Consider the following 57,465-nt stretch of genomic DNA (forward strand, 5'->3'; position numbering starts at 1 on the left):
GAAATCGAGAACACGTCCTCAACCGGCATCAGGAAAGGCTGGTCCTTGGGGCGATCCGGCGAGGGAATGTACTCATCAACCTGCTTCATCAGCTCAAGGATCTTCTCCTTGCCGATGTTATCGTCACGACCTTCCAGCGCCGCCAGCGCGGAACCCGCAACAATCGGAATGTCGTCGCCAGGGAAATCATACTCGCTCAGAAGCTCGCGCACTTCCAGCTCAACCAGTTCCAGAAGCTCCTCGTCGTCAACCTGATCAACCTTGTTCAGGAAAACAACCATCCCCGGAACACCAACCTGGCGCGCCAGAAGAATGTGCTCCCGCGTCTGCGGCATCGGGCCGTCCGCCGCGTTCACAACCAGAATGGCACCGTCCATCTGCGCCGCGCCCGTGATCATGTTCTTCACATAGTCAGCGTGACCGGGGCAGTCCACGTGTGCATAGTGGCGCGCTTCCGTCTCATACTCAACGTGCGCCGTGGAAATCGTGATACCACGCTCACGCTCCTCAGGCGCCTTGTCAATGTTGTCAAACGCCACCGCAGAGCCCGTGCCGGACTCAGACAGTACCTTCGTAATCGCAGCCGTCAGCGTCGTCTTGCCATGGTCAACGTGACCAATCGTGCCAATGTTCACGTGCGGCTTATTACGTTCAAATTTCTCTTTCGACATTGCCCGTTACCCTTAAGCAAAAGATGAACCCGTGGGGGAGGCACAACAGCCCCGCCAGCCGCAGGCGTTTCTCGTCAGTGCCTCGGCGACGGACCGTCCGCCACCGGCATTCACCGCCCGCCGTTCCCACGGGGGAAACGCCGGCCGAGCCGCCCGGAAGCATGGAGCGGGTGACCGGAATCGAACCGGCACCACCAGCTTGGAAGGCTGGGGCTCTACCGTTGAGCTACACCCGCCTCGTCCGCCACCGGACAAAAGCGCCCCGCCCCGGCCCTGACCGGGGGGAGCCGCTTACGCAACAGGCCCGGCCCCGCTGACATGCGGGCGACCAGGCCGGAGAAATGGTGGAGGGGACAGGATTCGAACCTGTGAAGCCTAAGGCGTCAGATTTACAGTCTGATGGGTTTGACCGCTCCCCAACCCCTCCGAGATCATGTTGCCAAGGCACCTTGCCCGATCGGGGCCGGTCTGCCGCGGTGAGGCCGCAATATGCTGATTGTGACGGCGGTGTCAACAGGGGCGACGGAGACAGAGGCAACTTTTCTCTCCGGCATGGAACAGGCGGGCCGCACGGCGCGGCTTGCGGCGGCGCTGTGCATCGCCTACAGCCTTTGCGGGGGAACAAGGCCCCGCATCATGCACACACACTTGGGGGACCGAACCATGGGCCGCAAATTCACCGACCGAAAGCCCGCCCAGGCGAAAAAGGGCCGGAACGGGCCCGCCAACCGGAAGACCGGGGGGGCGCAGGCCGGGGACCAGCCCGGCGCCCCGCAAGGCACGCCCGCGTCCCGGACAGGGCCGGTACCGGTGCCGCGCGCGCCGGATGGGTATTTCCTGTTCGGGCGCCACAGCGTGGAAGCGGCACTGGCCAACCCGCAACGCGAGATCGTGCGGCTCCATGCCACCGACAAGGCCGCCGCCACCCTCAAGACCGAAGCCGCGCACCTGATGGACAGAATCAAGGACAAGATTCATGCGGGCCAGGATGCTGCCACCCTCAAGGCCGCCTTGCCGGAGGGCGCCCCCCATCAGGGGCTGGTCATGGAGGTGCGGCCCCTGCCCTCACCGCCCCTGGAATCGCTGGCGCCGAAAGGGGCGGCGGATCGGCTGCTGGTGCTGGATCAGGTCACGGACCCGCACAATGTGGGCGCCTGCCTGCGCTCGGCGGCGGCATTCGGCGCCCGCGCCCTGATCACGCCGGATCGGGGCGCGGCACGCGAATCCGGCACGCTGGCCCGCGCCAGCGCCGGGGCGATGGACCGGGTGCCGTGGGTGCGGGTCACCAATCTGGCCCGCGCGCTGGCGACTCTGAAAGAGATGGGGTACTGGTGCGTCGGCCTGGACGGAGACGGCCCGACCACCCTGCCCCACACGCCCACGGATCGCCCGCTGGCGCTGGTCATGGGGGCGGAGGGGCGCGGCCTGCGCCCACTGGTGGCGAAAAACTGCGACCTTCTTGTTCATATTCCGATTGAAGCAACAGTGGAAAGCCTGAACGTCTCCAACGCGGCAGCGGTGGCGCTTTATGCCACGCGCCCCGCCAACGGGCCGGAGAATGAATCATGACCCTCACCGCGCACCCCCTGACCGGCGACGCCATCATCCGCCAGCTTGAACTGGTGCCCCACCCGGAAGGGGGGGCATTATCGCCGCACCTTTGAAATGTCGGACGGCCCCGCCGGGCGCGGCCATATGAGCGCCATTCATTATCTGTTGCGCCGGGGCGAAACGGCCCGGTGGCACCGGATCGACGCGGTGGAACTGTGGCTGTTCCATGGCGGCTGCCCGCTGGTGCTGGAAACGGCCCACGGCGACGAAACCACACAGCGCGCGATTCTGGGGCTGGATCTGGCCAGCGGCCATCGCCCGCAAGCCGCCATTGCCGCGGGCGTGTGGCAGCGTGCCTGGCTCCTGCCGGAAGGCCGGGGCGACTGGTCCCTAATGAGTTGCACCGTGGCACCGGGCTTTACCTTCGATCACTGGGAACTGGCCGGGCCGGATAACGCCTGAGCCCACGGGCCGGACAAAAAACGCCCGGCCAGGGCCGGACGCTTCGTCTGTTCGCCGCCTCTGGGCCACCTCAGGCCGCCCGGCGGCGCAGCTCCACGCTGATGGCCAGCAGGCCCGCGGCCACCACCAGCCCCACATAGAATTGCGGATTGAGGAATGTGGCTTCCCCCATGGCGCCCACCATCACATCGCGAATCCGCAGCAGATCAAGCGGGCTTTCCACGTCCACCCGGAGCGCAATCCGATCCACCCAGCCGCCCAGATGCAGGCTGAAGAAGCGACCGATCACCGCACTGTCAAATATGATCCGCTCAAGAATGCCCAGCACCAGCGGCGGGATCACCGCGAAAAACAGGGGCGATCGGTTGGCAAAGGCGGACATGGCAAGAAACCAGGCCATGACGGGCAATGCCCACAACACCATGTACAGCAGCACCGGCAGGCTGAGAAACCAGCTTCCCACCAGCGAGAGCACCGGCCACAGCACGCCGATCGGCCCGCCCTTGACCAGAAAGCCCAAAGTCAGCACCACCCCGGCGGCCACCTGCCCGGCCATGACCACCACAAGCGCGATCAACGGCGCCACCACTGCCGCCGCTACCAGCTTGGCGGCCACTTCTTCCCAGTCGGATACCGGCATGGATTTCCAGAACAGGATGGACCGGTCCCGCCGCTCTTCATACAGCGCCCCCAACAGGGTGAACATGATGACAAAGGGCAGCACCAGCCAGACCGGTGCGGACAGCCCGTAATAGGCCACAAGGGCGGCGGATTCCACCTTCTCCGGGTTGGCTTCCTGTTCAGCGCTCAGGCGCCCGGCCAGGTCCATGTCATCCACCATGATGGCCATATCGCTGAAGAACAGCGATACCACCGTCAGCAGCAGCATCACGGCCATCAGAATGGCGGGCAGGAACACGAAACCGCCCCGGTGCTCCATGACCTCGCGTTTCAGCAAAGCGGCAAAGCGTTTCATTGCGCGTCTCCTTGTGCGGTCACGCGAACCGACGGATCGGATACGGTGGTGACGAAGATATCGGCCAGCGACAGGCCCCGTACCGTGCCCAGCGGCTCCAGCGCATCGGGGTCCGCGTTTTCGAATGTCATCACGGTGCGGCCAAAGCTGCTGCGCTCCTGAACGGGGCCCAGCGCGCGGGCTTCCGCCTCCCGGTCGGGTGTCACGGCCACCTCGGCAAAGCGCTCGGACAGGCTTTCCATGTCCTGATCCAGCACCTTGCGCCCGTCATGAATGAAGATCACGTCGCTCAGGATGTGCTCCACTTCCTCCACCTGATGGGTGGTGATCAGGATGGTGCGGTCCTCATCGAAATATTCTTCCAGCAGGTTTCGGTAGAACTGCTTGCGGAACACGATATCCAGGCCGAGCGTCGGCTCGTCCAGCACCAGAAGGCGGGCATCAATCGCCATCACGACGGCCAGATGCACCTGCACCACCATGCCCTTGGACAAGGCTTTCACCTTGCGATCCAGCGGGATCTTGGTGCGCGCCAGATAGGTGCGGGCCTTGTCGCGGTCAAAGCGGGGATGCACATCCGCCACATAATCCAGCACCTGGCGCACGGTCATCCATTTGGGCAGCGTGGCCACATCGGCGATGAAGCACACATCCGTCATCAGATCATGGCGGCGACGGCCCGGATCACGCCCCAGAACGGACAGTTCCCCCTCGAAATCCTGAAGGCCGAGAATGGATTGCAGCATGGTGGTCTTGCCCGCGCCATTGGCGCCGATCACACCCACAATCCGGCCCAGGGGAATATCAAGGTCCACCCCTTCAAGGGCGGTGGTTTCGCCATAATGCTTACCCAGCCCCCGCGCACGAACCACGATGGGGTCGGGCGTTTCGGCGGCATTCTGCCGGTCAGCTTCGATCATGAGTCATCCTCTCCGCTTCCAGATGGCCCGCCCGATCCGGCCTGGCCGCCTTTCAGGCTGGCCCGTACCAGATCTTCCGCGTTCAGGCCGAGCCGTTCGATGGTGGCCACCACACGCGGCCAGTCTTCTTCCAGAAAACGGCGCCGCTCGGCTTCCAGAAGCCGCTCGCGCGCGCCATCGACAATAAACATGCCAAGCCCCCTGCGCTTTTCCACAAGACCGTCCTGAGCCAGTTCCTGATAGGCCTTGGACGCCGTGATGGGATTGATCTGAAGGTCCACCGCCACACTGCGGACGGACGGAAGGGCCTCGCCTTCCGACAAGGCACCTTCCATGATGGCATTGGCCACCTTTTCCTTCAGTTGCCGGTAGATCGGCTGATCGTCCGTCCACTCCGGCGTCATGGGCTCTCTCCCGCTCGTCTTACACTTATACCAGAACCGGGCCGGGGGCGGCGGTCAGCCGGGCAACACCGGCCGCGGCGGCCTGTGCCCGAGCCAGGCGGTGACTGCGGCGAATGGCACGTTTGTTGGCTTTATAGGATTTCAGGCTGTTCATGGTCTTGCTCCTCGCTTGTCGTGACCCTTGCGGGCCGGGTTTTGCTGTCGTCGTCTCTTTTTTCAGATCGGATGACTGCCGGTTTCCGGTCTTGCCATCCTGGGCCGCCCCCTTTTTCGCGGGGGCTTGCCGGCCCTGTCCTCGCTGTGGTGACCCGTGCCGTGCTGTCGTTTCGGGCGGGCCTTTTTTCCGCCGATGCGGTGGAGCGGATCGCTGTGCGTTACTGCTCTACCGCGTCGGTGTATTAGTTATGTATAACACCAACGCGGAGAGTGCAACCCCTTTCGGGCATATTTTTGTAAAAAATTAATAATATACTGATTTAAAAGGATAAAAAATCATTCATCAGCGCTGTAAAAGCGCCGTGAAGTGTTCGACCACCCCGGAAAAGCGCCCGAAGCTGTATCACCCCCACCAAACACCCCACACACCCCGGTGCTGACCCACAAAAACTGACGCATAAAAAAACCGCCGCTTCCAATGGTGTGGAAGCGGCGGTTCACTGGTCGGGGAGAGAGGATTCGAACCTCCGGCCCCTGCCTCCCGAAGGCAGTGCTCTACCAGGCTGAGCTACCCCCCGTTATCGGGTCGTGGGCGTGTATAAGGGAACTGCCTGCGGGATGCAAGCGTGAGCTTGGCAAAAAATCAGGCAGCGGTGGCGCGGCCCGCGCCCTACCCTTAATAGGCGCGGGACAGGCAGAAATCCACCATGTCCAGCAATACCGTGCGATAGGCATTATCCGGCATGTCCGCCAGCGCGGCGCGGGCGGCATCGGCATAGCTTTCCGCTCGCTTGCGGGTGTCTTCCAGCGCGCCGTGGCGGGCGAACAGAGCCCTTGCATGGTCCAGGTCGCCGTCCTCCACCTGTCCCTTGCCGATGGTGCGCTGCCAAAAGGCGCGTTCCTCCCCGTCGCCGCGAGCATGGGCGAGGATGATGGGCAGGGTCACCTTGCCCTCGTCGAAATCATCGCCGATGGCCTTGCCCAGCGCGCTTTCGTCGGCATCATAATCCAGCATGTCATCGATAATCTGAAAGGCGATCCCCAGATTGCGGCCATAAGCGTGCAATGCCTGCTCGGTCTTTGTGCCCGCTTCGGCGACCACGCCCGCCACTTCGCAGGCGGCGGCGAACAGGGCGGCGGTCTTGGCGGCCACCACTTCGATATAGGTGGGCTCGGTGGTGGTCAGATCCCGCGCGGTGGACAATTGCAGCACTTCCCCCTCGGCGATCACGGTGGACGCCTGTGAGAGAATTTCCAGCACGCGCAGGGAACCATCCGCCACCATCAACTCGAACGCGCGGGAAAACAGATAATCCCCCACCAGCACGCTCGCCTGATTGCCCCAGAGTGCATTGGCCGTATCGCGCCCGCGCCGCTTGGCGGACATGTCCACCACATCGTCATGCAGCAGGGTGGCGGAATGGATGAATTCCACACAGGCGGCAAGCCCCACATGCCGCGACTGCCGATAGCCCAGCATGGCCGCGCACACCAGCGTGAGCAGCGGGCGCAGACGCTTGCCCCCGGCCCCCACCAGATGGCCGCCCACATCGGGAATCAGGCCCACCCGGCTCTGCATCCGATCCGTGATCGCGCGATTGACGGCGGCCAGATCGTCGGCCACCAGGGCCTGCATCCGGTCCACCGGGCGCTGCGTGGCCTGAGATGTGGCCGTTTCCGGTCGGGCAGGGTGAGCACCTTGCACCTTGTTCATGCGGGGTCCTCCGCTATGCTCAATCAAATATCCCTGATGCCAGGGATCGCTGCGGGCGGACAGTAGCTTTCGCGTTTGCGCTTGTCCATGCGCCATATGGCGCCAGATATGATGCTCGCATGAAATGTGTCCATTGCCGCGCCGGAGTAAACCGCCCATGCCAGAAAGCAACCCGCCCGAAACCTCGACCACGGAAAAGCCGGACAGGCGGGCCGGGGCGCGTGACATTACCATGGATGCCTTTCTGGGCGGCGCCCTGCACCTGGAGCAGCCCATAGACGGATACCGCGTATCCATGGATACGGTGATGCTGGCCGCCGCCGTACCGGCCCAGCCGGGGGAAACCGTGCTGGAAGGGGGTATCGGCTCCGGCGGCGCGGCGCTGTGCCTGGCGCGCCGGGTGCCGGATGTGCGGGTTCACGGCATCGATGTGCAGCAGTCCATGATCGACCTGGCCACCCGCAATGCCCAGCGCAACGGGCTCGGCCACGCGCTGACACTGGCGCTGGGCGACGTGGCGGATCGCAGCGGCGCCCAGAGCCAGTATGATCATGTGATGCTCAACCCGCCCTATCTGGCCCATGCCAGCGCGATTCGACCGCCCGATCGGTCCAAGGGCATGGCCCATATGGAAAGCCGCGCCGTGCTGGATGACTGGCTGCGCTTCGCCGTCCATTATGTGCGTCAGAAAGGCAGCATCACCCTGGTCTATCGCGCCGACCGGCTGGATGAAGTGCTGGCCCGGCTGCATGGCCGGGTGGGGGCCATCAGCGTATTGCCGCTCTGGCCCCGTCAGGGGGAAGCCGCCAAACGGGTCATCATTCAGGGGCGCAAGGGCGCGCGGGGCGGGCTGACACTGCTGCCCGGCCTGGCGCTGCATGGGCGGACGGAGCGCTACACCCCGGAGGCAGAAAACATCCTGCGCAAAGGCGCCGCCCTTGACCTGGCCGCCCCGAACGGGAAAAGCTGACCGGCCAGCACCGAAAACACCGCCACCCGACCAGGCAAGCCCCGGCACCTACCAGGCCGCGAACCACGCGAACCATCAAGGGAGACACCACACCATGGGCCTGTTCAGAACCGCCAGCCGCGGCCTTATCGGCCTGAGAACCCGCCTGATCGGCGCGCCCGCGCCCAGGGTCGCCGTGGTGCGGCTGAACGGCGCCATCGCCGCCCAGGACAGCGCCATGCGCAGCCATTTATCGCTCAACGGCCTGGCGGACAGCCTGCATGATGCCTTTGACCTGCCGGGCGTGAAGGCGGTGGCGCTGGAAATCAACTCCCCCGGCGGCTCGCCGGTGCAAAGCGGCCTGATCGTGGATCGCATCCGGGCGCTGGCCGAGGAAAAGGACGTGCCCGTGATCGCCTTTGCCGAGGACGTGGCGGCCAGCGGCGGCTATATGCTGGCGCTGGCGGCGGACGAAATATTCGTGCACGAGGCCTCCATACTGGGCAGCATCGGCGTGGTGGCGGCGGGCTTCGGCTTCCATGAAGCCATCGCCCGGCTGGGCGTGGAGCGGCGCCTTTATACCGCCGGGGACCATAAAGCCCTGCTGGACAGCTTTCGCCCCGAAAACCCCGAAGACGTGTCCCGGCTGAAAGACCTGCAAGCGGACATACACGCCTTCTTCATCCAGATGGTGAAGGACCGCCGTGGCCGCCGCCTGGCCGGGGACGAGGCGACCCTGTTCAACGGCGACATCTTCACCGGCCAGCGCGCCGTGGAACTGGGCCTGGTGGATGGCATCGGCGACCGGCGCAGCGTGTTGCGGGAACGCTTCGGGAAAAAGGTGCGCTTCCACCCCGTCAATGCGCGCTCGCGCGGGTTAAGGGGGCTGTTCGGCGCGCGATCCGGCGCCGCCGGCCCCAATCTGCCGCAACAGGCCCTTGCGACGCTGGAAAGCCGCCTGCTATGGAACCGGTACGGGCTTTGATCCCTCGCCGCCCGTGCCAGCCCTGTTCCGTACCGAGCAAAAAAGGAGTCCGTCGTGGCGCACAGCACAGAGGACACAGCCGACCATCGGCGCGCACTGGATGATTTCCGCGAAAGCATCGACAATATCGATGCCGCGCTGGTCTTTCTGCTGGCGGAACGGTTCAAGGTCACCAAAAAGGTGGGCTATTACAAGCGGGAACACGCCCTGCCACCCGCCGATCCGGCGCGGGAACAGAAACAGATAGAGCGGCTGCGCCAACTGGCGGACAGCGCCAATCTGGACCCGGAATTTTCCGAAAAATTCCTGCAATTCATCATCAAGGAAGTGATCCGCCATCATGAACGCATCCGCCACGGGGAGGATGTGTGATCCCCGCGGGGCGCACCGGGCCGTCGGCGCACCTTGACCCTGCCCCACCCGGCGGCTAGGTTGCGCGCCATTCAAGGCGACCAACCCCGTTGCAAGAAGACCGGACAATGGCAGATCAGGCAGCCCCGCGCGGGCACTCCTTTCAGGACATCATCCTGACCCTTCAGACCTATTGGGCGGATCAGGGATGCGTGATCCTGCAACCCTATGATCTGGAAATGGGCGCGGGCACCTTTCACCCGGCCACGACGCTGCGCGCGCTCGGCCCCGATCCGTGGCGGGCCGCCTATGTGCAGCCCTGCCGCCGCCCCACGGATGGCCGATACGGCGAAAACCCCAACCGGTTGCAGCATTATTACCAGTTCCAGACCGTGTTGAAGCCCAGCCCCGACGATATACAGGCGCTGTATCTGGGCTCGCTGGAGGCCATCGGGATCGACAGCCGCCTGCATGACATCCGCTTCGTGGAAGATGACTGGGAAAGCCCCACGCTGGGCGCCTGGGGGCTGGGCTGGGAAGTCTGGTGCGACGGCATGGAAGTCAGCCAGTTCACCTATTTCCAGCAGGTGGGCGGCCATGACTGCCGCCCCGTCACCGGGGAGCTGACCTACGGGCTGGAACGGCTGGTCATGTTCATTCAGGGTGTGGACAATGTGTATGACCTGGATTTCAACGGCGCCGGCGTTTCCTATGGCGACATCTATCTGGCCAATGAGCAGCAGCAGTCGGCCCACAATTTCGAGATCGCGGACACAGACAAGCTGTTCGACGGTTTCCGCAAGGCGCAGGACGAATGCCACCGCCTGATCGCGGCGAAGCTGCCCCTGCCCGCCTATGAGCAGGCCATCAAGGCCAGCCACATCTTCAACCTGCTGGATGCGCGGGGCGTGATTTCCGTCACCGAACGGCAGGCTTATATCGGGCGGGTGCGCGATCTGGCCAAGGGAAGCTGCACCGCCTATATGCAGAAAAACGGCTGGCTGAACGCCGCCGGGGAGCCGCAGGCATGAACGCGCAGGACAAGGCCGAAACCGGCGAACTGCTGATCGAGCTTTACAGCGAGGAAATCCCCGCCGGAATGCAGCAGAACGCGGCGGCGCACCTGCAATCCGCCATGACGGGTGCACTGGCGGATACGGGCCTGACCATGGCCGATACGCGGGCCTTTTACACACCGCAACGGCTGATTCTGACCATTTCGGGCCTACCGCTCAAAACGCCGGACATAAGCGAGGAAAAGCGCGGCCCCCGCGTGGACGCACCCGAAAAGGCGATCAATGGTTTCCTGCGCGGCAATGGCATCAGCCGCGATCAGTGCGTTGAGCGGGACGAGAAAAAAGGCACCTTCCTTTATGCGGTCATCGAAAAGCAGGGGGAGCCCACGCGGGATGTGATCGCCCGGAAGCTGGCGGAGATCATTCACAACTTCCCCTGGCCCAAGTCCCAGCGCTGGGGCAGCGGCTCCTTGCGCTGGGTGCGCCCGCTCCATCATGCGCTGACCCTGTTCAATGGCGACCCCGTGGCATTGCCGGGACTGGGCGTGGCCAGCGGCGCGGCACGAACGCGCGGTCACCGCTTCATGGCGCCGGATGCCTTCACCGTCACCGGTTTCGCCGATTATGCCCAAAAACTGCGCGCCGCCCATGTGATGCTGGACCCGGCAGAGCGCAAACGGGTGATACGGGACAGGGCGCTTGAACTGGCGGACGAAGCGGGCGTGGACCTGGTGGACGATCCCGGCCTTCTGGATGAGGTGGCCGGCCTGGTGGAATGGCCGGTGCCCCTGCCCGGCCGCTTCGATCCCGCCTTCATGACCGTGCCGGAAGAAGCGTTGATCAAGACCATGAAGGCGGACCAGAAATATTTCGTCACCCGTGACCGCGAGACCGGCAGGCTGGCGCCCGTTTTCATCACCGTGGCCAATATCGAGGCGCCCGACGGCGGCGACACCATCATCCGGGGCAATGAGCGCGTGCTGGCGGCGCGGCTGTCCGATGCGCGCTTCTTCTGGGAACAGGATCTGAAAACCCCGCTGGAAGACCTGAAACCCCGGCTTGCGGACATTGTGTTCCACGAAAAGCTGGGCCAGCTTTCCGACCGGGTGGACCGCATGGTGGCGCTTTCCGGGCATCTGGCCGATCACATTCCCGGCTGCCACAAGCAACAGGCGGAGCGGGCCGCATCGCTCGCCAAGGCGGATCTCGTCACCGGCATGGTGGGGGAATTCGCGGACCTTCAGGGCATTATGGGCCGCTATTACGCGCTGGCCCAGAATGAGGACGCGGCGGTGGCCGACGCCATTCTGGACCATTACGCCCCGCGCGGGCCGAAGGACCGCTGCCCCACCGCGCCCATCAGCGTGGCCGTGGCGCTGGCGGAAAAGCTGGATACACTGGTGGGCTTCTTCGGCATTGGCGAAACCCCCACCGGCAGCAAGGACCCCTTTGCCCTGCGCCGTGCCGCCCTTGGCGTGATCCGCCTGATCACGGAAAACGGGCTTCGGGTATCGCTGACCACCCTGTTCCATACGGCACGCGGTCTGTATGCCGCCGACCGCATCGCCGATGCGGACGACACGCTGACCGGCTTCGTGATCGACCGCTTGAAAGTGCAGCAGCGGGAGCGCGGCGTTCGCCATGACGTGATCGATGCCGCCACGGGCGGACAGGACGATCTGGTGCGCCTGCTGGCGCTGGTGGATGCACTGCAAGGCTTTCTGGACACGGACGACGGCGCCAATCTGCTGGCGGGCTACAAGCGCGCCGCCAATATCCTCAAGGCGGAAGCCCGAAAGGACGGCGCGGCCAGCACAGCCCATGTGGACCCCGTCCTCTTTCAGGAGGACTTCGAAAAAGCGCTCTATGACGCCCTCGGCACCGCCCGCAAAGCCGCGGAAACCGCGCTGGAGCGGGAGGATTTCGCCGCCGCCATGCGGGCGCTGGCAAACTTGCGTAAACCCATTGATTCCTTTTTCGATGGCGTTACCGTGAACGCTGACGATTCCGCAGTGCGGCAAAACCGGCTGGCGCTGCTGACCGCCATACAGGCGGCGACGGACGCAGTGGCGGATTTCAGCCAGCTTGAAGGCTAGGCGGAAAACCGGCCACTTTGATACACGGCCCGCCCGCCACACCGGCGCGGCGGTGGGGGATGCCACAGGGGGATGGTGACGGCACCATGAGCAAATGGGTTTACACATTCGGGGACGGCGCGGCGGAAGGCCGGGCCGACATGAAGAATCTGCTGGGCGGCAAGGGCGCCAATCTGGCGGAAATGGCGTCTCTGGGGCTGCCGGTTCCGCCCGGCTTCACCATCACCACCGCCGTATGCACCCATTATTACGCCCATGACCACCAGTACCCCGACAGCCTGAAGGGCGAAGTGGAAGCCGCCCTCAGGGCCGTGGAATCCAGTGTGGGCGCCCGCTTCGGCGACCCGGACAAGCCACTGCTGGTCTCGGTGCGATCCGGGGCGCGGGTTTCCATGCCGGGCATGATGGATACGGTGCTCAATCTGGGCCTCAATGCCGAAACGGTGGAAGGGCTGGCGCGCCAGAGCGGCGATGCCCGCTTTGCCTGGGACAGCTATCGCCGCTTCATCCAGATGTATTCGGATGTGGTGCTGGGCGTGGACCACCACATCTTCGAGGACGAAATCGAACTCTACAAGGAAGAGCGCGGGCTGGAACTGGACACCGAGCTGAAAGCCGATGACTGGCGCGACCTGGCCGGTCGCTTCCGCGTCAAGACGGAAGAAGCGCTGGGCACCCCCTTCCCGGAAAGCGCCGAGGAACAGTTATGGGGCGCCATTGGCGCCGTGTTCGGTTCCTGGCAGATTGAGCGGGCGAAAACCTATCGCCGCCTGCACAACATCCCTGAGGAATGGGGCACGGCGGTGAATGTGCAGGCCATGGTGTTCGGCAATATGGGCGACAGTTCCGCCACCGGCGTTGCCTTCACCCGCAACCCGTCCACTGGCGAAAAGGCCACTTATGGCGAATATCTGATCAACGCCCAGGGGGAAGACGTGGTGGCGGGCATCCGCACGCCCCAGCACCTGACCCGCGCCGCGCGCGAAGCCGCCGGCACCGACAAGCCGGCCATGGAAGAAAGTATGCCCGCCGTCTTTGCCCAGCTTCAGGACGTGTTCCACAAGCTGGAAACCCATTACCGGGACATGCAGGACATCGAATTCACGGTCCAGAAGGGCAAGCTTTGGATGCTTCAGACCCGCGCGGGCAAGCGCACCGCGGCGGCGGCCCTGAAAATCGCCGTGGAAATGGCCGCCGAGGGCCTGATCACGGAAGAAGAAGCCGTGATGCGGGTGGACCCCGCCGCGCTGGACCAGCTTCTGCACCCCACGCTGGACCCCGCCGCCCCGCGCGATATCCTGACCCGTGGCCTGCCCGCCTCGCCCGGTGCCGCCGCCGGTGAAGTGGTGTTCGACGCGGACGAGGCGGACGCGCTGGCCAAGGAAGGCCGGGACGTGATCCTGTGCCGGGTGGAAACCAGCCCGGAGGACATTCACGGTATGCACGCCGCCCGTGGCATCCTCACCGCGCGCGGCGGCATGACAAGCCACGCCGCCGTGGTGGCGCGCGGCATGGGCCGGGCCTGCGTTTCGGGCGCGGGCCAGATCCGCATCGACGCGGGCGCGGGCGTGATGACCTGCATGGGCCGGGAGGTCCGCAAGGGCGATGTCATCACCATTGACGGCGGCAGCGGCGACGTGATGGTGGGCGAAGTAAAAACCCTGAAGCCGGAACTGGCGGGCGATTTCGCCCGGCTGATGGTCTGGGCGGATCGCCAGCGCGCCCTGAAGGTGCGCACCAATGCGGACACGCCCGCCGATGCCCAGACCGCGCGCGATTTCGGCGCCGAGGGCATCGGGCTTTGCCGCACCGAACACATGTTCTTCGACGGCAACCGCATCATCGCGGTTCGGGAAATGATCCTGGCCCATGACCGGGAGGGGCGCCGCAAGGCCCTGGAAAAGCTGCTGCCCATGCAACGCGGCGATTTTTATGACCTGTTTACCATCATGCGCGGCCTGCCCGTGACCATCCGCCTGCTGGACCCGCCCCTGCACGAATTCCTGCCGCGTCATGACAGCGAGTTCGACGAAGTGGCCGCCGCCATGGGTGTGGATTCCGCAACCCTGCGCCGCCGCGCCAGCGAACTGTATGAATTCAACCCCATGCTGGGCCATCGCGGCTGTCGGCTGGGCATCACCTATCCCGAAATCTATGAAATGCAGGCCCGCGCCATCTTCGAATCCGCCGTGGAGATCGAAAGCGAAACCGGCGAAACAGTGGTGCCGGAAATCATGATCCCTCTGGTGGCCACCGCGCGGGAATTGAGCGACCTGCGCACCGTGGTAGACCGGGTGGCGGAGGCCGTCTTCACGGAAAAGGGCCACCGGATCAACTATCTGGTGGGCACCATGATCGAACTGCCCCGCGCCGCCCTGTGTGCCGCGGACATCGCCGCCCATGCGGACTTTTTCTCCTTTGGTACCAATGACCTGACCCAGACCACACTGGGCATCAGCCGGGACGACGCAGGCAGTTTCCTGGATCACTATATCCGCACCGGAATCTTCCCCCGCCATCCCTTTGTCACGCTGGACCGGGACGGTGTGGGCGAACTGGTGGCCATCGGCGTTGAACGGGGCCGCGCCACCCGTCCGGGCCTGAAAACGGGGATTTGCGGCGAACATGGCGGCGACCCGGATTCCATCGCCTTCTGTCAGGAAACCGGGCTGGATTATGTGTCCTGCTCACCCTACCGGGTGCCGATCGCCCGGCTGGCGGCGGCCCAGGCCGCTCTGGCCGCTAGCGCGGGCAGGGATTGTTGACCGCTCACGCAAGCGTGCTGCGCACGCGCTCCGCGAGGGCGCCGCACTTGCGGCGGGCCACGCTTGTGGCCTCCGCTCATCCCGCAAATGCGGGATGGCGGTAGAGGACAAGTTGGTGCGGGTGGGAGCTGTTTTTTGCCGCTCACGCAAGCGTGCTGCGCACGCGCTCCGCGAGGGCGCCGCACTTGCGGCGGGCCACGCTTGTGGCCGTCGGATAGGGTGGTGTTTAAGGATAGGCGGGATGGCCGCAGGGGCGGCGAAGCCTTACAGTGTGATAACGGCATCCGCCAGATCGTTCAGGGTGAGCCCCACAAGGAACAGGCTGCTGTCCGCGCCGGTCATGATGAGCACGCCGTCACTGCCGCCCTGCACATCTTCGGAGGCGGCGGCCAGCACCGCTTCCCGGTTTGCGAAGGCGGCCTCGGCATTGGCCAGGAAAAGCGTGTCCTGATCCGCATTGAAGTCCGTGACCCTGTCCCGGCCATGATCACCGCCGAAAAAGAACTGGTCCGCCCCCGCGCCGCCAGTGAGCGTATCATCACCGCCGCCGCCGAACAGGGCGTCCACGCCCGCGCCGCCAGCCAGCCGGTCCACGCCGCTGCCGCCGAACAAGGTATCAGCGCCCGCGCCCCCGGCCAGCGTGTCGGCGCCGGCCCCGGCAAAGATGCTGTCATTCCCGGTTCCGCCCTCGAAGCGGTCCCCGTTATCGGCGTCCGCACCGCCGCGCCCGCCGAACAACACGTCCTGGCCCGGCCCGCCGAACAGACTGTCCGACCCGGCGCCGCCGCCCAGCACATCCGCGCCCGCCGCGCCGAACACCTGATCATTGCCCGTGCCGGCAAAGCTGAACGCGGCGCCGGGGGTGTCCAGAAGCGCTTCCCCCGGATCGAAGCGGTCATTGCCGTTGCTGTCCGCCCAATCACCGCCCACCACCGTATCGTCGCCCGCACCGGGGAACAGGGTATCGATGCCGGTGCCGCCAATGAACAGATCGCCCGCATCGTCGCCCGGCCCGGCGAAAAAACTGTCCCGCCCCTGGCCGCCAAAGGCGGTATCGGACCCGGCGCCGCCAGTGAGCGTGTCATTGCCCGCCTGCCCTTCCAGGCGATTGTCGGCGCCGTCACCCACCAGCCGGTCATGGCCCTGCCCGCCGCGCAGATTTTCGATGCCTTCCAGCACGTCCCCCTCAGCGCCCAGCCGCGTGAAGCCTTCGCGCAGATTGACCACCACGGCGCCGGAGTCGCTGAAGTCCGCCAGGTCCGTGCCATCGCCGCCGCTCAGCGTGTCCGCCCCGTCCCCACCGATCAGCGTATCGTCACCGGCAAGACCGGACAGGCGATCATCCCCACCGGCGCCGTTCAGGCTGTTATGGGCCAGATTGCCGGTTAAAGTGTCGTTGCCGCCTGCCGCCACCACATTTTCGATCACCGTGTCCTCGGTCAGGCTCAGGGTCTGGCGCAGTTCCACGCTGCGATCAGAAATGCTGGTGCCCACATCCACCGCGCTGCCGGGGGCCAGATCCAGATTGAGCGCCCCCACATCCGGCCCGAACGTGAAGGTATCATTGCCGCCCGCATCGAACAGCCCTTCGAACACCACCTGATCCGCGGTGAAATGATATACGTCATCGCCCGCCGAGGCGCTGGTATTGGCGCCGAAAATCTGTTGCAGGGCCTCTATGTCGATGGCCTGAAAGCCGGTGGGGCTGATGGGCAGCCCCCCTGAGAACACGCCGTTAAGCCCCAGTTGGAAGGTCATCAGGGTGAATTCCGCGCCCTGAATAATGCCGTCCGGGGCCTGCACGGTGCCGCTCACATCCAGCACCTCCAGCCGGGACAGCAGGTTGCGCCCCGCTTCATCCGATGCCGGATCGTTGTCATGCTCATGGTCCTGATCATGGTCATGCGGCGGCGGGGCGATCGCCGCCCCCTCCGCGTCCGTGGCGGTGGACGGCGCCAGAACCTCCGGCGCGCCGCCCCCCTCGCGGGGGTGCTGCAAGCCAAGGGCGTGCCCCAGTTCGTGCGCCACCAGCGGCAGGGTGTTATCCCCCCAGTCGCGGGTATCGATCCAGATGTCAGACGCCACGCCCAGGTCACCGGACGACGGGAAAAAGGCAAAACCGGCTGAGCCCCGGTCCCCCACGGCGCTGCTCTGCGCCATGCGGATCAGGCCCACATGGCCGGGCGCCTCCTCCACCTCCACAAAGTCCACATTGATGAGCTTTTCCAGGTCCGCCACCGTCTGGCGGAAGGCGTCTTTCTGTTCCTCCGTCACCGGGGAGAAGCCCAGATTATTGGTGAAATCGCCGGGGGGCAGCAGGCTCGGATCGTCCGGGAAGCTGTAGGTCAGCACCAGCGGGCTGCCATCGGCGGGCATTTCAAAGCCCAGCCCGTTGATCAGGCTCTCGGCCCGGCCACTGCCCTGAAGCCCGCCCACGACGGATTGCTGCGGGTTGGACTTCAGAACATGGCCGGTATCGAGCGACGCGGGATCGACCCCTTCAAGCCGCAGGCTGGTATTGTCATCAAAGGTGAAGACGGTATCGTCGCCGTCCTGCCGTGCCAGCGCCAGTATGTCAGCCCTGTCGAACAGGCGCAGGCTGGCCGGGGCGGCGAGCCTGTCCTCAGCGGGGTCGAAATCGGTTATGGTGGCCTGGCCAAAGGCGGACAGGGTGAACACGTCTCCACCATCCCCACCGGTCAGGCGCGACACACCGCTGCCCCCGTTCAGATGATCGGCGCCCGCGCCGCCAAGCAGCACATCATTGCCGCTGCCGCCCTTAAGGGTGTCGTCCCCGACCCCGCCATCCAGCCGATCCGCACCGCCCTGCCCGATCAGCGAATCATTGCCCGAAGCGCCGATAAGCGTATCCGCGCCGCCACCGCCGGTCAGCGTGTCGGACCCGGAAAGCCCATCCGCCGTGCCCCCCTGGCTGGACAGCCACAGGCGATCCGAGAAAGGCGTTGGGACGGGGTCATCGCCAAAACCGATGGTGCCCCGGTTACCGAGAAGAAAATCATCGGCGGTCAGGCTGTCCAGATCCACGCCTTCCAGCCGCACGCTGCCGCCGGTCTGGGTGTTGATGATCACGTCATCGCCGTTTTGCGTACTGTCCTGAAGCACATCCGACAGGCCGGGCCAGGTCAGCCCGTCATCCACCAGCAGCAGGCCATCCCCTTCGCCCGCGTTGAAATCGCGGACCACCGTGTCCCCCTCCCCGTCAATAACGAAAAGATCGGCCCCGGCGCCGCCTTCCAGCGTGTCCGCCCCGGCGGACCCCAAAAGCGAATCATTCCCCGCGCCGCCGCGCAGCAGGTCATCCCCGCCTTCGAAATCCAGCAGGAATTCACCGCGATTACCGCCGCCGATCAGGTCGTCGCCCGCCGCGCCGTTCAGCGTGTCATTGGCGTCCCCGCCGAACAGGATATTGTCCCCCGCATCGCCGATAAGCCGATCCCTGCCGGGGCTGCCGGTCACATCCTCGAAGCCGGTGATGGTGGCGCTGTCATCATCGTCATTGGCCAGCCCCCGGCCCAGATTGACCACGCCGCCGCGCCGGTTTTCAAAGGACAGTTCGTCCCGCTCCCCCGCGCCGCCATCAAGGCGGTCATTGCCATTGGAAAAGAACACGCGGTCATCCCCGGCGCCCGCCTCGATCGTGTCATTGCCGGTGCCGCCGTCCAGCCGATCCCGGCCAGCGTCGCCCACCAGCCGATCATTGCCGGAGCCGCCCATCAGGCTGTCAAACCCCGTGTCGGGGCTGGGTTCCGCCGCCCCGGCGCGATCCCCAGCGAACAGGGTGTCATCGCCCGCGCCGCCGAAAAGGCTATCCGCCTGCCCCCGGCCTTCCAGAAGATCATCACCGCTGGCGCCGTCAATCTCGTTGCGCCCGCCATCCCCGGCCAGGCTGTCACCACTGCTGCCGCCGAAGATATTCTCGATCGAGATCAGCACATCCCGGTCGCCGAAACCGTCATTGCTGGCGACCCCCGCGGCCAGATCGGCGACCACGCCTGCCCGGGCGCCGGAAAAGCTCACCGTGTCCCCGGTCAGGTCGCTGCCGCCGTCCAGGGTATCATCACCACCGCCACCACTGAGCCGGTCATCGCCCGCGCCGCCCCGCAGCACATCATCGCCGAACATGCCCTGCAGCGTGTCGAAGCCGCCGCCCCCGGTCAGACTGTCGGAAAAATCGCTGCCGCGCAGGTCATCATTCTGGCGCGCGCCCTGCAACACCAGCGGTACAGGGCTGAAAAAACCGTTGATCGATTCAAACCCGGTGACGGTGCTGACCGCGCCGCTTTCCCCGGTGATCGTGCCCGCCAGCAGGTCCAGCGTCACGGTGCCGTCGGCCACTTCCAGATCCAACCGGTCATCGCCCGCGCCGCCCGCCAGCGTATCGCCCAGCCCCAGCACGGTGATCACATCATCGCCGCCGCGGCCATCCACCACGGCGCCGTCGCCCGTCGCGTCGAGACTGTCGCGCCCGTCGGAACCGGTCATGGCGCTGGGCAGGGGGGCGTCGTCCGGGTCCGCAATGGCGGTGGCAAAGGCAGGGCGGGTCGGGGACATGGGCATACTCCGGGGTAAGAACGGATGGGCGGGAAACCCGCCGGGACCGTTTCGTCATGGTGTGACAGCCTGCGGCGGTTGTAAAGCGCGCCTGATCCGGTTGTGCATATATGGTGCCGCCGCAAGGATCAGGCAAATACCGCGACGGTCTGGTGGGCCGTGGCCATCAATACGCCGTCCCCGTCCCAGGCGGCCATGGTCTGGCCGGAATAGCCGTGGGCCGCCCAGTCCGCCCGGCTGTTCAGCAGCACCCAGCCAAGGGCACCCCGATCCGGCACATGGCGCAGATTGATCGACCAGGTCAGGCTGGACAGTGGCGCAAAACCGTCAAGGCGGCTGAGAATGGCGGGGGGCAGCACGTCGCCCAGGGTCAGAAAGGCCACGGCGGGCGGCACCTCATCCAGCCGGGGGTCGTTGATCCGGGTCCACACATGAATATCCGTATCCGACCCGCCACCGCCCGGCAGATCGCCAGCCACCAGCCAGGCATCGAAATGGGCCAGAAAAGCGGGGCCGTCGCTGCGGGCAAGCTGCACACCCGACTCCAAAGGCTTCAGATGGCCCGGCAGGGGACGGGCCGGTGGCATGGTCAGGCCGCTGTCCCGCCCGGCGGCGAAAGTGAACAGAAGCCGCGTGGCCAGCGCGCCCTCGCTGAACACGTCCACGCCCGCAAAAGTCACCCGCCGCCCACGGCGCAGAATGGAAACCTGAAGCTCAAGCGCATGTCCCGCCGGGCCGATGAAGGCCACTTCCGCCGCGCGCAGGGGTGGAAGACAGGCCGGATCGGGCGGCGCCCCCGCCGGGCTGAAGGCGGGTATCAGGGTGCGCCGGGCGGCGGCCAGCGCCAGACCGGCCACCAGCCCCCCATACACCGTGCGCCCCTGCATCCAGCCGCCATCCACCGTCACATGGTAGCGGCCCGGCGTTTCGGGGTCCGCCTCCAGCTTTTCGAGCAGGTCGAACAGCGATGTGGTGCCAAAGGGTGGGGCAAGGGGGGATGATGACATGGAAGCTCCGGGCCAGGGACGGGCAAAAACCGAGCACACCCAGGCATGGCCGGGGTGCGGCAGGGTATCAGCTTAACCATGCTCCGGCGCGAATGCCAAGACGGCTGTTAAGTATCAAATGGGGTCAGAGGTGGCGCGGCGGGCGACACCGGTAATTCGCCCAGAACCGCCACCGCGCACCAGATATCATATTCCGCGCTGTCCATGCCGTGGCCGTGCCATTCCAGGATGCGCACCGCCAGCCGGGCCGTTTCCGGCCCCGGTTCGCACCCGGCCCGCGCGATTCGCGCGCACACATCTGATCGGACAGCATCAAGGCCGGCCCCATCCCGCTCCTCATTTTGTAAAGCCGCCTTCTGCCCCTTGGGGGCTTCGGGATGCGGGCCAGTGCCGGTCTTGGTGTTCACGGGGCGACGCTCCTTGATCATGGGCAGGCTGACCGGATCACCACCGGGTTGGGATCACCAGTCCAGCGTGTCCGGGTCCAGGGTTTTGAAGAAACCATCCACGGTCTCGCCGTCACTGCTCAGCGGCATGATCAGGCGGGTATAGTGCCAGCTTTTGCCGTCGATATTCACATAATTGCGGCGGGCCAGGCTGGGCGTTTTGTTGTGCGCCACATCAAGCGCCGATTTCACCACGATGGCGGCATCCACCGGTTCGAAGAAATCATCCGTGGTCTTGCCCTTCATTTCCCCGCCGTGACGTTGGCACACCTCGGTTCCCGCCAGCCTGACGATCAACCGGTCACGCTCCCGGTCCAGCGTGAGAAGCATCACATAGGGCAGTATTCTGGGCGGAATGTCGCGCATGTTGAACGCGGCGGGGATGCGCCCCTGTGCCTGTGTGCGCCGAAACCAAAGGTCGATCAGGCTGTGAAGTGCCGGGGATGCGTTATCCAGCGGCAATTCTTCCTGCGGTATCCCGGAAAGCTGCAAATGAGCATCCTGAAATGACAAGGACGCTTCGCCCCCGCCGCCCTTGCCGGACCCGGATTGACCGGACAATCTCATGATGATGGTCTCCTGTGTTCTGCTTACGGGGCAGTTTACGTACGGGGGAAAGAGACGGATCAGCCGCGATCCGTGCGCCGGGAGATGCGTTCGGATGCGGGCGGCGGCGGCGCCGTGGCATCCGCCAGAATCACCCGATCACGCCCGTCGTTCTTGGCACTGTAGAGAGCCCGGTCGGCCCGGCGCAGTAGCGCATCCAGATCCGCTTCAGGCGTGGGCAGAACCGCCGCGCCCAGCGAAATGGTCACGCGCACGTCCCTGCCATCCACCGAAACGGAAGAATCCGCCACGTCCATACGAACCTGATCGGCAAACCGGCGCGCGGTATCCCGATCGGCGCCGGGCAACAGAATGGCGAATTCCTCCCCGCCCACGCGGGCGAGCATGGCGGCATCCACCGCCGGGTGCACACCATCCGATCTGCCGCCGTTCCACGCCCGCACACGGGCCTGAGCCAGAGTCACCAGATGAATGAGCACCATATCCCCCGCCGCGTGACCATGCTGGTCATTCACCACCTTGAAATGGTCGATATCGAACAGGATCACAGCCATGTCTTTCACATCCGTGCGGCCTGCTTCCGCCACATGGTCGGCGAAGGCGCGGCGGTTATACGCCCCGGTCAGCGGATCGGTGAGTGACAGCCGTTCCAGTTCGTGTTCGCGCGCCTTTTCCCGGCTGATGTCCTGCACCACCATCTGGGTATAGGGCACCCCCTGCCACACAAGGCGCGCCACCGTCAGATGCACGTCGCGCGCCGGGACATCTTTCCCCCCAGGTATCAGGCGGCAGTTCACTTCGGGGTGCTGGTCCGGCTCCTCCATGGCGGCCGACAGGGCACGGGTCAGCAGCCCCCGGTCCCCGGCTTCCATGAAAGGCCGCAGATCCTCTTGAAGCAGGCGGGATTCCGGCGCATTGAACAGCCGCTCCGCCTCCCGGTTGGTGAACACGATCCGCCAGCCGTCCAGCAACAGAAACCCCACGGGCAGCATATTGACCACGCGCGCCAAAGGATCGTCCCCATCCAGTGCGGGGACCATTGATGACGACTCGAAAGGTGACCGTTTCTTCAACAATACACTCCGGGCTGGTTGCAGGGTCAGTATTTCTTATATGGTCGAGAAATGGTACGCGACCAGCGCGCAAAAGGATGACAATGTGCCTCACCCGCCCGAACATGATCGCGCGCCCCGTGGCGGTAGCGCGGGCCTGAAACGGCTGGTCGCCGGCGCCCTGCTGCTTGCCGCGACCGCACTGCCCGGTGCCGGCTTCCCCGCTCTCCCCGCGCGGGCGGGACAGGACTGCCCGCCCCTGACACTGTTCGCCGCCGCCAGCCTGTCCGACGTGCTGCCCGCCCTTCTGGCCACGGAACCAAAGTGCGGCGGGCGGACTATCAGAACATCGTTCGGGCCGAGCGCCACGCTGGCCCGGCAGATCACCAACGGGGCCCCTGCCCATGCCTTTCTGAGCGCCCATCCGCGCTGGGTGACACAGTTGCGGCAGGGGGGCATCCTGTCGCAAGGCCAGCCGCTGGCCACGGGGCGGCTCGTTCTGGCCGCGCCGCGACATGCCCGCCTGCCGGGCGATAGTCAGGGCGGGCCACAGGAAGGGGCGATTCCCCTGCCGCGCACGCTGGCGGCGCTGGAGCCCATATTGCGGGGCCGCCCGCTGGCCATGGCCAATCCGGCGACGGCGCCCGCTGGCGCTTATGGCCGCCGATATCTGAAGGCGATCGGGGCGTGGGATGCGCTACAGGGGCGGCTCGCCTATGGTGCCAGTGTCCGTCAGGCGTTGCGGCTGGTGGCGCGGGGCGGGCTGACCGGGCTGGTCTATGAAACCGATGCGGCGGCAAGCCCCGATGTGCGGATTCTCGGCCCGATCCCCGCCGGGCTGAGCGGCACGGTGCGCTATCAGGGCGGCCTGGTCGCCAGCGGCACCCCGGCGGCGCGGCAGCGCGCGGCGGCATTACTGGACTGGCTGAGAGACGGCAGGGCCGGGGAGATATGGCGGTCCTTTGACTTTCACCCCGCAAAGCTACCAGATGCCCCAGAATGAGACAAGGGCACGCACTCCAGAATGAAACAATTATGCTTCATTATGAGACATAGTGACCCCGAAACAGGCAGGCGGAAGCGGAAGAACATGCGTTTTTCGCGCTTCTCGCACTTGGCACACGCTATGCAATAGTCAGGTCGAACCGTTCTTGAGCTGCCACTTGGAACCGGTTCTGTTGCCAAAGATGCGTCTCTGCCTCCTGCTGCCACAAGACGCTGACGCATCCTTTATCCGGGGCCGACAAGCTGCCACTTGTCGGCCCTTTCCTTTGTGCGCTACTCCATGGTCCACTCAGGATCACCCCTTTAACCCGCGATCCGGGGCGCTACAGTACTGATTGGCGCATAACGGGCCAAACAGCCACCACCTCAGGCACAGGACCGATCCGTCATGAACCAGCCGCCCGGCACCACGGACCAGCAAACCCCCGCTTTCGGCACGGAAGACGCGCCGGTCTATGGCACACCCACGCCGGTGTCCGACCGGGTGCGCCGGGTGCTTTGCCCCAATCCGGGGCCGTTCACCTATACCGGCACGGGCACTTTTCTGGTGGATGGCGGCGCCTCGGCAGACGGCACACGGCGCGGCGATGTGGCGGTGATCGACCCCGGCCCGCGCAACAAACCCCATCTGGACGCCCTGATCGCCGCGATCGGGGCGCAAAAGGTGTCGGCCATCCTCGTCACCCACACCCATCTGGATCATTCGCCCCTCGCCCGCCCACTGGCCGAGGCCACCGGGGCGCCCATACATGCGTTCGGCCCCCACGGCGCGGGGCAGGAAGAGACGGCGCTCACCGGGGAGAGCGTGGAGGAAGGCGCCGACAAGGCATTCGCGCCCGACCATGCCATGGCCGACGGGGAAACGGTTTCCGGCACGGGATGGACGCTGACCGCCCTGCACACGCCGGGGCATACCAGCAACCACCTTTGTTTCCTTTTGACGGAGGAAAATCTCGTCTTCACCGGCGACCATGTGATGGGGTGGGCCACCACCGTGATCGTGCCGCCGGACGGTGACATGACCGCCTATATGGCCAGCCTGCGTCGGCTGCGCGCCCTGGCGCCGGACAAGCTGGTGCCCACCCACGGCCCCGCCATCGACCGGCCCGACCGCTTCCTGAACGCCATTCTGGGCCATCGCCGCCAGCGGGAACGCCAGATATTGCACCATCTGGAAGCGGGCAAAAGCCGCATCGCGGACATGGTGGCGGCCATGTACACCCATGTGGACCCGGCCCTGCACCCGGCCGCCGCACGCTCGGTTCTGGCCCATCTTGTGGCTCTGGTGAAGGCGGGGCGCGTGGTCGCAGACCCGGCCCCCACCCTTGACGCCCATTACCGCCCCGCCGCATAAGTGCCCTGAAGGGGGTGACATTTTTCGCCATACCCCCATATAAGGCCCAGCCGCGCCACAGGCCGGTTACGCCGCATGTCAGTGAAGGGGGCCGCGCGCGCCAGACGCACCGGCCCGACCAAGGAGCCCGGCCATGAACAGCCCGGTAAAGCCCATGATCCCCACCGGGGACGACCTGATCACCGCCATCGATCGCCTGCGCCGGGAGCGCAACGCGGTGATCCTGGCCCATTATTATCAGGACCCGGCCATTCAGGACATTGCCGACTTTGTGGGCGACAGCCTGGATCTGTCGCGCAAGGCGGCGGCGACGGATGCGGACATGATCGCCTTTTGCGGCGTGCGCTTCATGGCGGAAGTGGCCAAGATCCTCAGCCCGGAAAAAACCGTGGTGCTGCCGGACATGGCCGCCGGTTGCAGCCTTGAGGACAGTTGCCCGCCGGAGGACTTCCGCCGCTTCGTGGAGGCCCATCCCGACCATCTGGTGCTGAGCTATATCAATTGCTCGGCGGATGTGAAGGCGCTGACCGACATCATCGTCACCAGTTCCAACGCCAAACATATCGTGGAAAGCCTGCCCGAAGACCAGAAGATCATCTTTGCGCCGGATCGGCATCTTGGCGGCTATCTCAACCGCATCACCGGGCGGGACATGCTGTTGTGGCCCGGCACCTGCATCGTTCATGAACGCTTCAGCGAAAAGGAACTGGTGAAGCTGAAAGCCCGCCACCCGGACGCGCCCGTGGCCGCGCACCCGGAATGCCCCGATCATATCGTGGCGCTGGCGGACCATGTGGGCTCCACCAGCTCGATTCTGGCCTTTGTGCAGGAAAGCGACGCGGACACCTTCATCATCGCCACCGAACCGCACATCATGCACCAGATGGAAAAAGCGGCCCCGGAAAAGACCTTCATCGGCGCACCGGGGGCGGACGGCAACTGCAACTGCAACACCTGCCCCTTCATGGCCATGAACACGCTGGAAAAGCTGTATCTGGCCCTCAGGGACGGAGCGCCGGAAATCACCCTGCCGGAAGAAACCCGTGTGCGCGCGGAGCGGCCCCTCAAGCGTATGCTGGACCTCAGCCCGGCCAAGGCCCCGGCTGAGGATGTCTCCCGCATTGCCGAAGCCTGAGAGCGCGCCCATGACCCAGGCGGAATTGCCCACCGGCGTGGCGCTGGAAGCCTTCGTGGCCGAAGTGCTGGCGGAAGACACGGGCGGAAACCCGGCACGCGGGGACCGCACCGCGCACGCCGTCATCCCGGCGGATGCCCAATTGCGGGCAAGCCTGACCGCCCGCGAACCCCTTGTCCCCGCCGGGCTGGCGGTGGCGGCGGCCATTTTCCGCGCACTGGACGGGCACGCCACCATCACGGCGGAAGTGGCCGACGGCACCCCGCTGGAAAGCGGCGCCACCCTGATGCGGGTAAGCGGCAATGCCCGCGCCCTTCTGACGGCGGAACGCGCCGCGCTGAACCTGGTACAGCACCTCTCCGGCATCGCCACGCTCACCCGCGCCTATGCCGATGCCATAAAGGGCACCGGCGCCGTGCTGCTGGACACCCGCAAGACCCTGCCGGGCCTGCGCACGCTGAACAAATATGCCGCCCGCATGGGGGGCGCGGTGAACCACCGCATGGGCCTGCACGACGCGGTGATGATCAAGGACAACCATATCGCCGTGGCCGGGTCCGTGACCGCCGCCGTGGCCGCCGCCCTGGCCGCGGGGGAGCGGGACATTCAGGTGGAATGCGACACGCTCGCCCAGGTGGACGAGGCCCTGAACGCGGGCGCCACCAGCCTGCTGCTGGACAATATGAGCCTTGCGGACCTGCGCACAGCGGTGGCCCGCGTGGATGGCCGGGTGCCGCTGGAAGCCTCCGGCGGCGTGACGCTGGACACCATCCGCGCCATCGCCGAGACGGGCGTGGACCGCATCTCCGTGGGCCGCATCACCCAGAGCGCCCCCGCCATCGACATCGGGATGGATTATTAGGGGGCTTTGTTTCCGCTCACGCAAGCGTGCTGCGCACGCGCTCCGCGAGGGCGCCGCACTTGCGGCGGGGCGCGGTCGCGCCCGTCGGATAGGCCGGTGTTGGCGGGATGGCGGTAGAGGCAACGCCAGTGCGGGTGGGGCTCCTTTCCGCTCACGCAAGCGTGCTTCGCACGCGCTCCGCTGGGGCGCCGCACGGGCGGCGGGGCGCGATCGCGCGCTTGGTTTCCGCTCGCGCTTGTTCGCTGGCGCTCACCGCTCCGCCAGGGCGCGGCACTTGCGGCGGGGCGCGGTCGCGCCCGTCGGATAGGCCGGTGTTGGCGGGATGGCGGTAGAGGCAACGCCAGTGCGAGGTGTTTAGTTGGGGGCGGGTTGGCCGACGGTCGCGCGGTATTCCTGCATGTAAACCGGCATACGGGCCTGAAGCTCGCGGATGCGCTTGTCGTCCGCCGGGTGGGTGGACAACCAGACGGGCTGGCCACCGCCGCCTTCCTTCAGGCTGTTCATGCGCTGCCACAAGGCCACCGAGGCGCGGGGGTCATAGCCCGCACGGGCCATGTAGCGGGTGCCGATATGGTCCGCTTCCAGTTCCATGAAGCGGCTGTGCGGCAGTTGCACCAGCCCCTTGGCCGCCAGCGAACCCAGCGCCACGGCCATTCCCGCCGTCTGGCTGTCCGTGCTGGCACCCACCGCCACGCCCAATCCGGCAATGGCCACGTTCTGCGCCTGGGCACGGGACATCTGCTCGGCCCCATGGCGCAGCACCGCGTGGGCGATTTCATGGCCCAGCACGGCGGCCAGTTGCTGATCGTCGTCGATTTCCTGCATCATTTTGGCATAGACCGCCACCTTGCCGCCCGGCAGGGCCCAGGCATTGAGCTGCGGCTCGTCAATCACCACGAATTCCCAGGTCATGTCCGGCTTGTCCGACACGCGGGCGATGCGCTGGCCGATGCGCTTGACCCGTTCCGCCATCGGCCCGGTGGTCAACACCGGTGCATTGTCTTTCACCTGCTGCATGGCCTCAAGGCCGAGTCGGCTGTCTTCGCTGGCGGGGATCATCATGAACTGGTCGCGGCCCGTGATCTCGTTGGTCTGCATACAGGCCGCCACCAGCAGGGCGGCAAGCATGGCAAGCACGGGCTTCAGCGAAAATCGGGCGGGCAATTGGGCCAACATGGGGGCTGTCTCCATTTCAGCGAACCGTTCCTTGAGAATAGGCGCTTGTTGGTGACAGGCAAAGCCTCAATCCCACACAAAAAAACCGGCGCCCGAACGGGCACCGGTTTTTCACTGTTTCAATTGCCGGAAAAACCCGACGGGACCTTAATAGTCGCCCTTGGGCTCCAGCACCTGCTTGCCACGGTACATGCCGGACTTCAGGTCAATATGGTGACGGCGCTTGAACTCGCCGCTGTGGGCATCTTCCTGCACGTGAACGGCGTTCAGCGTGTCATGGGACCGACGCATGCCACGGCGAGATTTCGAAACCTTGCGCTTCGGTACTGCCATTGTTCTTGCCTTCCTTCTCGCCGGCCGCACCGGGCGGTCCGGGCCTTCGCATAAATGCGGGGCCGACCCGGCGCGGGCGACCCCCTGATTCGAGGCGCGAACCATAAGGGGGGTGCATGGAAAAATCAAGCCATAGTCTTAGCGCCCCCGACAGAGCCGACAGCGCCCCCCTTTGCCATGGACTCACACGCATGTGACCCTACTATGCTGGGCAGGGGATGACCAGCACGGTCACACAGGAAACGCCAGGGAGATTTCCAGATGAGCCAAGCATATCGAACGCATCACGAAGCCGGCACGGAAGGCCGCCGCGCCGCTTCCCCGGCCAGTTCCTGGACCAGTTCCCCGATCAATTCCCCGATCAATTCCCTGGCCGTCTTTCTGGCTGCCGCGCTTATGGTGGTCGCCCTTGTCCGCCCGGCCATGGCGGAGCAGGCGCCCCCCGCCTGGCCCGGCGTGTCGCTGGACCCGGCCATTCCCACGGTGGCCGATGTTCTCGGCTATGAAAGCGGCAGCCGCATCACCACCCACGCGGACATGGTGCGCTATATGCAGGCCCTGAAGGACGCGGCGCCAGACAGGATCAAGCTGTTCCGCTACGGCGAGACATGGGAAGGCCGCGCCCTGATCTATGCCGCCATCGCCAAGCCGGAAACACTGGCCCGGCTGGACAGCATCAAGCAGGACACGGCCATGCTCGCCGATCCCCGTGGCCATGATGACAGCGCGCTGAAAGCCGCCAAGGCGGACCTGCCGGTGATCACCTGGCTGGCCTATTCGGTGCACGGCAACGAGGTTTCCGGCGCCGACGCGGCCATGCAGACCGCCTATCACCTGCTGGCGGCGAGGGACAGCCAGCGCGTGGACAGCATCCTGGAAAACAGCATCGCCATCATTAATCCGCTGCAAAATCCCGACGGGCGGGACCGGTTCATCAACCGATTCCGTATCCACAAGGGGGTGGAGGCATCCGCCGACCGGCTGAGCGCGGAGCACAACGAGCCCTGGCCCTCCGGGCGGACCAATCATTATATGTTCGACCTGAACCGCGACTGGCTGGCCCTGACCCAGCCGGAAACACGCGGCCATGTGAAGGCGCTGCGCCAGTGGATGCCGCAGGTCTTCGTGGACCTGCACGAAATGGGCGGCGACAGCACCTATTATTTCGCGCCCGAAGCGGTCCCCTATAATCCGCACCTGACCGGGGACCAGCGGGACAGCCTGTTCCTGTTCGGCAAGAACAATGCCCGGCACTTTGACCGATTCGGCATCCCCTATTTCACCCGCGATGTGTATGACGCCTTCTATCCCGGTTATGGCGCAAGCTGGCCCGCCTATTTCGGCGCCGTATCCATGACCTATGAACAGGCTTCGGCGCGTGGCCTCCGATTCCGCAAGTCGGATGGCACGGAACTGACCTTCCGGGACAGTGTGCAGCATCACTTCATCGCCTCCATTTCCACGCTGGAGGCGGCGGCGGCCAACCGGGCCAGGCTGCTGGATGATTTTCTGGACTATCAGCGCTCCGCCATTGAGGAGGGCCGGAAATCGGACGACCGGCGCAGCTATATCTTCCCCAACCGGCGCGATGCGGCGGGCCACCGCAAGCTGATGGGCGTGCTCGGCGAAATGGGCATCGAAGTGCAGCAGACCACCGGCACCGCCCGCGCCTGCGGCGAAACCGTGCCGCAGGGCGCCTATGTGATCGACGCCGCCCAGCCCCGCAAGCGCATGATCAACACCCTGCTGAACCCGCAGGTGGACATGGAAGCGGATTTCGTCGCCGAGCAGGAGCGCAAGCGCGGCAAGGACCTGCCCCACGACATCTATGACGTGACCGCCTGGTCCCTGGCCAAGATGTACAATCTGGACATGAAGCTGTGCGGCAAGCCGGTGGACGGCCCGCTGGTGCCCGCTGGCCGGAACCGGGTCACCCCCGGCACGCTGACGGCGGACCCGGACAGCATCGCCTATCTGGTGGAATGGGGCGACATGGCCGCCGTGCGCCTGCTGGCCGGGGCCCTGAAGGACGGCCTGGTGGTCAAGGCCACCGATGAAACCTTCACGCAAAACGGTAAGACCTGGCCGCGCGGTACGCTGATTTTCCCGGTCGGGGACAATGCCGCCACCCTGCCCGACACCCTGAAAGAGCTTGCGGTGAAAACCGGCGCCAATGTGGTCGGCACCGCCAGCGGCTGGGTATCCAAGGGGGCGGAGTTCGGCGCCCGGTCGGTGCACCGCATTCATACGCCCCGCATCGCCATGGCCTGGGATGAGCCCACCAGTTCCTATAGCGCGGGCAACAGCCGCTTCGTAATCGAACATCAGATCGGCCTGCCGGTCACCGTGATCCGCACCGACGACCTGAAATCCGCCCTGCTGGAACGCTATGACGTGCTGATCCTGCCGGATGAGGGCTGGGGCGGTTCCTATGCCGACAGTTTCGGCGAGACCGGCGTGAAAACCCTGAGCGCCTTCGTCGAGCGCGGCGGGGTGCTGATCGGCCAGAAAGGCGCGGTGAACTGGCTGGCGGACCCGGATACGGGGCTGCTTTCCACGCGCCGGGAATATCAGCTTCGGGACGACGACGCGGAAAAGAAAGACGACACCGACGACGCCATGGTCGCGGGCACCCGGATCGCATCAAAGAATGCGCTTCACGCGGCCACCACCCCGGCGGAGGAACGGCCCGACAGCATCCCCGGCGCGCTGATCCATGCCCGCACGGACCCGGACAACTGGCTGACCAACGGCGTGGCGGATCGGCTGAACGTGCTGGTGCGGGGCCGGGGCATCTTTACCCCGCTGAAACGGGACAAGGGTGTGAATGCCGTCCATTTCGAGGGCGCGGAGGATCTGCTGTCCAGCGGCTATCTGTGGCAGGAAAACCGTCGGCAACTGGCCTACAAGCCGTTTGCCATGGTGGAAAAACGCGGTCGGGGGCTGGTGATCGCCTTCACCGAAGACCCCACCATCCGCGCCTATCTGGACGGGCTCGGCGTGATCTATGCCAATGCGGTGCTGACCGGCAGCGCCCATGCCAACCCGTTACGCTGACGCCGGAGGACACCGCCCATGGCCCGTCTGCTTTTCTATCTGGACGACTACAGCCACGACCCCTGGCGGAAGGCTTTTGCGGCCACCGCCGGGGACATCGCCTTTCACGGCCACCCGGACTGGCCGGACGATGACGGCACCCCCACCTATGCGCTGGTCTGGCATCCGCCCCATGGCCTGCTGGCCAGCCTGCCCCGGCTGGACGCCATCTTTTCCCTGGGCGCCGGGGTGGACCATCTGCTGGATGACCCGGACCTGCCCGATGTGCCCATCATCCGCATGGGGGATAGCGGGCTCCGGCAGGGCATGGCCGAATATGTGCTGCTTCAGGTGCTGTTCCATCAGCGCAAAATGCCCGCCATTCTGGCCCAGCAGCAGGCCCACCGGTTTGAGCGGGTGTTCAGCCCGGTGGCGCAGGAATGCACGGTGGGCCTGATGGGACTGGGGGCGCTGGGCCAGAGCGTGGCGGCGGCGCTCCAACCGCTGGGCTATGGTCTCAGGGCATGGACCCGCACGGGAAAGCGCGCCATGAACGGGCTGGACCATTTCCACGGCGCGGACCAGCTCGGCACCTTTCTGGCGGGCTGCACCATGGTGGTGGGGCTGCTGCCCGATACGCCGCAGACCACCCATCTGCTGAATGCCGAGACGCTGGATCAACTGCCGCGCGGCGCGGTGGTGATCAATGCCGGGCGCGGCAATCTGGTGGATCTGGATGCCCTGCTGGCCCGGCTTGAAAGCGGCGCCCTGGGCGGTGCCAGCCTGGATGTGTTCCCCTCCGAGCCCCTGCCCGCCGACCATCCCGCATGGACCGCGCCCAATCTGGTGGTCACACCGCACAGCGCCGCCATCACCCGCCCGGATACGGCGGCCCGCTTTGTCACGGAAACCATCGCCCAACTCCAGCACGGCGAAACACCCCCCACTCTGCTGGATCGCGGGCGCGGCTATTGATGCGATCCCTGATGCGAACCTTGATCCGGGGGCAAAAGCGCGACCTGTAAGGGGGGCGGGCTTTTCAACACGGTTCAAACACATTATGTAACGGATCGGTCATCCGTTTCCCTGCCCGTTGCCGGGGCATTTTCAGGACCTTTTCGTTTATGGCCTTTCTGCAAGCTTTCGCCGGTCTCATCCTGTTGGTGGTGGCGGGCGACGCCCTGGTCCGGGGGTCCGTATCGCTGGCACGCCGAAGCGGTGTGCCGGTCATCATTATCGGCATGACCATCGTGGCCTTCGGCACCTCCGCGCCGGAACTGATGGTGGGCATCGATGCGGTCCTCACCGGCGCGCCCACCCTGGCCATGGGCAATGTGGTAGGGTCCAATATCGCCAATATCCTGCTGGTGGTGTCCGTGCCTGCCATGATCGCGCCCGTGGCCTGCCACGGCGAACGCATGGGCCGCACCATCGGCTTCGTGCTGGCCGCGAGCCTGCTGTTCCCGCTGGCGGGGGCCACGCTCGGCGGCTTTCCGCCCTGGCTTGGCGTGCTGATGACCGCGGCACTGGGCGCCTTTCTGGTGTACAGCGCCCGGCACGCCCGGCGCCATTCCGCCGCGGCGCGGGAAGCCATCCCGGAACTGGAAGAAGCCAGCCGCACGCCGGACCCGGTATGGCTGTCCACCGTGCTGGTGGTGGCGGGCCTGGGCGGCCTGATCTGGGGGGCGGACCTGCTGGTGGAAGGATCCGTCACCATTGCGCGCGTGTTCGGCGTGTCGGAAGCGGTGATCGGGCTGACGCTTGTGGCGATCGGCACCAGCCTGCCGGAACTGATCACCGGCGTGATGGCGGCGCTGCGCGGCCATGGCGACGTGGCGATCGGCAATGTGGTGGGCTCCAACCTGTTCAATCTGCTGGGCATTATCGGCGTTTCCTCGCTGTTCGGCACGATCCCGGCACCAGACAGCTTTATGAGAGTGGATTTCTGGGTGATGATCGCCACCACCCTGTTGCTGCTGCCATTCTATCTGACCAAACGCGCCATTGGCCGGGGTATGGGCATCGCCATGCTGGTGGCCTATGCGGGCTATCTGGCCTATCTGGCGAGCACCAACAGCCAGCTTGTGGAGCAGGCCCTTTGACAGGCGGCATCGCCATTCACGGCCTGAGTGACCGGGACCGGGCGGCGGTGGCCGCCCTGAAGGGCGCGGGCGACCGCCTGATCGAAATGGGTGACAGCCTGGAAAACACACCAAAATCCCGCGAGCAGGCCCGTGCCCTGATTTTCACGCCCGAAGATGCCGCCAGCGGCGCGGCCCGTCTGCACGCCTTTGCCCGCAATGCCCGCGCCGCCGGCCACCCGGACCCAGTTGCCGTGCTGCTGCTGGATACGGCGCTGCTGACCCCCGGCGGCGCCAGCGGGGCGAAGGCGGGACTGGTGGACCTGGTCAGCACGGCGGCGCTTGACCTTGCCCCCCACTGCCGGGTATGTGGCTTGATGACGGGTGCGGCCACTCCGGCTGACGCCCTGACCCGCTGTCTCGCCTTTGTGCTCGAATCGGACATCTATACCGGGCACATCCTGAAAGTCAGCGCGGGCGCCTAAAACGCCCTGACCGGACCTGCCCTGAGGAGAGAAGAGCGCCCGATGGCCGACGACCGCCCCACAGCCCCGCAGCTCGACCCCGTAGAGACGGGCGACGCCGTGGTCCCCTTTGCCGATGCGGCACGCGGCGTTCGCCGGGTCTTTGTGCGCAATCTGTTGCGGCAGGCGCGGATCGGCGTATTCGCCCATGAGCAGGAACGGGTGCAGACCGTTCGCATCACGGTGGACCTGAGCGTGCGGGAAGATCGGGTTCATCACCGGGACAATCTGGAAAACGTACTCTGCTACAAGGATGTGGTGGAGCGGATCGACGCGATCCTGGAAGGCGGCCACATCAATCTGGTGGAATCCATGGCCGAGCGCATCGCTGAAAGCGAGCTGGCCGATGGCCGCGTGCTGTCGGCACGGGTCATGGTGGAAAAACTGGAAGCCATCGACGGCGCGGACAGCGTGGGCGTGGAAATCGAACGCCATCGCCCCGCCTGATATTGGCCCGCCTTTGCTGATACCCTCAACCGCCTGATAACCGCCCGGAAAAGCGTAGCCCGAACAATGCCGCAAGAAGGGCGATTTCGGGGGTGTGCCCAATGCCTTATGCACAGCGCGCTTTCAGGCCCTTGCGCCGCCCCGCACGGACGGGCGATTAAATTCCCTTCAAATCATTGCGGCCTGTTGACAGCAGGAAATTTCATTAAAAACAATGAGTTGACTTTTGTGCTTAAAAATTATGCAAGTCGCTCCGAAGCCAAGGTTCCAGCCGCATTGCATTCTTGTGACAGCATTTACCCACAGGGTTTTCCACAGGCTTCGTGGACAAGTTCACAAGGCCTTGAACAGCCCCGGCTTTAGGGGGCGATTCGAGGCGCGCGTTCCCTGCGCTTTTCCCTTGGCGGTGCGCGTCGGGCGCCCTAAAACTCATGCCATGAGCAATCCGGCCATGACCAATCTGGACCACGGGGTGTCGGTGATCCGGGCCCATGCCAGAACGGCGCCACAGGCGCCGGGCGTCTATCGCATGATCGACCGCCATGGCGACGTGCTTTATGTGGGCAAAGCGAAGAACCTGTCGCGCCGGGTGCCCGCCTATACCCGCGTCAATCAATTGCCCACCCGGCTGTTGCGGCTGGTCAGCGCCACGGTGGAAATGGATTTCATCACCACCCGCACGGAAGCCGAAGCGCTGCTCAGGGAAGCCACGCTGATCAAGCGGTTCAAGCCGCCCTTCAATGTACTGCTGAAGGACGACAAGTCCTTTCCCTATATCCTGCTGCGGGACGACCACCCCTGGCCGCAGATCACCAAGCATCGGGGCGCGCGCAAGGGCAAAGGCCACTATTACGGCCCCTTTGCCAATACCAGCGCGGTCAACAACACGCTGAACACCCTGCAAAAAGTGTTTCAGCTCCGCTCCTGCACCGATGCCACGCTGGAAAACCGCTCCCGCCCCTGCCTGCTGTATCAGATCAAACGCTGCTCGGCGCCCTGCGTGGGGCGGGTGGATGCAACCACCTATGCCAATGAGGTGGCCGACGCCCGCGCCTTTCTGGAAGGGCGCACAACGGCGATCCAGAAAACCTTTGCCGAAAAGATGCAGGCGGCCAGCGACGCGCTGGATTTCGAGACCGCCGCCCTGTACCGGGACCGACTGAAAGCGCTGACCCAGATTCAGTCTCATCAGACCTACACCGATGGCCAGCCCGACGACGGGGATGTGATCGCCGCCGCCCGCGCCGGGGACCGGGTGGCGATCCAGATCGTGTTCTTCCGCGCGGGCCAGAACTGGGGCCACCGGGCCTTCTTCCCCCGGCACGCCCCCGAAACCCCGCTTGCCGAGGTGCTCACCGCCTTTATCGGCCAGTTCTATGACAACAAGCCCGCACCAAGGCGGATCATGCTGTCTCACGATCCGGCGGAAAAACCCCTTTTGGCGGAGGCCCTGAGCGCGCGCATGGACCACAAGGTCACTTTGAGCCGCCCGGCACGGGGCGCCAAGGCCAGGGTGGTGGCGGAAGCGGTGCGTAATGCGGAACAGGCGCTGGAACGCAAGCTGGCGGAAAGCGCCAGCCAGAAGCAATTGCTGGCGGCGGTTCAGGATGCCTTCGATCTACCCGCCCCGCCGCGCCGGATCGAGGTGTATGACAACAGCCACACCCGCGGCAATGAAGCCATCGGCGCCATGGTGGTGGCCGGGCCGGACGGGTTCGAGAAAAAAGCCTATCGCACCTTCAACATCAAGGATGAAACCCTGTCCCCCGGCGACGATTACGGCATGATGCGCGAAGTGATGACCCGGCGCTTCAAGCGGCTGGTCAAGGAAGACGGCGACCGCAGCCGCGGCCACTGGCCGGACCTGGTACTGATCGATGGCGGGCGCGGGCAGTTGTCCGCGGTGGTGGAGACGCTGAACGGGCTGGGCGTGGCCGATGTGGCGCTGGTGGCGGTATCCAAGGGGCCGGATCGCCATGCCGGGCGGGAACAGTTCCACATGCCGGGCCGGGCCAGCTTCACCCTGCCGCCCAATGCGCCGGTGATGCATTATCTCCAGCGCCTTCGGGACGAGGCCCACCGCTTCGCCATCGGCACCCACCGGGCGAAGCGTGGCAAGGCACGCACCCGTTCCGGGCTGGATGACGTGCCGGGCATCGGGCCGAAACGGAAAAAGGCCCTGCTGCACCATTTCGGATCGGCCAAGGCGGTGGCGGGCGCCGACCTGGGGGACTTGCAGGCGGTGGACGGCATATCGCGCGCCATGGCACAGGAAATCTTCGACTTTTTCCGCGACTGACCCCGCATCATCAGGGCCACGCCGACACCGCAACCGGCATCTTGCCCGGCTCCGTGCTTGACCGGGGCCTGACATGGTTTACGGTCCATCCTGAATCGGCGCCCGCGCGGGCCATGCCCCCGCCCGGCGACCGGCATCCGTCCCACCCCTGATAAAAGGATTCCCCGGATGTGGACCCTGCCCAACCTGCTCACCCTCTCGCGCATTGCCGTGATCCCGCTTCTCATGGGCAGCTTCTATCTGGCGCAGCCGCTGGGCAGCCATCTGGCCTTCATTCTGTTCGTGCTGGCGGGCGTGACCGATTTCTTCGACGGCTGGGTGGCCCGCAATATGGGCAGCGTGTCCCAGATCGGCATTTTCCTGGACCCCATCGCCGACAAGCTGATGGTGGCGGCAGTGATCATCATGGTGGTGGATGTGAACTGGGTCACCGGCCTGCACAGCATTCCGGCGGTCATCATCATGTGCCGGGAACTGCTGGTATCGGGCCTGCGGGAATATCTGGCGGGGGTACGGGTCAGCGTGCCCGTGACATGGCTCGCCAAATGGAAAACCACGGTGCAGATGGTGGCGCTGGGGGCGCTCACCTGGGTGGAAGGGGGCGCCGCGCTCGGCCTGCCCGCCCATGAAATCGGCCTGACCCTGTTATGGCTTGCCGCTGTGCTGACGCTCTATACGGGCTATGATTATGTACGTGGCGGCATGAAACACATGGTGTAACCGATGAAGGACACGCCCCTGACCCTGCTTTATTTCGCCTGGATGCGCGATGCCGTGGGCAGCGGCGAGGAGCAGCGCCCCCTGCCCGACGGCATCCACACCGTGGCCGGGCTGGTGGATCATCTGCGCGGGCTGAGCCCCGGCCATGACAGGGCGCTGGGCGACCCGGCCCTTTTGCGTGTGGCCGTCAATCAGGAATGGTGCCGGCTGGACAGCGCGGTGGCGCCGGGGGACGAGGTGGCCTTCTTTCCGCCCGTCACCGGGGGCTGACGCCATGTCCGCCGACTCCATCACGGACCCCGTTCATGCCCGCGTTCAGCAGGCGCCGATCGACCATGCGGCGGAGCGCGCGGCCCTGACCGGCAACCGCGTGGACATGGGCGCCGTGGTCAGCTTCACCGGCACCGTGCGGGATCAGAACGGCACGCTCACCGCCCTGCATCTGGACCATTATCCCGGCATGACGGAGCGGGAGATCAGGCGCATTCTGGACCGCGCCATGGCCCGTTGGCCGCTGACCGGATGCCGGGTGGTCCACCGGGTCGGCACGCTGGCACCGGGGGAGGACATCGTGGCCGTGCTCACCGCCAGCGCGCACCGGGAGGCCGCCTTCGATGCCGCCCGCTTCATCATGGACTATCTCAAGACCGACGCCCCCTTCTGGAAGCGGGAAGACGGCCCGCACGGCAGCACATGGGTCCCGGCCCGCGCGGGCGACGATGCGGCCCGCACCGCCTGGGAACAGCCCGCGCCAGCCAATCCGGGCGACGGCGATTAAGAAAAAGGCCCGCCCCCTTCGGGACGGGCCTTGATCAGGGCCGGCTGACGCGCAAGGGCTCAGTTCTGCTGACGGCGCAGAAAGCTGGGAATTTCCAGTTGCTCGCTACCGCGATCCCGATTTTCCGGCGCGGGCCGATCCTCGACGCTCACGCCCCCAAGGCTGGCATCACCCTCCCCGTGGGTACCGGCGTCATGGGTGTCCGCCTGATCGTTCACCGGGTTCGGCTGCACCTTGCGGCGGCTGCGCCGGGCGAACATGCTCAGGCGGGTATCCCGCTTTTCCCCGCCTTCACTGGAGCGCGTGTTGTCACCGGTGTCACGGCGGCCCGTATAGGCGGCCTCCTTCATCGGGTCGGCGGCCTCCAGCGGCTGGTTGGACACTTTGGGCGTCTTGGGCGCCTCGGCGGTGAACCCGGCATCCTGGCTGGCCGCCACGGCCCGTGCCTCTATGTCATACTGCTCGTCCGTCGGGGCCGTGTCACCGGCGCGGGCGGCGGGTGCCGGGTCCGGCGCCTGCCGGGAAGGCTGCTCCGCCTGAGGTGCCGTTTCGGCGCGGGATGCCGTTTCCGCATGAGGGGCGGATGCGGCCGCCTGCGGGGTCGGGGCTGCGGCTTCCGACCGGTCAGGGGCGACTTCCCGCGCGGCGGGCGCCGGGGCCGTGTCTTCCCCGGTCGGCTTTTCATCGGGTGCCGTCTCGGCGGCTGTCTTCTCGTCGCCCCCGTTGTCCACATTGCGCGGCTGCGGCGGGGTGACCGGCGCGCGGCTCGGCCGGGGCACGGCCACGCCGTTCTCGCTGCCCTCGATACCGGTGGCCACCACGGACACCCTGAGCTTGCCGTCCAGGCTTTCATTGAAGGCCGAGCCGAAGACGATGAGCGCATCCGGGTCCACCTGCTCGCGGACCATGTTCACAGCCTCGTCCACTTCATAAAGCGTCATGTCCATGCCGCCGGTCACATTGATGATGACCCCCTGCGCGCCCTGAAGCGATGCCTCTTCCAGCAGCGGATTGGAAATGGCGGCGGCCGCGGCATCCTGTGCGCGGTTCTCGCCCTCGGCCTCGCCGGTGCCCATCATGGCCTTGCCCATATGCTCCATGACGGTGCGCACATCGGCAAAATCCAGATTGATCAGGCCGGGCATCACCATCAGGTCGGTGATGCCGCGCACGCCGGAATGCAACACCTCGTCCGCCATGTTGAAGGCGTCGGCGAAGGTGGTCTTCTCATTGGCCACGCGGAACAGGTTCTGGTTCGGAATGATGATCAGCGTATCCACATGGCCCGCCAGTTCCTGAATGCCCGCTTCGGCAATCTTCATGCGGCGGCTGCCTTCGAACTGGAACGGCTTTGTCACGACGCCCACGGTGAGAATCTTCTTCTCCCGCGCGCGACGGGCCACCACGGGCGCGGCGCCGGTGCCGGTGCCACCCCCCATGCCCGCCGTGATGAAGGCCATATGGCAGCCTTCCAGCGTTTCATCGATGATCTTGACCGCCTCTTCCGCCGCGGCCTCACCCACGCTGGGCTGCGCCCCCGCGCCCAGCCCCTGGGTGATTTCCACACCAAGCTGGATGCGGTTGTCCGCCTCGGAATTGGCCAGCGCCTGGGCGTCCGTATTGGCCACCACGAAGTCCACCCCCTGAAGGCTGGACAGGATCATGTTGTTCACCGCGTTGCACCCGGCGCCACCCACGCCGACCACCGCGATGCGGGGTTTCAGTTCTGTCAGTTCCGTATTGGAAAATTCGATCGGCATTGCCCTGCTCCTTGCATGTTATGCGTCTGCTATCGTGACCGGTCGGGGTCCGGCAACCCCTTTTCCCGGCCTGGTCCGCTTTTCCCGTCTTTTCCCCGTTCAGGTCTGTTTGTTTTCCTTGTCATACTCCCCGAAGCGCGGCCCTTCTCAGAACGACTCCCGCATCCAGTGCCACAGCCGCGGCCAGGGGCCGAGCGCCGGGGCCGTTTCGGATGCCGCCCGCGCCCCGGCGGACGCATCCGGCGCGGCATAAGGCGCAGCCGGTGGCCACAAATCCCTGAAGGCGTCCCTGAGCGCACCCGGCCGCCAGCCGCGCCCCGGCGCCGGATCGAACGCCAGCGGCCCGGTCAGTGGATGGGCGGCGGCATACATCATCAGGCCCACGGGCACGGCATGGCCGGGGTCTCGCCAACTGGCGGGAAGGTGCTTCAGGCGGGGCGGCTCGGCCAGGCGCACCGGATGGCCCAGCACCTGTTCCGCCAGGCTGTCCATCTGCGACAGTCTCGCCGCACTGCCCGCCAGCACCACCGTTCCCTCGAAATGAAGGGCATCCAGTTCTTCCCGCACGGCTTCCAGCATCACGGTCATCTGTGCCTCGATCACGCCGTTCAGCGCCGCCTGCCCGATGGAGCGCGCCCCGGCGCCATCATCCGGCACAGTCAGAGAGTGCCGGGCATCCGAGCTGGCCACCATGGCGGCACCGTAACGGTTCTTGATCGCCTCCGCCTGATCGTCGCTCAGGTGAAAGCGGGCGGCGATGTCGGCGAGAACATCCCCGTCGCCAAAAGGCAGGCTGCTGCCATGCACCAGTTCATTTCCGGCAAGAACCGCCATTTGAATGGAGGCATGGCCCACATCCACGAAAGCGGCGCCGTCTTCACGCTCTTCACCGGTCAGGGCGGCGGCGGCGCCCACATGGGCGGCGGATACGGTGCCCAACAAGCGCAGATGGGCACGGGCGACGCTTTCCTCCAGCGCGCGAACCACATCCCGATCCGCTTCCACACTAACATAAAAGCCGGTCAGGCGATCCCCACAAACACCGAAAGGCGGCGCCACATGCTCCTGCCCGTCCAGATCGAAAGCCACTGCATGGCGGGTCATGACCAGCCGGTCTGAGCGCGCCGGGGGCAACTGATCCGCCAGCGCGGCCAGATGGGTCGCCGTCACGGCCACGCCGTCCAGCGCCAGTGTCGGCTCGTGCGCGGTGGTGGCCATCTGGGCGCCGGAAACCGCCAGCAGCGCCCCCGTGGCGGTAACGCCGGCGCTGCGCTCGGCCTGATCCACGGCGCTGCGAATGGCGGCTTCCACCTGATCCATGTCGCCGGGCTGATCGCCCTGCATACCCAGATTCTGCGCCGTGCCGGTGCCAAGAATGCGGAAGCCGCCCTGACCATCCATATCGGCCAGCAGGCAGGACACCTTGGTACTGCCCACATCGAGCACGGCCAGAATGCCATCCGCCAGGGCGGCGGCTGAACGATTACCGGTCTGTTGCTGGGACAGGGCACCGTTCATGGGTCACATTGCCTTTTCTTCACCGGCCATCATACGCTGGCCCGCCTCGGTAACGCGCATCACCAGCCGATCCGGCAGGCGCAGATCGATCACCTGCACCTCCCGCGAGAGAAGGCGGTACTGTGCTTCCAGATCCCGGAACCGGGCAAGCGCGCGGGCGGCGTCATAGGCCGGTGCATCATCGGCGGGCAGGCGCAGGCGAATGCCATTGTCGAACAAGAGGTCCCAGCGCCGATCGCCCACGCGCACCGCGCGCGCCACCCTGGGCGCCAGTTCGGGCATATGGGCGAGCATCCGGTCCAACTGGTCCAGCGCGCGATTGGCGCCCGGCCCCACCACCAGCCGCAAATGGGCAAAGCGGCTGATGCCCCGATCGGTGATCGGCGTGCCGTCCCGGTCCACCACATGCAGGGTGCCATCCCGCTGCCACAGGGCGCGGGGTTCCCGCTCGGTAATGGCAACGATCAACCGCCCCGGCAGGCTGCGGGTCACCCGCGCACGCGCCACCCAGGGCAGACCCTCCAGCCGCTGCTTCATGGCCTGAAGGTCGATACCGCCAAGCGGCATCCCCCGGTCCACATGCAGCCGCGCCAGCACACTGCGGCGGCTGGTGCGGTCCAGCCCCGTGATCTCCAGCGTTTGCAGCACCATGCCGGTGCGCGCCGTCACCCCGCTCAGCCAGCTACGCGGCATGACCTCGCCGCCCGCCGCCCAGGCGGCCCCGGCACAGAGCAGAATCGCCAGCGCGCTCATCATGCCCTTGCGGCGTGCCATGGATCTGATCATGCGATGTCCTCCCCCTTGCGGGCCGGGCCGGGCTCTCCGATGCGGCGGATTTCCCAGTCCAGCGTGACCCCCGTGACGGCCTTGACCCGGCGCCGCACCTCCTCGCCCAGTGTCTCGATATCGTGCGCCGTGGCATGACCCAGATTGATCAGGAAATTGGTATGCTTTTCGGAAATCTGCGCATCGCCCACGCGCAGGCCCCGGCACCCGGCCCGGTCCACCAGTTCCCACGCCTTTTCGCCCGGCGGATTGGTAAAGGTGCTGCCGCCGGTGCGGGTGCCGATGGGCTGGCTGTCGCTGCGGGCGGTGGTGATCGCCGTCATGGCTTCCTCGATCGTCTCCGGCGCGCCCGGCTCTGCGGCCATGGTCGCTTCCAGAAAAATCACCTCCCCGGCCCTGGCACAGCGGCGATAGGAAAAGCCCAGCGCGTCCGGTGTCAGAGTCACCGGCCTGCCGTCGCGCGTCAGGACGCGGGCGGATGTGACCACATCGGCCATGTCCCGGCCATAGGCGCCCGCATTCATGGCCAGTGCGCCGCCAATGGTACCGGGCACACCCACCAGAAATTCCAGCCCCGCCAGCCCCGCATCCCGCGCCGCGCGGGCCACATGCACATCCATCGCCCCGGCGGCGGCGGTCACACCGTGGGGGCCGGTCGTCACGGCCTGAAAGGCACGGCCAAGGCGGATCACCACGCCGCGCACCCCACCATCCCGCACCAGCAGGTTCGAGCCCACGCCCAGCACCAGAAGCGGCACATCCTTCGGGCAGGCGGCCAGAAACGCGGCCAGATCGGCCTCGTCCTGTGGTTCGAACAGCACATCCGCCGGGCCGCCGGTGCGAAACCAGCTAAAGCGCCGAAGCGGCGCATCGGCGGTAAGCCGCCCGCGCACCGGGGGCAGCCGCTCCATCAGGGAACTGGCAAGGCGCGCTTCGCCGGTCATGGCGCCTCCTTTCCCGAACGGCCCGCCCGCACGCGCGCCACGGCTTCGGGCAGGCGCGCGGCCCAGTGCGTGATACTGCCCGCGCCGAGACAGACAATGGCATCGCCTTCGCGGATCTCGTCCGCCAGCGCGTCGGCCAGATCCGCTTCATCCGTCACGGTGCGGGCGCCCCGGTGGCCATGGCCTTCCAGCCCGGCCACCAGCGCGGCACTGTCCACGCCGGGAACCGGCTCCTCCCCGGCGGCGTGAACCGGTGTCACATAAACCCTGTCCGCATCGTTGAAGCAGGTGCAGAAATCCTCGAACAGGCTGGACAGGCGGGAATAGCGATGCGGCTGCATCACCGCCAGCACGCGGCCCGGAAAGCTGTCCCGCGCGGCCTTCAGCACATGGGCGATTTCCACCGGGTGGTGGCCGTAATCGTCGATCACCGTGGCGCCCGCCACGTCGCCCACACGGGTGAAGCGCCGCTTGACCCCGCCGAAGGAGGCAAAGGCCCGGCGCAATGTGGCATCGTCCACGCCCATTTCCAGCCCCACCGTGATGGCGGCCAGCGCGTTCTGGATATTGTGCCTGCCGGGCATGGGCAGGCGCAGGTCCGTGATCATCCGGTCATCGGCCCCGGACTTGCCGCGCACGCGCACGTCGAATGTGACCGCCCCGTGCGCCGACTGCTGGTTTTCCGCTTTGATGTCCGCCTGCGGGGAAAAGCCATATGTGACCACCTTGCGATCCTGAATGGCGGGAATCAGGCCCTGCACGTCCGCATGGTCGATGCACAGAATCGCCGCGCCGTAAAAAGGCACCCGGTCCAGAAAGGTCTGAAAGGCGGCGCGCACCGCGTCGAAATCGCCGTAAAAATCCAGATGCTCCGGGTCCATATTGGTGACCACGGCCAGCGTGGCGGGCAGCTTGGTAAAGGTGCCGTCGCTCTCGTCCGCTTCCACCACCATCCAGTCACCCTCGCCCAGGCGGGCATTGGTGCCATAATGATTGATGATGCCGCCATTGATGACCGTGGGATCGATGCCAGCCGCTTCCAGCACCGCCGCCACCATGGATGTGGTGGTGGTCTTGCCATGCGTGCCCGCCACGGACACGCACCATTTCAGACGCATCAGTTCCGCCAGCATTTCCGCCCGGCGCACCACCGGCAGGCCCGCCTTGCGGGCGGCCACCACTTCCGGGTTGTCCGCCTTGATGGCGCTGGAAACCACGACCACGGCGCAATCGGCCACATTATCCGCCTTCTGGCCTTCCACCACCCGGATGCCCAGATCGCGCAACCGGGTGACATTGGCGCTGACCGCCACGTCGCTGCCCTGTACCGCATAGCCCAGATTGTGCATCACTTCCGCGATACCGGACATGCCGATGCCGCCAATGCCGACAAAATGGACCCGGCCAATATGGAAGGGGATGCCCTTGGTCATGTGATTCTGCCCCTTTGGATCAGTGTTTCGGTCATGTCCGCCAGCTTCGAAGCCGCATCGGGCGCCGCCAGGCTGGCGCTGGCCGTGGCGGCACGGGCCAGGATATCCGGTGCCGCGATCAGGTCCGCCACCCGATGGACCAGCGCATCCGCCGTGAAGGCGTCTTCCGTCAGCATCCAGCCGCCGCCCGCGCGCACCAGCCGTTCGGCATTGAAGCGCTGATGATCGTCCGCCGCCACGCGCAGCGGCACCAGAATGGCGGGGCGGCCCAGTGCCGTCACCTCCGCCAGCGTGGATGCCCCGGCCCGGCAGATCACCAGATGGGTATCCGCCAGCCGTTCGGGCACATCCTGGAAAAAGGCGCGCACATCCGCATCGATCCCGGCGGCGGTATAAGTCCCTTCAACCCGCGCCACATCCTCTGGCCGGGCCTGATGCACCACGTTCAGGCGCTGGCGCAGGCTGTCATCCAGCCGGGACAGCGCCGTCGGCACCACATCGGACAGGATGCGCGCCCCCTGGCTGCCGCCCAGCACCATCAGCCGCACCGGCCCCGTGCCCTTTGGCACCGGATAGGGCCGATCAGCCAGCCGCGCCACCGCCCCGCCGACGGGGTTTCCGGTGGCCAGGGTCGGCACGCCCAAAGGCACGCGCCGCGTATCCGGCAGGCCCAGCGCCACACCGGCAGTCTTGGGCGCCATCCAGCGATTGACCCGGCCCAGCACCGCGTTCTGTTCATGCACCATGGCGGGGATGGCACGGGTGCGTGCGGCCAGCAGGCCCGGCATGGTGGGATAGCCGCCAAAACCCACCACCGCATCCACCGGTGTGGTAATCCAGGCCCGTCGCACCTGCACAAGGCTGGTGAACACGCTCCATACCGCGCGGGTCTTGCCGATCAGGCCACCGCCCATATGGCTGTGGGCATTCAGCACCATCCGCGGCAGGTCCGTCATGACCGGAAAACGGGCGCCGCGCGGGTCCGTCACCAGAGACACTTCCACCCCCCGCGCCCGCAGCGCATCCGCCAGCGCGGCGGCGGGCATCATGTGGCCCAGCGTACCCCCCGCCAGCAAGGCCACGCGGCGGGCCGAAGCCTGTTCCGGGGCTTCGGCGTCCATGGGTTCGGCGTTGGGTGCGTGTGGGGCGGGGTTCGTCATGCGTGCCTCCCCACCGGAAGGCCCAGTGTGGCCGGGCGCAGAAACCGGTTGCGCCGGGTGAAGGCCAATACCATGCCGATGGTCAGCGCCAGCGCCAGCATGGACGATCCGCCATAGCTGATGAAAGGCAGTGTCATACCCTTGGCGGGCAGAACGGCCAGATTCACCCCGATATTGATCATAGCCTGAAGGCCGAACTGTACCAGCAGGCCAGCCGTTGCCAGAAGGCGGAACGGGTCGTCCTCCTCCACCAGTTGGGACAGGCCGCGCAGCACGATTCCGGCGAACAGGGCCATCAGCAGCACCCCGGCAATGGCGCCGAATTCCTCCCCCACCACGGCGAAGATATAGTCCGTATGGGCATCGGGCAGCACCGCCTTGACCGAGCCTTCGCCCGGCCCGCGCCCGATCAGACCGCCCGCCTCGAAGGCGCGGATGGCGGTTTCGGTCTGATAGGTGTCGCCGCTGGCCGGGTTGATGAAAGTGTCGATCCGGTCGGCCACATGGGGCACCAGCGCATAAGCCACGCCCAGTGCCAGCACCAGCGCCACGGCGGCCAACAACAGCCACATCACCGGCAGGCCCGCCAGCGTCATTTGCGCCAGCCAGACCACGCCCACCAGTATGGTCTGGCCGAAATCCGGTTGCAGCACCAGCAGCGTCGCCACCACCGCGAACAGGGCCAGCGAAATCCGCTTGACCGGCAGGGCGCCATCCTGAAACCGGGCGGACAGCAGCCAGGCGATGGTCACGATGAAGACCGGCTTCATGAATTCGCTGGGTTGCAGGGTGAACGGCCCCACAGGCAACCAGCGGGTGGCGCCCTTGATGTCCGGCCCCACCAGCAGGGTCAGCCCCATCAGAACAAGCGTCAGCGGAAAGGCCAGAATGGCGCCCCGGCGCACCAGCGTGACCGGCATCACCGACACGCCCAGCACCACCAGCAGGCTGAGCCCCAGAAACACCACCTGCCGCAGAAAGAAATGCAGCCGGTCCAGCCCCAGCTTTTCCGCCACCGCCGGGCTGGCGGTCAGGGTCATCCAGAGCCCCAGCGACACCAGCAGCAGCAGAAGCAGCAGCATCCAGCGGTCCACCGTCCACCACCAGCGGGCCAAGCCGCTATTGTCGGCGCGGGAAAAAGCGCTCATGGCTGCCCCTCCCCGCCATCCACGGGATCGAGCCGGGCGACGGCGCGCTTGAACGCCTCCCCCCTGTGCTCGAAATCGCGGAAAGCATCAAAGGCCGCGGCGGCGGGGGACAGCAGCACCACTTCGCAGCCGCGCGCATTGGTGGATGCCGCCGCCACCGCATCTTCCAGACTGTCATGAACGGACAGGGGCACGCGGCCCTGAAGCGCGGCAGCCCATTCCGGCGCCGTTTCGCCGATCAGATAGGCGTGCTGCACATGGGCCAGATGAGGGTACAGACCGGCGGGGTCTTCCCCCTTGCCGCGCCCGCCCGCGATCCAGTGCAGGCGGCGGAACGCACCGAGCGCCCGGCTCGCCGCATCCATATTGGTGGCCTTGCTGTCGTTCACATAACGCACGCCGCCCACCGTGCGCACCAGTTCCTGCCGGTGTTCCAGGCCGGGGAAAGTGGCCAAACCGAGCCGCACCACTTCCCCGTCAAATCCCAGATGGTCGGCCACCGCGGCGGCGGCGGCGGCATTCTGCATATTGTGGGCGCCCTTCAGGCTCTGGCACCGGGACAGGTCCGCAAAGGGGGCGCCGTCCCTGGTCAGGGTGCGCCCGTCCGCGCCAAAGCCGGACGCCAGCGCGCCATGGCCGGAAAAGCGCGCCGGGGTGCGCCCCGCCGCTTCAAGCTCGGCGGCCACGCGCGCACAGTGGTCGTCGTCGGCACCGATAAAGGCCGCGTCCCCGCTGTCTTGCATGGCGAACAGGCGGGCCTTGGCCTGCCGGTATCCGTCCATGTCGCCGTGACGATCCAGATGGTCCGGCGTCATGTTCAGCAGAACCGCCACATCGGCCCGGAATGCCGCCGTCAGAGCCAGTTGAAAGGACGATGCCTCGATCACATAGACACCACCTTCGGGCAGCGGGTCCAGCGCCATCACCGCCTTGCCGATATTACCGCCCAGCGCCACCGGCACGCCCGCCACATCCACCAGATGGCGGATCAGGCTGACCGTGGTGGACTTGCCATTGGTGCCTGTCACCGCCACCACGCGGTGGTCGGGCAGGTGGGGCCGCGCCCACTGGAACAGGTCGAAATCGCTGATCAGCGGCACCCCGGCGGCCTTTGCCCGCGCCACCAGCGGATGCGGGGCCGGATGGGTCAGCGGCACGCCGGGCGCCAGCACAAGCCCGTCCAGCGGCGACAGGTCGGTCGCCATCAGGTCCACGATCTGGCGTGGCGCGGCCTCCCGCCGGGCGGCGTCGTCGTCCCAGGCCCAGACCTCCGCGCCCGCGCGGGTCAGGGCATAGACGGCCGCCTCGCCCGTGCGGGCAAGGCCGAACACGCCGATGCGCTTGCTGGAAAGGGAACCCAGTGGAATCATGTCATCCTCACCGCAGTTTCAAGGTGGCAAGACCAACCAGTGCGAGAATCACGGCAATGATCCAGAAGCGGATCACCACGGTGGGCTCGGCCCAGCCCTTTTGTTCAAAATGGTGGTGCAGCGGCGCCATGCGAAACACCCGGCGCCCGGTCAGCTTGAACGAGGCCACCTGCACGATCACCGACACGGTTTCCAGCACGAACAGTCCGCCAATGATTGCCAGCACGATTTCATGCTTTGTGACCGCCGCCAGGCTGCCCAGCGCCCCACCCATGGAAAGCGAGCCCGTATCGCCCATGAACACCATGGCGGGCGGCGCGTTGAACCAGAGAAAACCGAGCCCGCCGCCGATCATGGCCCCCGCGACAATGGCCAGTTCGCCCGCGCCCAGCACATGAACGATGCCCAGATAATCGGAATAAACCACATTGCCCACCAGATAGGCGATGAAGCCGAAGGCGGCGGCGGCGATGATAACCGGCACGGTGGCGAGCCCGTCCAGCCCGTCGGTCAGGTTCACCGCATTGGCGGCCCCGGCGATCACCAATACCTGAAAGGGCAGGTAAAAAAGGCCCAGATTGATCACCACATCCTTGAACACGGGCAATGCCAGCGTGGGGCTGTTGATGCCCGCCAGCCACCAGGCGGCCATCACGGCGATCAGGGCCTCAAGGGCGAATTTCAGGCGCCCCGGCACGCCGCGCGGGTTCTTCTTCACAACCTTCTGGTAATCGTCGGCAAAGCCGATCAGGCCGAACCCCATGGTCACGCCCAGCACCAGCCACACATAGGCATTGGTCAGGTCCGCCCAGAGCAGCGTGGCGACCCCCATGGACAGCAGGATCATCACGCCCCCCATGGTGGGTGTGCCCGCCTTGGTCAGAATATGACTTTCCGGGCCGTCTTCCCGGATCGGCTGCCCCTTGCCCTGCCGCGCGCGCAGAAAGCGGATCACCGCCGGGCCGATCAGAAAGCAGACGATCAGTGCCGTCAGGGTCGCCGCCCCGGTGCGGAAGGTAAGATAGCGGAACAGGTTGAAGAAACCGCCCTCGTCCGCCAATGGCACCAGCAGATTATACAACATGGGATGTACGCCTCATTGCTCTTTCTCCAACCCCAGCGCCGCGCGGATGGCGGCGGCATCATCATGGGGATGAACCCTGTCCCCGATGATCTGGCCGTTTTCATGACCCTTGCCCGCCACCACCAGCATGTGGCCGGGGCGGAGTGCGGCAATGGCCGCCGCGATGGCGCGTTGCCGGTCGCCGATTTCGGTGGCGCCGGGGCAACCCTCGCGCACTGCCGCGCGGATCGCCGCCGGGTCTTCAAAGCGGGGGTTGTCGTCCGTGACGATCACATGATCCGCCAGCCGGGCCGCGATTTCGCCCATGGGGCGGCGCTTGGCCGCATCCCGGTCGCCGCCGCAGCCGAACACCAGATGCAGCCCGTCCGGCCTGTGCGCCCTGAGCGCGGTAAGCACGGTTTCCAGGCCGGCGGGCGTATGGGCGAAATCCACATAGACAGCGCCCCCTTGCGGCGCCTCGCCCACATATTCCAGCCGCCCCGGCACGCCCGACAGGCGGCCCAGCGCGGCCAGCACGGTGGCCGCGTCCCGCTCCGGCTCCGCCGCCAGCACCAGCCCCAGCGCCGCCAGCGCATTCTGGGCCTGAAACATGCCGGCCAGCGGTATGTGCACCTGATGCGGACGCCCGAAAACGCGCAACCGCAGATGCTGGCCCGACGGCGTGGGCTCGAAGCCTTCCAGCCGCAGGTCCGCGTCCAGCGCGACCCCGAAGGTCAGGGGTTTCAGGCCGCGCCCGAAGGCCAGATCCATCAGCGGGGCGGACCAGGGATCGTCCAGATTGATGACGGCCCCCGCGCCGGGCGCCAGCAGTTCCCCGAACAGGCGGGCCTTGGCATAGAAATAGGCTTCCTCGGTGCCGTGATAATCCAGATGGTCGTGGCTGAGATTGGTGAATGCCGCCGCTTTCAGGTGCACGCCGTCCAGCCGGAACTGATCCAGCCCGTGGGAGGATGCCTCCAGCGCCGCATGACTCACCCCCGCATGGGCAAGCCGGGCCAGGGTCTGGTGCAGCACCACCGGGTCCGGCGTGGTCAGGCCGCCGGGGCTGGTCACGCCCGGCCCCACAACGCCCAGCGTGCCGACGGATGCCGCCGCACAGCCCAGGTCCGACCAGATCTGCCGGGCGAATTCCGCCACCGATGTCTTGCCGTTGGTCCCCGTTACCGCCACCTGCACCGGCACCTGCGCGCCCGCATAACGGGCCGCCAGCAGGCCATAGCGGCGGCGGGGATTGGGGTCGCTGATCAGGGGCAGGCCGTGGCTGTCCGCATCCGCCGTGGACAGGACCGCCACCGCGCCGCGCGCCACCGCATCGGGGATATGGCGGCGCCCGTCGTCCCGGCTGCCCGGCAGGGCGGCAAACAGAAAGCCCGGCTCGACCGCGCGGCTGTCGGCGGTCAGGCCGGTGATCACCGTATCCCCGCCGTTCTCCAGCCCCAGTAATTGATCGAGCGTCATGGTCATGGCGTCACTGTCCGTTTCCATCCACGGGTTCCGGCATCAGATGGGCCACCCGCTGCAGCAGCCCGCCGCCCTTGGGCCGCGGGTTCACCCCCAGAAGGGGCGCCGTGCGCAGGATCACATTGCGCACCACCGGCGCGGCGGTCCAGCCGCCGCCCTTGAAACCGAATGTGGCGTCCGTGCCCTTGGGTTCGTCCAGCAGGGCGAACACCACATAGCGCGGATCGTCCATGGGAAAGGCACCCACAAAGCTGGAAATCAGCGCGCCTTCCGCATAGCCGCCCCCGGATGCCTTTTCCGCCGTGCCGGTCTTGCCGCCAACCCGATAGCCCACGGCCTCGGCCTTGCTGCCGGTACCCTTGACCACGGCCAGCCGCATCAGGGTGCGCATGGTCCGGCTGGTTCTGTCCGAGATCACGCGCCGACCCGGCTTCCAGCGTTCTTCCTGGCGAACCAATGTGGCGGGAATACGCCGCCCGCCATTGACCAGTGCCGCCACCGCACTGGTCAGGTTCACCGGGCTTACGGCAATGCCATGACCATAGGAAACGGTCATGGTGGATACCCTGCGCCAGCGCGCAGGCACCATGGGGGCGCCCACCTCGGTCAGTTCCAGATTGACCGGGTCCAGCAGGCCAAGTTTCCCCAGGAATTGGCGCTGTCGCTCGGTGCCCAGGTCCAGCGCCAGTTGCGCCGTGCCGATATTGGAACTGTAGGCGAAAATCTCCGGCAGGCTGAGATAGCGGGCTTTGGGATGGTCGTCGCGGATGGTGAAGCGCGCCACCCGAAGCGGGCGGGTGGCGTCATAGCCATCGGACAGGTCCGCCACGCCATGGTCCAGCGCGGCGGCGAAAGTGAAGCTCTTGAAGGTGGAGCCCAACTCGTACACGCCCTTGGATGCCCGGTTGAAGCGCGCCTCGCGGGAAACACCATCCAGATCGTTGGGGTCGAAATCCGGCAGGGAGACCATGGCCAGCACTTCGCCGGTGTGCACGTCCATCATCACGCCCGCCGCCCCCTTGGCGCGATGGGCACGCATGACGGTGGCCAGTTCGTCGGTCATGGCATATTGCACGCGGGCATCGATGGACAGCCGCAACGCCCCGTCGCCGCGCCCCACGCCGGACAGGCGGTCATCGAAATAATGCTCGATCCCGGCAAGACCCTTGCCGTCCACATCCACATGGCCCAGCACATGGGCGGCCAGTCGGCCATGGGGATATACCCGGTCCTCCTCCTGCCGGAATTTCAACCCCGGCACACCAAGCGCATTGACCTGCCATTTCTCATCCGGCGTCAGCTTGCGGTGCAGCCAGACAAACCGCTTGTTCGAAGCCAGTTTGGTGCGGATGCGGTGCACGTTCAATTCAGGCAGAACGGACACCAGCGCCCGCGCCACCGCGTCCGGGTTCTTGATCCGGCTGGCATCGGCATAAAGCGAGTCGGTTGTCAGGCTGGTGGCCAGCACTTCGCCGTTGCGGTCCACAATGTCGCCGCGGCGTGGTTCCACCACCGGCTCGCTGTAGCGCGGGGCCGATACCGTGCGCGGGGCGCCGCCCGCCATGCCCAGATCAACGGCGCGCATGGCCAGCAGGGCGAACCCGGCCAGAAACAGCACCGCCGCCAGCGTCAGGCGGCTGCGCGCCACCTCCAGCGTCGCGGGGGACTGGGCCGACGGCAGGCGGGCCACATCCGCAGCCGCATCCGGCTGTGTCCGGCGCATCGGCAATAGCGGCCTTGTGGTGCGATACGCGGTCATGGGCGCGTCTCCCCTTCATGGGAGGCGGGCACGAAACCGCCGGGCACGGGAACACCGCCATCCGCCGGGGCGGACGGGCCGGATTCACCCTGCCCGGAGCGCGAAGACCCGGCATCCGGGCGCCGCCGATCCGCGCCGGGTGGCAACGGGGCCACGGCCACACCCACCGGGCGCAGCGGCACCCCGCCGGGGTCCGACATCACCTGATCGGGGTGCGGCGGCATCAGGGCGAGAAAGTCCAGGGCGCGTTTTTGCAGCAGGTCCGGCGTGGTGAGATAGGCCCATTCCGCCCGGAGCACCCGGATCGCCTGCTTGTCCGCCCGGATATCATCCATCAGGGCCGCCACGCGCGCCTTGCGGGCCTGCACTTCCTGTTGCAGCAGCACCAGAAGCGTGCCGGACAGCACCATTGCCAGAAACGCCAGCCAGGGCAGCAACCGCTTCATGACCGCCCCCCTTGGCCGCGTGCCGGGGCATCGGTGCGGATGGCCACCCGCAAGCGGGCCGACCGGGCGCGCGGATTGGCGGCGCATTCCGCGTCATCCGGCTTGATGGTGCCCTTTTTGGCCAGGTGAAAGGTGGGGGCCGGGCCGGTCTTGCCGGGATCGGGCCGATGGCGGCTGGCGGACGGGGTGCGCCCGCTGCGCTCGGCCATGAAGGTCTTGACGCGCCGATCCTCCAGCGAATGGAAGCTGACCACCGCCAGCCGACCGCCCGGCGCCAGCAAACGTTCCGCCGCTTCCAGCCCGCGATCCAGTTCGCCCAGTTCATCATTCACATGGATGCGCAGCGCCTGAAAGGTGCGGGTGGCGGGATGGATGACTTTCCCCCCACCCTTGCGCGGCGGCCTGCGCCCGCCCATGGCGCGCGCCACGATATCCGCCAGTTCCGCGGTGCGGCTGATGGGGGCCTTGTCGCGGGCGGCGACGATGGCACGGGCCACACGGCGGCTGGCGCGCTCCTCGCCCAGCGTATAGATCAGGTCCGCCAGCGGGCCTTCTTCCATGCTGTTGACCACATCCGCCGCGCTTTCGCCTTCCCGGCTCATGCGCATATCCAGCGGCCCGTCATGGGAAAAGGAAAAGCCGCGCTCCGCCTCGTCCAGTTGAAAAGAGGAAACGCCAATGTCCAGCGCCACGCCGTGGGCCGGGGCGCCGCCCGCCTCGGCCACCAGCCGGTCCATCTCGGAAAAGCGGCCAGGCAGAAAGTGGAACCGCTCCCCCGCTTCCGCCCGCAAGGTCGCGGCACGGGGGGCGGCATCCGGGTCCCGGTCAATGGCATAAAGCGTGATGGGCGCCGCATCCAGAAGCGCGCGGGCATAGCCCCCGGCGCCGAAGGTGCCGTCCACATGACGCTCCCCCTCGGCAGGGGCCAGCGCGCGCACCACCGCATCCCGCAGCACGGGCACATGATTTCCCCTGGCGGCGATCGCGCTCATGCCCCACCTCCCTCGCCGGGCCCGCCCGCGGAGGGCTGGCGGCCAAAAATGGGCATCATGCCGGGGGCGGCTTTGGCGGCGGTCTGCATCTGGCGCTGACGGTGGGGTTCGTAGGTGTCCGGGTCCCAGATCTGGAAACGGGGACCAAGGCCGACAAAGGTGGCCCGATCCGAAATGCCGGCCCCGTCGCGCAGCGCAGCGGGGATCATCACGCGGCCTTCCGGGTCGAAAGCCAGTTGGTTGGCACCGGCCAGAATGGCGGTTGCCACGGCCATCTGATCGTCGTCATAGGGGCTGTAATCGCTGTAAAGCCGGTCGGAGATGCGTTCCAGAAACGCCATGTCGGCGCCTTCAATGCACGGCAGATTGAGGGAGGCATACAGCACGATGCCCGCAAAGCTGCTTTCCTGCACGGCACCGCGAAAGGCGGCGGGTACCGAAACCCGCCCCTTCTTATCGACCCTGTTGGTCACTGTTGACGTAAATAGCGCCATGCCGCGATGCCCCCGACGGTGCCCGTTCCACTGGCGCGCATACCCAATTGATTCCCGATCCGGTGGTTTCCGGCCTGATCAGGACCGACCCCGGACTCCAAACCAAATGCCCTCAGACCCGATGCGCCCCTCTGGGAAGGTCATTTATGGGATATCATGGGAAAATATGGGGGTCAACGACACACACCCCCACCCTGCCCCGGAATGGCGCCAAATAAAAGCCATGCTTTCGAGCCGCAACCAAAGAAAAACAGCCGCTTGCCCGCAAGTGTTCATATTATGTTCTATTTTGGGAAAAGCCACGCCTGATCATGGGCCGGGCAACGATCCGTGCCCCATGGCAACCCATGGCCGCGCGGGACGGCAAAAGAACCGCTGCGAGTCGGGCTTTTGGCGAACATGGAAATCCATCAGAAAAATCAGCAAACTAAAAGGAAATTACCGCCGCATCCCCGACGTAAGGAAAAAGGGCGACCCCATGCCGGAATCGCCCTGTCCCATGTTTTCCCATGGGGGTGGCACCGCCCTGTCGGAAGGCGGTGGCCCCGCCCCGGTCAGCGCAGGGGCGCGTGCCAGCCATTCCCGGTGCCGATGGGGCTGCCGGGCGGCACATCCGGCGCCGGGGGTATGGCGGGTCCGGCCTGATCGGCGCGGGCCTCGGCCCGGTCCATGGTGTCCAGAAGGGTTCTGGCGTGCGCTTCATGCTGGCCGTGCAACCGGGCCAGGCTTTGCCGCACCCGGTCCAGCGCCATGCGCGCGGCGGCCCGAACCGGCGCCGGGTGCGTCTCCGTCAGGGCCAGGTCCAGCAGCCGGGCCACATAGCGGGTCTGCACCAGCTTGCGCAGGCGGATGGCGTTGTCCGGCGCATTGCGCCTGAGCGGCATGAGCGCCGAATGCAACCGCGCCAGCACGCCTTCCAGCCCCGGATGATTGCCCGGCCCGCCCCGCTGCATGGCCAGCCGCGCCGCCCGTCGCGGCGCCAGAATGGCGTTCAGGGTCAGGTCCGCCGCGCTGCGGGCGGCGGCCATGGGATCGAACAGGGGGCCGCTGTCATGTTTGAACACCTCCCGCTCATATTGCAGGTCGCCCATGCGTCCCCCGGTGGGGCTGAGCGCCCGCACCAGCGGGTCCGAAATGGCCAGTGTCTCCGGCTCCAGCGCCATCAGAAGCGCATTCAGGGCCGCTTCCTGACGGGGCCAGGGAACCATGCTGGCCGCGCCCCGGCCATCGCCCCGGCGGCGATAGGCGAAGGTCACCCCGCCCAGTGTCTTGGCGGCGGCTTCCTGCTGATAGCGGTGATACAGGTAAAGCGGCACGAATTTGCGCTGCAAGGCTTTCTGGCTTTCGCCGTCACGCAGCCGGTCCATGCCGAAGCGGGCCAGGGCATAGGCGCGCACCTTCAAGGTTTCCTTCAGGCTGGCCACCGGGTCCGATCCGGTATCCCAAAGCCCGCCGCGCGGGTGGCCGGTACCCACGGCCCGGCTGTCCGCATCCGAAACGAAGGCGAGCCCGCCCTCGTCCAGTTCCCGGATCAGCGCTTGAGGGGTGTTGGCCCCGTCCGTCCGCCTTGCGTACAGGAAGCGGGCGGCCCATTTGTCGAACCGGCCAATGCCCGCATCATAGGCGCGGGACACATCCAGCCCGTCCGCCCCGACCCGGATCAGCGGGGCGGGATAATCCATCACGCTGGCCCGGTCATTGGTGCTGGCGGCCATATTATGGGCAAAGCCCAGCGCGTGGCCCACCTCATGGGCGGCAAGCTGGCGAATCCGGTCAAGCGCCAGTTCAACCGGGTCGTCATCGGCCCCGCTGCCGGTGGCGTCCGCCCCCAGCAACGCTTCAAAAATAGCGATATCCTGCCGCACTCGAAGCGATCCCAGCAGCACCACGCCGCGCAGGATTTCCCCCGTGCGCGGGTCCGCCAGCGGCATCCCGTAGGACCAGCCCCGCGTCGCCCGGTGCACCCAGTTGATGACATTATAGCGCGCATCCAGCGGGTGGACGCCTTCCGGCAACAGCTTCACCTGAAAGGCATTGTCATAGCCCGCCGCGGCAAAGGCATCGGCCCACCAGGACGCGCCTTCCACCAGCGCGGAGCGGATCGGCTCCGGCGCGCCGCGATCCACATAAAAGGTGATGGGCCTGATCGGGCTTTCCGGGTCATCGGGGTTCTGCGGCGACAGGCGGAAACGACGGGCGAACCGGGTAACCGGATCGGTGCCGAGCGGGGCCGCCATATCCACCCGTGCCAACCCGATCATGGCGGCGCGCTCGTCAAACGGGCGGGGCGTATAGCCGTCGTCCGGCAGGCGCATGAGGGTGGAATGGGCGGTAAGCGTGACCGCCTCCGGCACCGGCGTGGTGCGCCGCACATAGCGCCCCGGCTCCGTCCCCTTGAAGGTGAGCGTCACATCGATTTCGATATTGTCGGGAAAGGCATGGACCCCGTTCATATCCACGAAAGAACGCCCGTCATCCAGGCTGTAGCTGCCCTGCCCCCGATCCTTCAGGCGCTGGGCCACGCCGATGGCATCCCGCACCAGAAAACCGGTCACATCCACCAGCAGCCGACCGGTATCGGGCGCCCGCGCCGCCACACTGCCGGACCAGACGATGGAGCGGGCGAAACTGTCCCGCACGGCGGCCCGTTCCGCCGCATCGGGGCTGTCGGCGCGAAAGGCCGTGTTTTCCACCACGGCC

At 66.3% G+C, this 57,465-nt stretch carries 49 protein-coding genes and 3 tRNA genes (1 of these 52 only partly in view); 21 read left to right on the top strand and 31 right to left on the bottom strand.

What is annotated here, in order from left to right; all coding sequences use genetic code 11:
* The 3 genes from WGH93_RS07790 to WGH93_RS07800 all read right to left on the bottom strand — a co-directional run.
* A partial coding sequence (locus WGH93_RS07790) for a GTP-binding protein (protein ID WP_374764314.1) occupies positions 1–671 on the bottom strand: 671 nt, incomplete at its 3' end.
* A gap of 162 nt (positions 672–833) precedes the next feature.
* Positions 834–907 (bottom strand) — tRNA-Gly (locus tag WGH93_RS07795).
* 106 nt (positions 908–1,013) lie between these two features.
* Positions 1,014–1,098, bottom strand: a tRNA-Tyr gene (locus WGH93_RS07800).
* A gap of 209 nt (positions 1,099–1,307) precedes the next feature.
* Between WGH93_RS07800 and rlmB the strand changes: the two genes are divergently transcribed.
* Both rlmB and WGH93_RS07810 read left to right on the top strand, forming a co-directional pair.
* The gene (rlmB, locus tag WGH93_RS07805) at positions 1,308–2,240 is read left to right on the top strand and encodes a 23S rRNA (guanosine(2251)-2'-O)-methyltransferase RlmB (protein ID WP_374764315.1); all 933 of its coding nucleotides are present in this window, start codon (positions 1,308–1,310) and stop codon (positions 2,238–2,240) included.
* Between the two features lie 96 nt (positions 2,241–2,336).
* A complete protein-coding gene (locus tag WGH93_RS07810; RefSeq protein WP_374764316.1) occupies positions 2,337–2,684 on the top strand; it encodes a cupin domain-containing protein in 348 nt (115 codons plus the stop codon).
* A gap of 70 nt (positions 2,685–2,754) precedes the next feature.
* On the opposite strand, the gene WGH93_RS07815 is transcribed toward WGH93_RS07810, so the two are convergent.
* The 6 genes from WGH93_RS07815 to WGH93_RS07840 form a co-directional block, all read right to left on the bottom strand.
* Positions 2,755–3,660 (bottom strand): hypothetical protein, encoded by a 906-nt coding sequence (locus WGH93_RS07815; protein WP_374764317.1) that lies wholly within the window; start codon positions 3,658–3,660, stop codon positions 2,755–2,757.
* Positions 3,657–4,580 carry an ABC transporter ATP-binding protein gene (locus WGH93_RS07820; RefSeq protein ID WP_374764318.1) on the bottom strand — a complete coding sequence of 308 codons (924 nt, stop codon included), beginning with the start codon at positions 4,578–4,580 and terminating at the stop codon, positions 3,657–3,659. Before WGH93_RS07820 ends, WGH93_RS07815 begins: the two co-directional genes overlap by 4 nt.
* Complete coding sequence (locus tag WGH93_RS07825) at positions 4,577–4,984, bottom strand: GntR family transcriptional regulator (protein ID WP_374764319.1); 408 nt, start codon at positions 4,982–4,984, stop codon at positions 4,577–4,579. The genes WGH93_RS07820 and WGH93_RS07825 overlap by 4 nt, the downstream gene beginning before the upstream one ends.
* Before the next feature lie 25 nt (positions 4,985–5,009).
* Entirely contained in the window at positions 5,010–5,138 is a 129-nt protein-coding gene (locus WGH93_RS07830; RefSeq protein WP_374764320.1) for a hypothetical protein, read from the bottom strand.
* 503 nt (positions 5,139–5,641) lie between these two features.
* Positions 5,642–5,718, bottom strand: a tRNA-Pro gene (locus WGH93_RS07835).
* Positions 5,719–5,816: 98 nt separating this feature from the next.
* Positions 5,817–6,854 carry a polyprenyl synthetase family protein gene (locus WGH93_RS07840; RefSeq protein WP_374764321.1) on the bottom strand — a complete coding sequence of 346 codons (1,038 nt, stop codon included), beginning with the start codon at positions 6,852–6,854 and terminating at the stop codon, positions 5,817–5,819.
* A gap of 157 nt (positions 6,855–7,011) precedes the next feature.
* Between WGH93_RS07840 and WGH93_RS07845 the strand changes: the two genes are divergently transcribed.
* The 6 genes from WGH93_RS07845 to ppdK all read left to right on the top strand — a co-directional run bounded on the left by WGH93_RS07845 (position 7,012) and on the right by ppdK (position 15,016).
* Positions 7,012–7,824: a tRNA1(Val) (adenine(37)-N6)-methyltransferase gene (locus WGH93_RS07845; protein ID WP_374764322.1), complete on the top strand. Its 813-nt coding sequence runs from the start codon at positions 7,012–7,014 to the stop codon at positions 7,822–7,824.
* A 94-nt stretch (positions 7,825–7,918) separates the two neighbouring features.
* The gene (locus WGH93_RS07850; RefSeq protein ID WP_374764323.1) at positions 7,919–8,788 is read left to right on the top strand and encodes a S49 family peptidase; all 870 of its coding nucleotides are present in this window, start codon (positions 7,919–7,921) and stop codon (positions 8,786–8,788) included.
* 54 nt (positions 8,789–8,842) lie between these two features.
* A complete protein-coding gene (locus WGH93_RS07855; RefSeq protein WP_374764324.1) occupies positions 8,843–9,160 on the top strand; it encodes a chorismate mutase in 318 nt (105 codons plus the stop codon).
* Between the two features lie 107 nt (positions 9,161–9,267).
* Entirely contained in the window at positions 9,268–10,170 is a 903-nt protein-coding gene (locus WGH93_RS07860; RefSeq protein ID WP_374764325.1) for a glycine--tRNA ligase subunit alpha, read from the top strand.
* Positions 10,167–12,251, top strand: a complete 2,085-nt coding sequence (gene glyS / locus WGH93_RS07865; RefSeq protein ID WP_374764326.1) for a glycine--tRNA ligase subunit beta — start codon at positions 10,167–10,169, stop codon at positions 12,249–12,251. Before WGH93_RS07860 ends, glyS begins: the two co-directional genes overlap by 4 nt.
* Positions 12,252–12,337: 86 nt before the next feature.
* Positions 12,338–15,016 carry a pyruvate, phosphate dikinase gene (gene ppdK, locus WGH93_RS07870; protein ID WP_374764327.1) on the top strand — a complete coding sequence of 893 codons (2,679 nt, stop codon included), beginning with the start codon at positions 12,338–12,340 and terminating at the stop codon, positions 15,014–15,016.
* A gap of 264 nt (positions 15,017–15,280) precedes the next feature.
* On the opposite strand, the gene WGH93_RS07875 is transcribed toward ppdK, so the two are convergent.
* The 5 genes from WGH93_RS07875 to WGH93_RS07895 form a co-directional block, all read right to left on the bottom strand.
* A complete protein-coding gene (locus WGH93_RS07875; protein ID WP_374764328.1) occupies positions 15,281–19,588 on the bottom strand; it encodes a hypothetical protein in 4,308 nt (1,435 codons plus the stop codon).
* A gap of 128 nt (positions 19,589–19,716) precedes the next feature.
* Positions 19,717–20,595, bottom strand: coding sequence for an acyl-CoA thioesterase (locus WGH93_RS07880; RefSeq protein ID WP_374764329.1), 879 nt, complete (start codon positions 20,593–20,595; stop codon positions 19,717–19,719).
* Between the two features lie 107 nt (positions 20,596–20,702).
* Entirely contained in the window at positions 20,703–21,002 is a 300-nt protein-coding gene (locus tag WGH93_RS07885) for a hypothetical protein (RefSeq protein WP_374764330.1), read from the bottom strand.
* Between the two features lie 54 nt (positions 21,003–21,056).
* Complete coding sequence (locus WGH93_RS07890) at positions 21,057–21,608, bottom strand: PAS domain-containing protein (RefSeq protein ID WP_374764331.1); 552 nt, start codon at positions 21,606–21,608, stop codon at positions 21,057–21,059.
* A 59-nt stretch (positions 21,609–21,667) separates the two neighbouring features.
* Positions 21,668–22,648, bottom strand: a complete 981-nt coding sequence (locus WGH93_RS07895) for a GGDEF domain-containing protein (protein ID WP_374764332.1) — start codon at positions 22,646–22,648, stop codon at positions 21,668–21,670.
* 118 nt (positions 22,649–22,766) lie between these two features.
* Here WGH93_RS07895 and modA point away from each other — a divergent pair, with 118 nt between their 5' ends.
* The 4 genes from modA (at position 22,767) to nadC (ending at position 27,016) form a co-directional block, all read left to right on the top strand.
* A complete protein-coding gene (gene modA / locus WGH93_RS07900) occupies positions 22,767–23,663 on the top strand; it encodes a molybdate ABC transporter substrate-binding protein (RefSeq protein ID WP_374764333.1) in 897 nt (298 codons plus the stop codon).
* Between the two features lie 390 nt (positions 23,664–24,053).
* A complete protein-coding gene (locus WGH93_RS07905) occupies positions 24,054–25,019 on the top strand; it encodes an MBL fold metallo-hydrolase (RefSeq protein ID WP_374764334.1) in 966 nt (321 codons plus the stop codon).
* Between the two features lie 133 nt (positions 25,020–25,152).
* The gene (gene nadA, locus WGH93_RS07910; RefSeq protein ID WP_374764335.1) at positions 25,153–26,154 is read left to right on the top strand and encodes a quinolinate synthase NadA; all 1,002 of its coding nucleotides are present in this window, start codon (positions 25,153–25,155) and stop codon (positions 26,152–26,154) included.
* Between the two features lie 10 nt (positions 26,155–26,164).
* A complete protein-coding gene (gene nadC, locus WGH93_RS07915; protein WP_374764336.1) occupies positions 26,165–27,016 on the top strand; it encodes a carboxylating nicotinate-nucleotide diphosphorylase in 852 nt (283 codons plus the stop codon).
* Positions 27,017–27,370: 354 nt separating this feature from the next.
* Here nadC and WGH93_RS07920 read toward each other — a convergent pair whose 3' ends face one another.
* The gene (locus WGH93_RS07920) at positions 27,371–28,192 is read right to left on the bottom strand and encodes a M48 family metallopeptidase (protein WP_374764337.1); all 822 of its coding nucleotides are present in this window, start codon (positions 28,190–28,192) and stop codon (positions 27,371–27,373) included.
* Positions 28,193–28,339: 147 nt separating this feature from the next.
* Positions 28,340–28,525: a 50S ribosomal protein L32 gene (gene rpmF, locus WGH93_RS07925; RefSeq protein WP_374764338.1), complete on the bottom strand. Its 186-nt coding sequence runs from the start codon at positions 28,523–28,525 to the stop codon at positions 28,340–28,342.
* A gap of 261 nt (positions 28,526–28,786) precedes the next feature.
* On the opposite strand from rpmF, the gene WGH93_RS07930 reads away from it, so the two are divergent.
* The 9 genes from WGH93_RS07930 to WGH93_RS07970 all read left to right on the top strand — a co-directional run bounded on the left by WGH93_RS07930 (position 28,787) and on the right by WGH93_RS07970 (position 38,410).
* A complete protein-coding gene (locus WGH93_RS07930) occupies positions 28,787–31,582 on the top strand; it encodes a M14 metallopeptidase family protein (RefSeq protein ID WP_374764339.1) in 2,796 nt (931 codons plus the stop codon).
* Positions 31,583–31,600: 18 nt separating this feature from the next.
* Positions 31,601–32,536 (top strand): 2-hydroxyacid dehydrogenase, encoded by a 936-nt coding sequence (locus WGH93_RS07935; protein ID WP_374764340.1) that lies wholly within the window; start codon positions 31,601–31,603, stop codon positions 32,534–32,536.
* Between the two features lie 149 nt (positions 32,537–32,685).
* Complete coding sequence (locus tag WGH93_RS07940; RefSeq protein WP_374764341.1) at positions 32,686–33,663, top strand: calcium/sodium antiporter; 978 nt, start codon at positions 32,686–32,688, stop codon at positions 33,661–33,663.
* A complete protein-coding gene (locus WGH93_RS07945; protein ID WP_374764342.1) occupies positions 33,660–34,127 on the top strand; it encodes a hypothetical protein in 468 nt (155 codons plus the stop codon). The genes WGH93_RS07940 and WGH93_RS07945 overlap by 4 nt, the downstream gene beginning before the upstream one ends.
* Positions 34,128–34,169: 42 nt before the next feature.
* The gene (locus WGH93_RS07950; RefSeq protein WP_374764343.1) at positions 34,170–34,613 is read left to right on the top strand and encodes a dihydroneopterin aldolase; all 444 of its coding nucleotides are present in this window, start codon (positions 34,170–34,172) and stop codon (positions 34,611–34,613) included.
* A gap of 451 nt (positions 34,614–35,064) precedes the next feature.
* Entirely contained in the window at positions 35,065–36,912 is a 1,848-nt protein-coding gene (gene uvrC, locus WGH93_RS07955; RefSeq protein ID WP_374764344.1) for an excinuclease ABC subunit UvrC, read from the top strand.
* Positions 36,913–37,080: 168 nt separating this feature from the next.
* On the top strand, positions 37,081–37,632 hold the full coding sequence (pgsA, locus tag WGH93_RS07960) for a CDP-diacylglycerol--glycerol-3-phosphate 3-phosphatidyltransferase (protein ID WP_374764345.1): 552 nt from the start codon (positions 37,081–37,083) through the stop codon (positions 37,630–37,632).
* 3 nt (positions 37,633–37,635) lie between these two features.
* On the top strand, positions 37,636–37,902 hold the full coding sequence (gene moaD, locus WGH93_RS07965; RefSeq protein ID WP_374764346.1) for a molybdopterin converting factor subunit 1: 267 nt from the start codon (positions 37,636–37,638) through the stop codon (positions 37,900–37,902).
* A 4-nt stretch (positions 37,903–37,906) separates the two neighbouring features.
* Entirely contained in the window at positions 37,907–38,410 is a 504-nt protein-coding gene (locus tag WGH93_RS07970) for a molybdenum cofactor biosynthesis protein MoaE (RefSeq protein ID WP_374764347.1), read from the top strand.
* Positions 38,411–38,469: 59 nt separating this feature from the next.
* Here the strand turns inward: WGH93_RS07970 and ftsZ are convergent, their stop codons facing one another.
* From ftsZ to WGH93_RS08045, 15 genes are all read right to left on the bottom strand, one after another.
* Entirely contained in the window at positions 38,470–40,170 is a 1,701-nt protein-coding gene (gene ftsZ / locus WGH93_RS07975; protein ID WP_374764348.1) for a cell division protein FtsZ, read from the bottom strand.
* A 147-nt stretch (positions 40,171–40,317) separates the two neighbouring features.
* Complete coding sequence (ftsA, locus tag WGH93_RS07980; RefSeq protein ID WP_374764349.1) at positions 40,318–41,688, bottom strand: cell division protein FtsA; 1,371 nt, start codon at positions 41,686–41,688, stop codon at positions 40,318–40,320.
* Between the two features lie 3 nt (positions 41,689–41,691).
* Complete coding sequence (locus WGH93_RS07985; RefSeq protein ID WP_374764350.1) at positions 41,692–42,474, bottom strand: cell division protein FtsQ/DivIB; 783 nt, start codon at positions 42,472–42,474, stop codon at positions 41,692–41,694.
* Positions 42,471–43,418: a UDP-N-acetylmuramate dehydrogenase gene (gene murB, locus WGH93_RS07990; RefSeq protein ID WP_374764351.1), complete on the bottom strand. Its 948-nt coding sequence runs from the start codon at positions 43,416–43,418 to the stop codon at positions 42,471–42,473. The genes WGH93_RS07985 and murB overlap by 4 nt, the downstream gene beginning before the upstream one ends.
* Positions 43,415–44,851 carry a UDP-N-acetylmuramate--L-alanine ligase gene (gene murC / locus WGH93_RS07995; protein WP_374764352.1) on the bottom strand — a complete coding sequence of 479 codons (1,437 nt, stop codon included), beginning with the start codon at positions 44,849–44,851 and terminating at the stop codon, positions 43,415–43,417. Before murC ends, murB begins: the two co-directional genes overlap by 4 nt.
* A complete protein-coding gene (murG, locus tag WGH93_RS08000) occupies positions 44,848–46,011 on the bottom strand; it encodes an undecaprenyldiphospho-muramoylpentapeptide beta-N-acetylglucosaminyltransferase (protein WP_374764353.1) in 1,164 nt (387 codons plus the stop codon). Before murG ends, murC begins: the two co-directional genes overlap by 4 nt.
* Entirely contained in the window at positions 46,008–47,159 is a 1,152-nt protein-coding gene (locus tag WGH93_RS08005) for an FtsW/RodA/SpoVE family cell cycle protein (RefSeq protein WP_374764354.1), read from the bottom strand. Before WGH93_RS08005 ends, murG begins: the two co-directional genes overlap by 4 nt.
* Entirely contained in the window at positions 47,156–48,529 is a 1,374-nt protein-coding gene (gene murD / locus WGH93_RS08010; RefSeq protein ID WP_374764355.1) for a UDP-N-acetylmuramoyl-L-alanine--D-glutamate ligase, read from the bottom strand. The genes WGH93_RS08005 and murD overlap by 4 nt, the downstream gene beginning before the upstream one ends.
* 7 nt (positions 48,530–48,536) lie before the next feature.
* Positions 48,537–49,613, bottom strand: coding sequence for a phospho-N-acetylmuramoyl-pentapeptide-transferase (gene mraY / locus WGH93_RS08015; RefSeq protein ID WP_374764356.1), 1,077 nt, complete (start codon positions 49,611–49,613; stop codon positions 48,537–48,539).
* A 12-nt stretch (positions 49,614–49,625) separates the two neighbouring features.
* Positions 49,626–51,098 (bottom strand): UDP-N-acetylmuramoyl-L-alanyl-D-glutamate--2,6-diaminopimelate ligase, encoded by a 1,473-nt coding sequence (locus tag WGH93_RS08020; RefSeq protein ID WP_374764357.1) that lies wholly within the window; start codon positions 51,096–51,098, stop codon positions 49,626–49,628.
* On the bottom strand, positions 51,082–52,833 hold the full coding sequence (locus WGH93_RS08025; RefSeq protein WP_374764358.1) for a peptidoglycan D,D-transpeptidase FtsI family protein: 1,752 nt from the start codon (positions 52,831–52,833) through the stop codon (positions 51,082–51,084). The genes WGH93_RS08020 and WGH93_RS08025 overlap by 17 nt, the downstream gene beginning before the upstream one ends.
* Positions 52,830–53,279: a cell division protein FtsL gene (gene ftsL, locus WGH93_RS08030; protein WP_374764359.1), complete on the bottom strand. Its 450-nt coding sequence runs from the start codon at positions 53,277–53,279 to the stop codon at positions 52,830–52,832. The genes WGH93_RS08025 and ftsL overlap by 4 nt, the downstream gene beginning before the upstream one ends.
* Positions 53,276–54,271 (bottom strand): 16S rRNA (cytosine(1402)-N(4))-methyltransferase RsmH, encoded by a 996-nt coding sequence (rsmH, locus tag WGH93_RS08035; RefSeq protein ID WP_374764360.1) that lies wholly within the window; start codon positions 54,269–54,271, stop codon positions 53,276–53,278. Before rsmH ends, ftsL begins: the two co-directional genes overlap by 4 nt.
* Positions 54,268–54,765, bottom strand: a complete 498-nt coding sequence (locus WGH93_RS08040; RefSeq protein WP_374764361.1) for a division/cell wall cluster transcriptional repressor MraZ — start codon at positions 54,763–54,765, stop codon at positions 54,268–54,270. Before WGH93_RS08040 ends, rsmH begins: the two co-directional genes overlap by 4 nt.
* Positions 54,766–55,319: 554 nt before the next feature.
* Positions 55,320–57,465: the 3' portion of a zinc-dependent metalloprotease gene (locus WGH93_RS08045; protein ID WP_374764362.1), read on the bottom strand. 338 nt of this gene lie beyond the right edge of the window; only the last 2,146 of its 2,484 coding nucleotides appear in the window; the start codon falls outside the window, past its right edge; the stop codon is at positions 55,320–55,322.

The organism is Yunchengibacter salinarum, from assembly GCF_037658235.1.
GTDB classification, from domain to species: Bacteria; Pseudomonadota; Alphaproteobacteria; order Sphingomonadales; family Kordiimonadaceae; genus Yunchengibacter; species Yunchengibacter salinarum.

What these genes read in the sequence shown, in the direction of transcription:
- WGH93_RS07820 (WP_374764318.1), bottom strand. Translation starts at nt 4,580, where the DNA reads ATGATCGAAGCTGACCGGCAGAATGCCGCCGAAACGCCCGACCCCATC.
- WGH93_RS07920 (WP_374764337.1), bottom strand. Translation starts at nt 28,192, where the DNA reads ATGTTGGCCCAATTGCCCGCCCGATTTTCGCTGAAGCCCGTGCTTGCC.
- WGH93_RS07985 (WP_374764350.1), bottom strand. Translation starts at nt 42,474, where the DNA reads ATGATCAGATCCATGGCACGCCGCAAGGGCATGATGAGCGCGCTGGCG.
- WGH93_RS08040 (WP_374764361.1), bottom strand. Translation starts at nt 54,765, where the DNA reads ATGGCGCTATTTACGTCAACAGTGACCAACAGGGTCGATAAGAAGGGG.
- nadA (WP_374764335.1), top strand. Translation starts at nt 25,153, where the DNA reads ATGAACAGCCCGGTAAAGCCCATGATCCCCACCGGGGACGACCTGATC.
- moaD (WP_374764346.1), top strand. Translation starts at nt 37,636, where the DNA reads ATGAAGGACACGCCCCTGACCCTGCTTTATTTCGCCTGGATGCGCGAT.
- glyS (WP_374764326.1), top strand. Translation starts at nt 10,167, where the DNA reads ATGAACGCGCAGGACAAGGCCGAAACCGGCGAACTGCTGATCGAGCTT.
- WGH93_RS08025 (WP_374764358.1), bottom strand. Translation starts at nt 52,833, where the DNA reads ATGACCGCGTATCGCACCACAAGGCCGCTATTGCCGATGCGCCGGACA.
- WGH93_RS07895 (WP_374764332.1), bottom strand. Translation starts at nt 22,648, where the DNA reads ATGGTCCCCGCACTGGATGGGGACGATCCTTTGGCGCGCGTGGTCAAT.
- ppdK (WP_374764327.1), top strand. Translation starts at nt 12,338, where the DNA reads ATGAGCAAATGGGTTTACACATTCGGGGACGGCGCGGCGGAAGGCCGG.
- ftsZ (WP_374764348.1), bottom strand. Translation starts at nt 40,170, where the DNA reads ATGCCGATCGAATTTTCCAATACGGAACTGACAGAACTGAAACCCCGC.
- uvrC (WP_374764344.1), top strand. Translation starts at nt 35,065, where the DNA reads ATGACCAATCTGGACCACGGGGTGTCGGTGATCCGGGCCCATGCCAGA.
- murB (WP_374764351.1), bottom strand. Translation starts at nt 43,418, where the DNA reads ATGACCGGCGAAGCGCGCCTTGCCAGTTCCCTGATGGAGCGGCTGCCC.
- WGH93_RS07935 (WP_374764340.1), top strand. Translation starts at nt 31,601, where the DNA reads ATGGCCCGTCTGCTTTTCTATCTGGACGACTACAGCCACGACCCCTGG.
- rpmF (WP_374764338.1), bottom strand. Translation starts at nt 28,525, where the DNA reads ATGGCAGTACCGAAGCGCAAGGTTTCGAAATCTCGCCGTGGCATGCGT.
- WGH93_RS07815 (WP_374764317.1), bottom strand. Translation starts at nt 3,660, where the DNA reads ATGAAACGCTTTGCCGCTTTGCTGAAACGCGAGGTCATGGAGCACCGG.
- murC (WP_374764352.1), bottom strand. Translation starts at nt 44,851, where the DNA reads ATGACCAAGGGCATCCCCTTCCATATTGGCCGGGTCCATTTTGTCGGC.
- WGH93_RS07890 (WP_374764331.1), bottom strand. Translation starts at nt 21,608, where the DNA reads ATGAGATTGTCCGGTCAATCCGGGTCCGGCAAGGGCGGCGGGGGCGAA.
- WGH93_RS07875 (WP_374764328.1), bottom strand. Translation starts at nt 19,588, where the DNA reads ATGTCCCCGACCCGCCCTGCCTTTGCCACCGCCATTGCGGACCCGGAC.
- WGH93_RS07845 (WP_374764322.1), top strand. Translation starts at nt 7,012, where the DNA reads ATGCCAGAAAGCAACCCGCCCGAAACCTCGACCACGGAAAAGCCGGAC.
- WGH93_RS08005 (WP_374764354.1), bottom strand. Translation starts at nt 47,159, where the DNA reads ATGAGCGCTTTTTCCCGCGCCGACAATAGCGGCTTGGCCCGCTGGTGG.
- WGH93_RS07940 (WP_374764341.1), top strand. Translation starts at nt 32,686, where the DNA reads ATGGCCTTTCTGCAAGCTTTCGCCGGTCTCATCCTGTTGGTGGTGGCG.
- WGH93_RS07850 (WP_374764323.1), top strand. Translation starts at nt 7,919, where the DNA reads ATGGGCCTGTTCAGAACCGCCAGCCGCGGCCTTATCGGCCTGAGAACC.
- nadC (WP_374764336.1), top strand. Translation starts at nt 26,165, where the DNA reads ATGACCCAGGCGGAATTGCCCACCGGCGTGGCGCTGGAAGCCTTCGTG.
- WGH93_RS07840 (WP_374764321.1), bottom strand. Translation starts at nt 6,854, where the DNA reads ATGAACAAGGTGCAAGGTGCTCACCCTGCCCGACCGGAAACGGCCACA.
- murD (WP_374764355.1), bottom strand. Translation starts at nt 48,529, where the DNA reads ATGATTCCACTGGGTTCCCTTTCCAGCAAGCGCATCGGCGTGTTCGGC.
- rsmH (WP_374764360.1), bottom strand. Translation starts at nt 54,271, where the DNA reads ATGAGCGCGATCGCCGCCAGGGGAAATCATGTGCCCGTGCTGCGGGAT.
- WGH93_RS08020 (WP_374764357.1), bottom strand. Translation starts at nt 51,098, where the DNA reads ATGGAAACGGACAGTGACGCCATGACCATGACGCTCGATCAATTACTG.
- WGH93_RS07810 (WP_374764316.1), top strand. Translation starts at nt 2,337, where the DNA reads ATGTCGGACGGCCCCGCCGGGCGCGGCCATATGAGCGCCATTCATTAT.
- WGH93_RS07830 (WP_374764320.1), bottom strand. Translation starts at nt 5,138, where the DNA reads ATGAACAGCCTGAAATCCTATAAAGCCAACAAACGTGCCATTCGCCGC.
- ftsL (WP_374764359.1), bottom strand. Translation starts at nt 53,279, where the DNA reads ATGAAGCGGTTGCTGCCCTGGCTGGCGTTTCTGGCAATGGTGCTGTCC.
- WGH93_RS07880 (WP_374764329.1), bottom strand. Translation starts at nt 20,595, where the DNA reads ATGTCATCATCCCCCCTTGCCCCACCCTTTGGCACCACATCGCTGTTC.
- rlmB (WP_374764315.1), top strand. Translation starts at nt 1,308, where the DNA reads ATGCACACACACTTGGGGGACCGAACCATGGGCCGCAAATTCACCGAC.
- WGH93_RS07950 (WP_374764343.1), top strand. Translation starts at nt 34,170, where the DNA reads ATGGCCGACGACCGCCCCACAGCCCCGCAGCTCGACCCCGTAGAGACG.
- WGH93_RS07970 (WP_374764347.1), top strand. Translation starts at nt 37,907, where the DNA reads ATGTCCGCCGACTCCATCACGGACCCCGTTCATGCCCGCGTTCAGCAG.
- murG (WP_374764353.1), bottom strand. Translation starts at nt 46,011, where the DNA reads ATGACGAACCCCGCCCCACACGCACCCAACGCCGAACCCATGGACGCC.
- ftsA (WP_374764349.1), bottom strand. Translation starts at nt 41,688, where the DNA reads ATGAACGGTGCCCTGTCCCAGCAACAGACCGGTAATCGTTCAGCCGCC.
- WGH93_RS07930 (WP_374764339.1), top strand. Translation starts at nt 28,787, where the DNA reads ATGAGCCAAGCATATCGAACGCATCACGAAGCCGGCACGGAAGGCCGC.
- WGH93_RS07860 (WP_374764325.1), top strand. Translation starts at nt 9,268, where the DNA reads ATGGCAGATCAGGCAGCCCCGCGCGGGCACTCCTTTCAGGACATCATC.
- pgsA (WP_374764345.1), top strand. Translation starts at nt 37,081, where the DNA reads ATGTGGACCCTGCCCAACCTGCTCACCCTCTCGCGCATTGCCGTGATC.
- mraY (WP_374764356.1), bottom strand. Translation starts at nt 49,613, where the DNA reads ATGTTGTATAATCTGCTGGTGCCATTGGCGGACGAGGGCGGTTTCTTC.
- WGH93_RS07825 (WP_374764319.1), bottom strand. Translation starts at nt 4,984, where the DNA reads ATGACGCCGGAGTGGACGGACGATCAGCCGATCTACCGGCAACTGAAG.
- WGH93_RS07905 (WP_374764334.1), top strand. Translation starts at nt 24,054, where the DNA reads ATGAACCAGCCGCCCGGCACCACGGACCAGCAAACCCCCGCTTTCGGC.